The sequence below is a fragment of the Paenibacillus oryzisoli genome, from assembly GCF_001653565.1.
GTDB lineage: Bacteria > Bacillota > Bacilli > Paenibacillales > NBRC-103111 > Paenibacillus_E > Paenibacillus_E oryzisoli.
This window is the reverse complement of the sequence record NZ_LYPB01000050.1, coordinates 57,672-115,342: the sequence shown is the minus strand read 5'-3', so window position 1 is coordinate 115,342 and position 57,671 is coordinate 57,672. Positions and strand designations below refer to the sequence as shown.

The window sequence follows — 57,671 nt, the reverse complement described above, 5'->3', positions numbered from 1 at the left end:
CCAAGAAACCTTGCGTTCGAGAAACCGACAGCTTCTTCACCGGATTTCCACCGTTCCAGTGCCGATGCAGTTGACGGCCGATTTGATCGTCGTTGGGAGTCTGCATTTGAGGACAATCAATGGATGAGCATCGATCTTGGAGCTGTCAAGACGATTAACCGAGTGGTCCTGGCTTGGGAGAATGCTTACGGTAAGGCTTATACAATTGATGTATCTTTAGATGGAAAAACGTGGACTACTGTGTATGCCACCAACAATGGCAATGGCGATATCGATGACATCTCGTTCGCTCCTGTCCGTGCACAATACGTTAAAATGAACGGTATCAAACGTGGGTCACCGTATGGATTCTCACTATGGGAGTTCGAAGTCTACGCTGGGGATACGAATACACTTGCAGGACCGGCTTTAGTAGCGGACAACACAGATAACATCCTTGGTAAAGAAATCGACATCACGTTCGCGGATGATGCGGTGTGGAGAAACGCAATTAATACGGTTGTATTGAACGGCGTAACCCTTAAAGCTAACCAATACGAAGTGGCTGCGGGCAAAATTGCATTGAACGCTGCTTTGTTCACGGAACCTGTGCCTTACGAAGTAACTGTGTGGGCAACTGGCTACGACAACAACATGGTTGTGCAGCCAATTCTAAAAGCAGCTAACCTTGCACTTTTCAAACAAACGACTACTTCCGAAGCAGCGTACAAAGACGGTGCATTTGCAGTAGATGGAAGCAAGAGTACACGTTGGGAATCACCATTCTCAGATCCCCAGTGGATTAGCGTTGATCTTGGTAAATCCTACTCGATTAGCCGCGTTCTACTGAACTGGGAGAATGCTGCTGCGAAGGATTACTCGGTTGAAGTATCGAAAGATGGCGTCAATTGGACGACTGTTTACACGACGACGAACGGACATGAAGGCATTGATAACATCTTGTTTAACTCTATGGATGCTCGTTACGTAAAAGTGGCCGGAACTCAACGTACTACACAGTACGGTTACTCCTTGTTTGAACTAGAAGTTTATGAGTAAGATGTAAATAGCGGACATGCTGATTGACCCAACCCATGGTGTAGATGGGGTTGGGTCTTTTATATTGGCGATGAAATCCATTGTTTTCTCTCTCCCCATGATGGTAAAGTGATTGCAAGACAATCATGATCTCACAGGCATATCACATGTAGAGGATTGAGAAACCATGAAGCTAATCATTATCGAGGATGAGCAAGAAATCCTGCAAGGTATGACGGACGCTGTGGCAGCGATTGCCGCGCAGGGATTAGAGATTATCACCGTAACGAATTCGGAAGAAGCGACTGAACTCATTAGATCTCATAAACCGGAAATTATTATTTCCGATATTGTCCTGCCGCAGCAGTCGGGAATTGATATGCTTCAAGCGATTCAAATGCCAGACTACCATCCCAAGATCATTATGGTAAGCGGTTACAGTGACTTTCAGTATGCACAGCGCAGTATGCAGCTTGGCGCAATGGATTATTTATTAAAGCCATTCTCGCGGGAAGAGTTTAGCACGAAAATCAAGCAGGTTATCGAGATGATAGAAGGTGAACGTAGGAATGATCAGTATATCTCCGGGCAAATGAAGCAGGCTGAACTAGGCAAGAAACTGCTCCAGAATAAATTCCTGCTCAGTTTATGTATGACGCCAACTGTGTTGCAAGAGCATATCTACCATCGTTTGCAGATGTGGGAGCTCACGTGGCTCGCAGATGCCAATTTCTCTGTGATTGCCTTAGGTATCGTAAGGCAGGATCGGCCGAGCCCCGTGGATAAGCAAGCGGAGTTAGAAAACTTTGCTGTTGGGAACATTACGGAGGAACTGATAGAGGGCTTTCAGCCTTCTGTCGTGTTCCCTAATATCCATCACAATTGGATTCTAATTGCACCTAGTGAAGTTATTGAACAGTTAGTAGCCGAGATTCAATCCCACGTGTGGCAGTATCAAAAGTTAACGCTGGGCTTCGGGATCAGTGAGCAGCAGTTCTCGTTCCCGAGCATTGCGACAGCGTATCAACAAGCGTTGAAAGCACTGAAAATGGTCTATATGAATCCAGGCCATAACGTACATACGTATGCGGAGGAGCTCCAGCCCGACCAGGAGTCGAGTCGATTGTCTTTTGAATTGGCGGCACAGGGAATGCTGCAGGGGGATCTGGACCAAATAAGCAAGACAGTTGATCACATTGTCGGTTATTACGTCTCCGCGCAGGAAGTCAAGGATTACCAGGATGTTTCCAAGAAATGCTTGGAATGGATATTGAATTTACACAGTGTGCTGCGCGATAAATATGCGGTTCCCGTGAATCAAATTCCGATGTCCTTGTGGGAAGATCTCGAGCAGTGCGAACAATTGGAACAATTGAAGGCGCTCATGCTCAACTACTTAACAGGTGTGGCCAAGCGGGTCGCCAGCTCTCATTCTAATGCCATTATCGAGAAGGCTAAGACGCTCTTGGACACGCAGTATGCGCAGCACATTACGCTACAGAGTGTTGCGGATCAGCTAGCGATACATCCTGTCTGGCTTAGTCAGTTATTTAAGAAAGAGACGGGCACGAACTTTTTGGATTATATGACCGAGCTGCGCATGGAGCAATCGAAGAAGCTGCTGCGCGACAGCCAGTTGAAAATATATGAGATTGCCGAGCAAGTGGGTTATCAGGATTTGCAGTATTTCGGCAAGCTGTTTAAGAAGCGGACAGGACAGACCCCGAAGGAGTTTCGATACGGCAAATGAACTTATTCCAAAAGCTGCTGCTGCCCTTGATGGTCGCTATTTTTATCCCCGTCGTGCTGCTTGGTTACTTGTCGTACGAACGGTCGAAAATGCAAGTTGAGGATGTCACATCCGCCTTCTTGCAAGACAATCTCCAGCATAATACGGAGAAAGTGAATGAATTTCTGAGAGAGCTGGATACCGCAGGTTTCCGTGTCATTGCTTCCTCCAAGCTGCAGCGCATGCTGCAGAATCCGCCGCCGCAGGACTTCTTTCAAGAAGCGGAATTCATCACCGAGATGAAAGGAGTTACGGAAGAGCTCCGAGGTGCCTATGAGTTGTTCATCTTGCCGAATCATTATGAGAACTATCCGAACTATATGAATAGCCATTCTTCGTTCGGGTTGGAGCTGACGAGAGAACATATCAAGAAATCCTTCGACTTAGGCGGGAAAGCCTATTGGGCTTTCGAGAATGTACAAGGGGGAGCGTCCAAAGATCTCTATTACATCCGATCGATTCGCACGTTGACTGATTTTCAAAATGCCGGTGTCATGGTGTTCAAAATATCACATACGTGGATGGCCAAGCAGTTGATTACCCCTTCGCAGTACCCTCATTTTCAGTTGCTGCTAGCGGATGGTCAGGCGAATGTCCTGGCTTCTAATTTGCCGATAAGGCAGAATGAGTCGGTTTCGGTGCCAAGCGCTCCTTTTCAAGGCCAGAAGAGTACATTTGAAACCGAGGAGAGGCAAGGGAGATCCTATTATGTGGCTTCTCAAGCGATAGCGGATAGCGGGAAGGATTTGTGGAGCCTGATTGCCACCATTCCCGTATCTGACTTAACCGTTCGGATTGATGGGATTAAAGCTTTTACCTTCTGGATGTTCGTTGGAAGCCTATTTATTATATTCGTCATGCTATTCTTCATAGTTCGCCAGTTCACCACGCCGATTCAAGAGGTTGTCCGTCATATGCGGCAGGTTCAGCTTGGGCGACTGCTCTATTTCACGAAATTTGCTACGAAGAAGGATGAGATCGGGCAAATGGTACGTGGTTTTAATTCGATGATTCAAGGGATGGAGGGTCTCCTGCAGACGACGAAAGAAATTGAATCCGAGAAGCAGCAGCTTCAGCAGCGCATGTTGATTAACCAAATTAACCCTCATTTCCTCTATAACACGCTGGATTCCATTAAGTGGAAAGCAGAGTCGGCGCATGAGCAAACGATTGGCGAGATGGTGACGACGCTGGCCAATATGCTGCGGTTCAGCATGAATGAAGAGAACGAATGGACAACCATTGAGCGAGAGCTAGAGCACGTGAGAAACTATATTAAAATTGAGCTGCTGCGCAACAATCAGGCCTTTCAGGTGCTATTCGATGTTCAACCGTCCTTGCTTCATCTGAAAATATTAAAGCTGCTCGTTCAGCCGTTACTAGAGAATGCTGTGAGGCATGGCATGAACAAATTAACCGAACGTAAGGGAAAGATACTGGTTACGGTGTATCAAGAAACCGAGGATCTCGTTATCCTCGTGGAGGATAATGGGAATGGCTGCGAAGCTGATCAGCTGGAGGCTTACAAATGGACGTCTCCTGCCCAAGGGGCTACCGAAGGCGGCATTGGGTTATATAATGTGCATAGAAGACTGCAATTGCACTACGGCCGCCACTATGGCGTAGAGGTAGAGAACAAGGTGCCGCATGGCTTTAAAGCGACATTGCGTCATCCAATGCTAGAATCAACGGACTAATCAACGGAAAGCGAGGGAATGTGTCCTTGCTTTTTTTTGCAAATATAGAACGTATAAGTTTCACATTTACTTGGACTATATTTCTCGATAAACACTGTGATACGTCCTCCTTAGAGGACGGCGTAGCCGTTTAGTTTGCTTAATAATGTCATGTGTTTCTTTAATTCTGACCTGTTACCCCGCTATTGGAAAAAGTTTATCATAAATTTATCAGGAGGCATGGTCAACCAGATAGAAAGCGGGGACACAGCGATGCAGAGAACATCGACACTTACAAGAAAACTTAGCGTCATATGGTCGTTTCGCGTCTTATACGCGATGCTGCTGCCAGGCTTGATTTATTACGCGGTGTATCGATACAGCCCAATGTTCGGCGCTATCATCGCGTTTAAGAATTTCAACGTCATGCTAGGCGTATTCGACAGTCCATGGGCAAGCCCGTGGTACGCACATTTCAAAACGTTTTATGATTCACCGTACTTCTTCACTTTGCTAAGGAACACGTTCCTGATCAGCATTTATAAGCTGTTGTTCGGTATGGTGCCGGGAATCGCCTTAGCAATTCTGTTAAGTGAAGTCAGAGCTCGCTTCTTCAAAAGATTCGTGCAAACCGTCACGTATTTACCGCATTTCCTGTCTTGGATTATTATCTACGGAATTGCAGCGGCGTTCCTCTCCGAAACGGATGGTCTGGTCAATCTGTGGGTGAAGAACATCGGCGGGGACGCGATTTCGTTTCTAACTTCCACGGCATGGTTTCGTACGATTCTTGTCGCATCGGATGTGTGGAAGGATATCGGCTGGACAGCGATCATTTACTTGGCTGCCATTACGAGCATTGATCCAACCCTGTATGAAGCGGCACGCATCGATGGTTCAGGTAGATTACGCATGATTTGGCATGTGACTCTCCCGGGTATACGCCATGTCATCATCCTGCTCCTCATTTTGAAGCTTGGACAGATTCTAGATGCCGGTTTTGATCAAATTTACATTATGTACAATGTGCAGGTTTACGAGGTAGCGGACATTATCGATACATGGGTATTCCGCACAGGACTCGAAGAGTTGAATTTTAGCTTAGCTGCAGCAGTCGGATTGTTCAAATCAGTCGTCGGTTTCGTGCTGGTTATCACAGCGAATCGCATAGCTAGACGTTGGGGGGAAGGTGTATGGTAAAAAGTAAACAAGAGATCTGGTTCGATGTACTTGTCTATCTGATCCTTGCCCTTCTCGTCATATCGGTCATATTCCCGCTCATGTATGTGCTCTCGGTGTCGTTGACACCGCTTAGTGAAGTGCTCAAGAATGGCGGCTTCGTCGCCTTCCCGAGGAAATTAACGTTAGAAGCGTACTCGGCTTTTATCCATGATCCTACGATACCGAGAGCGTATGGGGTTACGATTTTCATTACGGTAGTGGGAACGTTGTTGAACCTGCTAATCACTACGATGATGGCTTATCCGCTTAGTAAGAGCAGGCTGCCAGGACGAAACATTCTCCTGTTCTTGGTTGCCTTCACGCTGCTATTCAATGGCGGTGTCGTGCCGACCTATCTTGTTGTCAAAGCGACAGGGTTAATTAATTCGGTCTGGTCGTTAATTATTCCAAGCTTGGTCTGGTCCTTTAATTTATTGATTATGAAAACATTTTTTGAGAATCTCCCGGAAAGTCTTGATGAGGCTGCCCGAATCGACGGTGCTGGTGAACTGCGGATCCTCTGGACCATTGTGCTTCCGCTCTCGTTGCCCATTATTGCGACAATTGGTCTCTTCTATGCGGTGGGTCACTGGAATGAATTCTTTCAGGCCATCATGTATGTCAATGATACGAGCAAGTTCCCGCTCCAAGTCGTCTTGAAGACGATTCTGATTAACTCCATGCTGCCGCCAATGGATATAGAGAGCGTATTACCTACGCAATCCTTGCAAATGGCTGCCGTTGTCTTATCTGCGGTACCGATCATCATCGTGTATCCGTTCATCCAGAAGTATTTTACACAGGGCGTTCTGCTTGGTGGCATTAAAGGTTAACGGGGTTCATGTTTCTAGTACATATATGAGAGGGGATTTTCAGATGCAAAGGAAGCTAGCAGTTGTCTTATCCACGATGTTAATTGGTTGTGTAGTGGTCACGGGGTGCTCATCGAAGTCCGAAAGTGGCCAAGAAATGGGCACGAAGGCACCAAGCACGACAGCGGCCGCAGGTCCGGTGAAAATCAATTTATTCATAGGCGGATCCAACTATCCGGGGATGGCTGATGATTTTATTTTGAGCAAACTAAACAAGGATCTGAATATGGATTTGCAATTTAATGTCGGGGCGACGGATTATGATCAACAGTTGAATGTGAAAATCGCCGGCGGCTCAACGCCTGATATTTTCTCGGTGTCCAAGGTGCAGCTTGCCAACTATGTAAAGCAGGGGATATTGCTGGATTTGACTCCCTACATGGATAAGATGCCGAATATTAAAGCCAAGCTGAAGGATGTTGATTTGAATAAAGGCAAAGTAGATGGCAAGCAATATGCGATCGCAAAACGTGCCTATCTGCCAATGTCGAGCTATTGGGTCCGCCAAGATTGGCTGGATAAGCTGGGTTTACAGTCTCCGAAGACGTTGGACGAATTGAAGGCTGTAGCGAAAGCTTTTACAGAGCGTGACCCTGATGGCAATGGCAAAAAAGATACGTACGGCATTACGGGGATCGGAATTGGAACGCCAGATGCTGTGAATACGCCGAGTACATTTGACCCTGTTTTCTCCGCATTCGGCGTAGCTTCTCCAGGGCAGTTCATGATCAAGGACAATAAAGTTGTGTATTCCACGACACAGCCAGAGATGAAGCAAGCCTTGTCCTACATCAAGGATATGATTAGCGAAGGCTTGGTCGATCCGGAGTTTATGACGAACAAAGGCTTGAAGCATCAGGAGAAAGCATTTAAAGGTCAAGCCGGCATTCTGTATATCAACTGGGGAGAAATGACCAAAGACGATTATATTACGCAATACAAAGCGGTGAATCCTGCAGCGAATTGGGTACAAATGGATGCGTTATCGGGCCCAGGTGGGAAGTATCAAGGTTATTTTGACATTAGTGCGACGGGTGGAAGGTTTGCTGTGTCCAAGGGAGTCGCGAAGGACCCTGCGAAGCTAAACAAAATCCTGGAATATTTCAACTATATTGCGGATGGTCCTGGCTATTTGACAACAATGTATGGGATCGAAGGTACGCATTATAAAATGGAGAACAACATCCCTGTCGTGACGGACAGCTCCAAAACGGGCTTCGCCTTTAATCATCAACTAACAGGACGAGATGAGAAGAATTATTTGAAAGCGAAATTCATGAAGCAGCTGCCGTTCATTGATTTTGCCGAGAAACAACCGCGTATTGAAACCTATACAGAGCTTATTCCGAATCCGGAAGGCGTGTCCATCAGTGATAAAAATCGCTTCGAAAGCGAAGAGATTACGAAGTTTATTTTCGGTAAGAGTCCACTAGACAGCTTCGATGCCTTCACCAAAACATTAGAGACGAATTATCAGCTATCCAAATACGTAGAGCAAGGCAACTTGGTTCTGAAGCCGCTTGGCTATATCAAGTAGAAAAGTAGGGCATTTTAAGGGGCTGGAGCAAGGCTGTTATATAGCTTTCGTTTCAGCCCTTTCACATTTAAAAGGATGAATGAGGAGTCGATAGAGATGCATACGAGCGAAATGATTTGGGAAGAAGCAAAGTCGGTTCCCGTGATTGAAGATGTCGATATTTGTGTGCTAGGAGGAAGCTGCACGGGCGTATTTGCAGCTGTACGGGCAGCGAGGCTTGGGGCACGCGTGGTCATCGTAGAGAAGCAAAATAATTTCGGCGGCGTGGCGACGTCGGGCTTAGTCAATATCTGGCATAGCTTTTATGATACCGAGTTCAAGCAGCAAATTATTGGTGGGTTAACGCAAGAAACCGTGGAACGTTTGGATCGGCGAGGGGCTGTGGCGGAAGAGAAGAAGAGCCATTCGGTCGGCTATGTGCTGAATACGGAAGAGCTGAAAATCGAATTGGATGAGCTCATTACGGAGTCGGGTGTGAGGCCTTATCTGCATACGATGTTCGTGGCACCCGTTCTTACCGATGGTAAATTAACGGCTATTCTCGTGGAAAACAAGTCAGGCCGAGGTGCCATTAAAGCGAAGATGTTCATCGATGCAACGGGAGATGGCGATTTGTGTGCGCGTCTAACGCTGCCATTGACCACTGCGGATCATCGCCAGCCGCCTACAACATGTGCCAAAATCGGTGGATGGGGATCTGGCCCAGGATTTAACGATGTCACAGGGTTCAATTCGTTGAAGGGCTTGAACTTAAATGATGCACTCCTTGCGCACCAGGCTGAATTCGACTTGCCCGAGGGCTTTGGTTGGGGGCGCTTCGTACCTGGTTCGACGGATGTGTATATGTATGCGGGAACAAGGGTCTACGATGCAGACTGCAAGGATGGGCTTTCTTTGACGCGCAGCGAAATGGAAGGAAGAAGACAAGTCAGAGCGATCATGGATATGGTGCGCAAATATGGGCCGGACAACAAGCTGACACTGTTATCACTCCCTTCCTACATTGGCATTCGAGAAACTAGACATATCCATTGCCAATATCGGCTTACGGGTGACGATGTGCTGCACGGTGTTCGTTTCGAGGATGCCATTGCAAATGGCAGCTATCGTGTGGACATTCACCATGATGATAAGCCAGGTATTACCTTTCAATATTTGGATGGCGAGCAGGCCTATGTGCGTCCGGGTTATCCGGTTGAGAAGGGGAGATGGCGGGAGAAAACGGAACACGATCCTACTTTTTATCAAATACCGTACCGCTGCTTAGTTCCTGGAGGGTATGACAACTTGCTGACCTGCGGTCGCATGATTGATGTGGATGGAGTCGCCTATGGGGCGGTTCGTGTCATGGTGAATATGAATCAGACTGGTGAAGCAGCTGGCGTTGCGGCTTATTTAGCGCTGCGAGCAGATATCGGCGTTGGCGACGTGAATACGGAGGAGCTTCGTTCGACGCTGCGAGAGGGGGGATCTATTATTTTGTAACGGTGCTGAAAGAAATCGTTGTAGATATGGAAGGATTGAGGCTGCGCTTTTCTGATTCCGATAACAGTATTCACTATGGAAGGAGGCTTTGATTTCTAGGAAATCCTGGGAATGACATTCATATGACATTAACCTAATGGAGGAATAAGGAATGCGGATTGAATTAGTTAAAAGAATAATGATGGTTAGCTTAGCGCTGCTGATTGCTTGCGGATCACTCTTGGTACCGGTAGATATGAAGAAAGCACTTGCTTCCGACGAGTTTGATGTATTAAGGGTGAAATATGTAAACATGTTGACTAGTTCGTCGACGTATTCGCTAACTGACGTTGATAATGCAGCACGGATAGACCAAATTACGGATACGGCACAGGATCATTGGGATACGATGAATACGGACGTCAATCGGACCAAGCTTTGGAATGAATACCCTATAAGTGCCGGTGCTTACCCAGAGAGCACGACATATTCTTATCGCTATCTAGTGGATATGGCTATAGCATACCGCACATATGGCTCGCCACTCATGGGAGACGCCGGTTTGAAGGCTGCGATTATCGATGGCTTGGATTGGTTGCATGGTCGCATTTATTATAGCGGAGCCACGACAGGCGGATCGAATTGGTGGTACTGGCAAATCGGCAACCCCCTTGCGTTAAATGATGTCGTAGCGCTTATGTACGATGATTTATCACAGACGCAAATTGATGAGAATATCGCGGCAGTTAATTATTTCCAAAATAATATTAACATGACTGGCGCTAATCTGATGTGGGAGATCCAAGTTTGTACGATTGCAGCCATTCTAGCTAAAAATAACGTACCTACCGGCATTTCCATCGCTGATGCTCGTGATGGCATGAGTGATTTCCTGCCATATGTTACGAATGGCGACGGATTCTATACAGATGGTTCGTTTATTCAGCATACGCGTTTGGCTTATACGGGTGGGTATGGCACAAGCTTGCTTTCAAGTCTTGCCAAAATCATGTATCTGCTCGACGGTTCGACTTGGGAAGTGACGGACGCTAACTTCGCCAATATATACCAGTGGATCTACGATTCTTTTGAGCCATTGGTTTACAAGGGAAATCTAATGGATACTGTTCGTGGCAGGGAAATATCCAGATACAAGAATCAGGATAACGTCGCGAGCGGTGGGGTTGTCAGCGCACTTATTTACCTGTCTTATTTGGCTCCAGGGACGGATGCTGCCGCCTTCAGGAGCATTGTCAAAGGCTGGCTCCAGGCAGATCCAAACAAAAATTATTATAACGGCGTCTCCATGTGGCTGCTAACAGAAGCAAAAAACATCTTGAATGATACAGCCATTGTACCACGAGCCGAGCAGCTCAAATACCAGCAGTTCGCGAGCATGGATCGGGTTGTACAAGTAAGGCCTGGCTATGGGTTCAATGTTGGTATGTCTTCGGATCGCATCATGAACTATGAGTCCATCAATAGCGAGAATCGCAATATTTGGCATGTCGGGGATGGCATGACTACACTTTATAATAACGATGTAACCCAATTCAACGAGAACTTCTGGCCGACTGTGAACAACTACCGTTTGCCGGGAACGACCGTGCTTAGCGGAGTTCCCCAAGAATCCGAAATGGGCAAGAGTGCATGGGTAGGGGGGACAGACATACTCGGTCTTTACGGTGTAACGGGCATGGAGTATCACGCGCTTGGTGAATCGGCAACGGTTCCAGATAAAACTTTAACTGCGAAAAAATCGTGGTTCATGTTCGACGATGAAATCGTGGCACTTGGTTCGGATATTAACAGTACAGATGGCGTCACCACAGAGACGATCGTTGAAAATCGTAAGATCAATTCGGCCGGAGATAATACGCTTACCGTGAACGGAACTGCCAAATCAACCACACTCGGGTGGGCGGAGACGATGAGCGGAACGAACTATATTCATCTTGGTGGAAATGTATCCGGTTCGGATATCGGCTATTACTTCCCAGAAGGCTCGACAATTAAGGGACTTCGCGAAGCAAGAACGGGTAAGTGGTATGACTTGAACACGAATAAAGGTTCCTATACAACGACGAATTACACGCATAATTACATGACGCTTTGGTTCGATCATGGTGTGAACCCAACGAATGGCACGTATTCTTACGTCCTCCTACCGAATAAAACTAGCACGGCAGTAGCGAGCTATTCGACATCACCCAATATTATCGTTCTGGAGAATTCAAGCGAGGCGCAGGCTGTCAAGGAAACTGGACTCAACATAACGGGCATCAACTTCTGGCAGGACGCGAGGAAGACAGTCGACGGTGTGACTTCTGATTCCAAATCGTCGGTCATGACGCGGGAAACTGCGAACGATTTCGAAGTTTCGGTTTCGGACCCGACGCAAGACAACGTAGGCAATATTTATATCGAAGTGGCTAAATCTGCGAAAAACTTAATTTCGAAGGACGATGCGGTAACGATCTTGCAATATAGCCCAACGATCAAATTCAAGGTGAATGTGAAGGAATCGGCAGGTAAAGCATTTAAGGTGAAACTCGGTTTAACGGGTACGCAGACGGCTAATCCGTCTCCAATACCATTGCCGATCCCTTATGAAGCAGAGTCGCTGCCCGTTCATGTCATGACGGATTCCATCGTTGTTTATAGCGATGCGAATACCAGTGGCGGAAAGAAGCTAGGCTTAAATCATTCGGCCGCAGCCGACTATACGGAATTCAGCTTGGATGTGACACAAGCCGGCAAGTATAACATACTTGGCCGCATCATGAAGGTTAGTAACAATAGTATCATCCAGCTTTCGGTCAATGGTGTGAATGTCGGGTCGCCGGTTGATGGGTTTTGGACGACATCCGAGACATTTAAAGATGCGCTATTCGGTACGTATACGTTCAGCTATCCAGGCAGCTATTTGTTCCGTGTCACGACAACGGGCAAGAACGCTAGCGCGACAGGATACCGACTGCAAATGGATTACTTCACATTGACACCGCTTCCAGTTGATGGAGCGATCACGGTTGACAACACGGATTACGGTTTCTTTACGGATTCGGCATGGGCAACGAAGACTTCGCCGGCTACTGGCTATTATGGTCCGAATTATCGGGAAGATGGCACGAGTGCAGCAGATGCAACGAAGTGGGCAAAGTGGGTACCTACGATTCCTGTATCGGGGAATTACGATATTTACATGAGATGGCCGTCCGGTACAACTAGACCTGACGCGGCGCCACTAGAGATCACTTATAATGGCGGAATAGACACGTCTAAGACGGTAAACCAGACCGTGTACGGCAGCACTTGGATGTTGATCGGCAATTATCCCCTGACAGCAGGCTTCTCCAATGAGGTGAAGCTATTAGCGACCGATGCGGGTAATACATTTGCGGATGCTATCAAGTTTGTCCCGACGTTCGCGAACAATGTCGAGCGTACATCAGGCGGAACAGCAACGACTAGTGATGATAATGCACCGAATGAAACGGTTGATAAAGCCTTTGATGATACAGCGAATACGAAATGGCTAGCAAATGCAACGACCGGTTGGTTGCAGTATCAGTTCGCAAGCTTTAATGCTTATGCTGTGAAAAAATATACGTTAACGTCCGCGAACGACTATTCGACACGTGATCCGAAAAATTGGACATTGTACGGCTCGCATGATGGGAACAATTGGACATCGCTGGATGTGCAAACGAATCAAACGTTTGTATCAAGAAAGCTGAAGAAGGAATACACAATCACCAACAATATTGCTTACGAATACTACAAGTTGGATGTTACCTTGAATAACGGCCATTCTTATACACAGTTGGCTGAGTTGGAATTGATCGATTAATGGATCACCTGTGAAAAGTGGATGTCCCTGGGGAATTTCTCAGGGACACCTTTTTTATATATAATTTATATGTTTTTGGGTGGTAAGCGAAGCGCAAGGAAATGATGAATAGGCATGAACCGATGTCCGGTAGAGCGATAATCCGCATACGGGATTTTTGCATTTCTAGCTATGATAAGTCGCGTTCAATTGTAAGAGTGGAGAGCTCATTTGGGTTATTTTTGATATTTCTATTGGTTGTTATTTTTAAAAAAGTGGTTGTAAAACTTTAATTAATACTGGGCTATCACATGTATTATAAATATAGCGCTTTCATTAAGAAGAAAGCGAAATTTAAGTGAAGGGGCATACTTGATGAGCAACTTATCTATCTCAACACCTGTTCAATTGAAGAACGTGATCATCCAGGATGACTTCTGGTCCCCTTATATTTCATTAATTCGTGATGTGGTAGTCCCTTACCAGTGGGAGGCGCTGAATGATCGAATCGAAGGCAACGAGCCGAGTCACGCCATCCAGAATTTCAGAATCGCTGCCGGATTGGAGCAAGGCGATTTCTACGGCATGGTGTTTCAAGATAGCGATGTGGCTAAGTGGCTTGAAGCTGTCGGTTATCTGCTCGAGCAAGTGCCTGATCCCGATCTGGAGAAGGTAGCGGACGAAGTCGTCGATCTGATCGCGAAGTCGCAGCATGCGGACGGATACGTGAATACGTATTTTACACTGAAAGAAAAAACAGGCAGATGGACGAATCTCGCGGAGTGCCATGAGCTCTATTGCGCGGGTCATCTAATCGAAGCGGCTGTCGCCTACGAGAAGGCCACAGGGAAAGGCAAGATTCTGGAAGTGGCTTGCAAGCTAGCCGACTGCATCGACGCGACGTTCGGGCCTGAGGATGGAAAAATTAAAGGCTATGACGGTCACCAAGAGGTCGAGCTGGCACTTATGAAGCTCTATCGAGCTACCTCCAATGAGCGATATATGAAGCTGGCGAAGTTCTTCTTAGACGAGAGGGGGCAGAGTCCCCACTTCTACGACGAAGAGTTCGAACGCCGGAATGGCGAGATTCATTTCCAAGCGCTGAAGATAGCCACTGACAAATCTTATAGCCAAGCGCACCTCCCGATTCGCAAGCAACAGACGGCCGAAGGTCACGCGGTGCGGGTCGTATACATGTGCACAGGGATGGCCGATGTCGCAGCGGCGACCGGGGACGAAGCATTGCTGAAGGCATGCCGGACGCTCTGGCATAACATCGTGAACAAGCGAATGTACATTACCGGTTCGATCGGCTCGATGTCGTACGGTGAGTCATTCACGCTCGATTACGATTTGCCGAACGACACGGCGTATGCCGAGACATGCGCTTCGATCGGCCTGATCTTCTTCGCCCAGCGCATGCTTCAGATTGAGCCGAGAAGCGAATACGCGGACGTCATGGAGAGAGCGCTTTATAACACCGTTATTGGCGGAATGTCCCGCGACGGACAACACTTCTTCTACGTGAATCCGTTAGAAGCTTGGCCGGAAGCTAGTGGTAAGAATCATAATTTCGATCATGTGAAGATGGAAAGACAGCGATGGTTCGGCTGCGCTTGCTGCCCGCCGAATATTGCTAGACTACTTGCTTCTCTCGGCAATTATATCTACTCGTTCCATGGGCGTGCTTTATATGCTCACTTATATATTGGGAGTGAAATCACGGTAGATGTGGATGGCAGCGCCGTTGGGCTCACCCAGCATTCCGAGCTGCCCTGGAACGGTAACATCACATTCAAGCTAACGATGGATGCGCCTAAAACCTTCTCCTTGGCTCTGCGGATACCAAGCTGGTGTGAGTCTTGGGAAGTCAAGGTTAACGGGCAGCCGGTTGCGGATTCCCATATGCGCATAATTAACGGATATTTGCATCTAGAACGGACATGGAACGCAGACGATATCGTCGATCTGGTTCTACCGATGAAGGTTAGTCCGATGAAAGGCAATCCGGAAATCCGCGAGACTGTCGGCATGGTCGCCATTCAGCGAGGGCCGATGGTGTACTGCTTGGAAGAAGCCGACAATGGCAAAGGGCTGCATAAGCTGATCATCCATCCAGGCTTCGAGGAGCAAGTTCATTATGATAGCAGCTTATTAGGTGGGCTACTTACTATTGACTTAACGGCTTACCGAATCCAAGACGAGGGCTGGAAGGATCAATTGTACCGCGTGAAAGACGAAGAACAGTTGGCAGCTACGACTGCTCGATTCATTCCCTACTTTGCTTGGGCGAATCGAGGAAGTGGTGAAATGCGAGTGTGGATCAGGGAAAATACGGTTTTACCCTCATGAGGTGCAAGGATAGATAACACTAGTTGACTCTGGTCAAGGAGGGAGGGGAGCAACGACTCGATAGCAGTCCTTATAGACAGACGAAATATTCCCTGCCAAGGCGGGAGGAATTAAGGATTGACGTTGAATTATATATGATGGAGGGGTTAATGTGAAAACAATGAAAAAAGAATTCATGTTTAGCGTGTCTATGGTATTAATCTTAAGTTTGGTCGCTGGATGCTCCACGAACACGAGTACGGATAAACCAAGCGCATCGCCTGCGGGAGAAACAGCTACAAAAGCACCAGAGAAAACGGCAGCTCCTTCCACGGAGAAGGTTAAGATTACTTATTCGATGTGGGGAAGCGAGGCTGAAGGAAGCGAAACCCAAAAAGCAGCGGATAAGTTCAACGCTTCTCAAAACAGAATCGAAGTCAAAGTGCAAGCGATTCCTTGGGAAAGCTACATGACGAAACTAAACACGCAGGCAACGGCAGGTCAATTACCGGATACAGGGATATTAAAAGAGGATGCCGTCATCCAGTGGTCCTCCGATGGTATGCTCAAAGATGTTAGTGACATGTACGCGGGAAGTGACAGCAAGCCTCTAGATAGCTTGGCTTATAAATATCAAGGCAAAACTGTAGCCTATGCCGCTGCGAATGAAATCCTGCTTCTGTATTACAACAAAGACATGTTCGACAAAGCGAAAGTACCTTATCCGCCAAACGTTCTAGATAAAGCATGGACATGGGACCAATTCGTTGCAGCAGCCAAAAAGCTGACAGTCGACAAGAGTGGCAAACATGCTGACGAGGCTGGCTTTAATCCGCAGAGCATCGTTCAGTATGGCGCATCCGTCGAAAATCTGGCATGGCAATTGGAAACCTGGGCGCTCAGCAATGGCGGCGGCTTCTATAACAATGACGGTACAGCGGTGAGAATCGGGGAAGACGCTAGTATCGAAGCGATTCAGAAAGTCGCGGATCTGTACTTGAAAGACAAAGTTGCTCCATTGTCGGTTGGACAGACGGATGATGGCATTCAGCGTACGATCATCGCGGGAACGGTCGCCATGGCCACGAACGGCCAATGGAACATCGGAACTAGCTTGAATGCAGCCAAGGAAGCAGGATTGAAATATGGCGTTGCCGTATTGCCTTACATGAAGGAAAAAGTTACCCTCAACACGGGCGGTGCCAATGTCGTATTCTCCCAAACCAAGCATCCGAAAGAAGCGATGGAATGGTTGAAATGGTACACAGCTGAGGAAAACAACTGGGGACTGATCTCATCCGGTATTTGGATGCCAACACTGAAGAAATGGTATACAGATGAAACACTTACGCATAAGTGGGTCGACAATAAGAACTTCCCTCCATATGCCGAATATAAGTCAGCTGTCGTCGATTATGCACAATCCACAGCGGCGAGACCAGCTTCTTGGTTCTTTACGAATCATACGACCGATTTTAACACTTTGCTAGGATCGGCTTTAGGGGATGTATGGACGGGTAAAGCTACCGCGAAGGATGCCATTACCAAGAATCTCGAAGCTTTGAAAGCAGCCAATAAAGGCAAAAAATAACGTATTTGGAGGATGGCCGCCAAGGATAGGGGAGCGGTGGCCATCCTTCACATATGAGGTGGGGGGCAAGATATGGAAACCTTTAACAAACCTCAGCAGCGCCGTTCCCGCTTTCATTCAAGCGAGGCAAGAGTTGCTTATATATGCTTGATTCCGGCAATACTCGGACTGATCTTCTTGACGTATCTGCCTCTTCTTGGCGTGTTGGGAATTAGTATGACGAATTGGACGGGGCTGAAGAACCCTGAATTCGTCGGATTCAGCAATTATATCACGCTATTTACCACCGATCCTTACATTAAAGATTCCATTATAGCGACGCTGTACTTTGCCTTTTTATCCGTAGCTGGAAGCATGATTTATTCGCTATTTATCGCGATGCTGTTGAACCGTAAAATCCCCGCGAGAGGTTTTTTCAGAGCGGTATTCTATGTGCCTTTTGTTCTGCCTGCCGCCGCTATATACGTTGGATGGTCCTGGCTGTACGAGGCGAACTTCGGTTTCTTCAACTATCTCCTCTCCGAAATTGGGTTGAACAAAGTTCTCTTTATTGCAGATTCCAATTTCGTAATCCCATCGCTTTCACTGATTGCGGTTTGGTTGTCGGGAAATTTAATCGTGATCTTCTTGGCGGGGCTTCAAAGCGTTCCAAGCGTCTATCATGAAGCGGCTGAAATGGATGGTGCAAACGGATGGAATCGCTTCCGCCACGTCACTTTGCCTTGTATGACGCCAATCATCTTTTACAATCTGTTGCTGAGTCTGATCGCCAATCTCCAAGTCGTTACGCCGGCTCTTGCTCTGACTAATGGGGGTCCTGGGAACTCCTCTCGATTCATGACGTATCTGATGTATGATCAGGCTTTCGTTAATTACAAGCTGGGTTATGCTTGCGCGACGACCTTTATTATTTTCGCCATTCTTGCCGCTTTTACTGCCGTGTTGTTCAAGACGTCCAAACGGTGGATCTTTTCCGAAGGAGACGACGATAAATGAGCGAAGTCGCATACGCCAGTTATAAGAGCAAGAAACGCAATGAACGAACAATGAACGTGCTTACACTGATAGTCGTCATTGGATTTGCCCTCATCGTGCTCTTTCCGATTTGGTGGATATTCCGTACATCACTGATGACGAATCCCGAGATTTATAAGTATCCGCCGTCTCTCATACCGCAGAATTGGTTGTTCTCCAATTATGAAAAAACATTGAATGTATTTAAGTTCTGGAAGTATTTGTGGAATACGATGATCATTATCGTGCCTTCCTGCTTGGGGGGGACGTTCACGGCTACCTTGTGCGGATATGCCTTTGCGAGGTTGCGGTTTAGAGGCAAACAATTGATCTGGATGCTTTGCGTCGGTTCGATGCTCTTGCCTGCCATGGTTACGCTCATTCCCCTCTATATCGGATGGACACGGGGGCTTGGGCTTCATGACAGCTATCTGCCATTGATATTGCCGTATTTTTGCGGCGGCGGCGCTTTTAATATCTTTTTGATCAGGCAGTTCATTCTCTCTATCCCGAGAGAACTTGACCAAGCCGCAACGATTGACGGTGCCGGGTATTTCCGGATTTTGTTCAGCATCATTATGCCAGCGATTAAGCCCGCTATGATCGTCGTTGCCTTGTTTATTTTCATCGGTTTATGGAATGATTTGCTCCAACAGATGATTTACATTAATTCGAGCGAGAAATTTACGATAGCGTTGGGGCTTACCAATTTCAAAGGCCAATTAAAGCAAGATTGGGCGATGACGATGGCAGCCACGTGCCTGTCGTTTGCACCAGGCGTTATTTTCTACCTGATTGGTCAAAAATATTTTGTAGAAGGAATTACGTTAACCGGTATGAAAAGTTAATATTCAGCCCTATAAAGCGAATTTAAGAACCCTTTGAAGGAGAATCCTTTAAGGGGTTTTTAGGTTGATATTTTTAAAGAAAATCCAGCTCAACTTTAGTTCATATACTGTAAAAATAGGTTGTAAAAATGAAATTAAATCACGCCAATTTTAGATATGATAATAAATGTAAGCGCTACAAATTTTATGGATGAAAGGATGTGCGCCGCAGAGGATGCCAGCACGATACAGCCAGGATGGAAGCTCAATGGTAAGAAGAATCCCTGCTAGATGTCGAGTTAATCTAAGATGAGAAAGAGAGGCTATCTAATGAAACAAATACTTAGTCAGTATTGGAACAAGATGTCGAAGTCACAACGCCTGCAACTGTTTGCAGCTTCAACGATTACGGCAGCAGCCATCCTGTTGGTGCCGCAACTCGCTTCAGCCAATACGATTACGAATAGTAACTTTACGGTACAGACGGGTACGAATGGCGAAATTACTTCTCTGCAAATTGGCGGAGATACGTATCCAACTAACTATGTCATGAATGCAACGAATGCACCCAACCAGAATACGGCGGATCATCAATGGGTGGGGGAACTGATGTTTACGTACAAGCTTGGAACGGGTGCTTGGACGCAAGCGTTATCGAGTAAATCGGCTGATGGTAGAACCATTTCCCAGACCGGCAATACCGTCAATATTACATATCAGAATTCAACCAATAGTGCAGGTATTAAAAACTTTAAAGTCGATGAATCCTATTCCCTCGTGAGTGACTATTTGAAATGGGGAATCACCGTTACGAATACGAGCACGCAAACGTTGGAAATCGGAGATTTTGGCCTCCCGCTTCCTTTCAATGAATTCTTCACTGCCGGCAATAATGATCCGATTTATGAGACACGCGTTATTACACATGCTTTTATCGGTAACAATAGTTCGTATATCGTGGCGCAGCGCCCTAGCGGTATCGGTCCTTCCTTGCTCATGGTACCTGACACGACGACGGGAGCGGGGCTCGAGTATCAAGATAATTGGCGCGTTCAGGAGCATCCAGGCAGTATGTGGGCAGCGGATCAAGGCGGGTATGCGAAAGGTCTGAATGTCTACTATATCCACTCCAATGTGATTAAAAGCAACGGTCGTGGCTATTTGCCAAACACCAGTTTGACACTTGCACCAGGCGCTAGCAAAACGTATGCCTTTAAATTTTTTAAAGCTGCAGATGAGTATGCCGTTCAAGACAGACTCTATAGCGAAGGAATGGTTGATTTCAATGTAGTCCCTGGCATGATCGTGCCAACGAATCAGACGGTTAAGTTTGATTTGCACACGTCCAAAACGATCACGGCTGTTACGCCACAATACCCATCCGAGACGACGATTACTTCCTTAGGTACGACGGGAACAGATCACAAATTGTATCAGATGACGATGACCCATTTGGGACAGAACAATGTTACGGTTACGTATGGCAGTGGAGAGAAAACAGTTCTCCAATTCTATGCTATTGAACCTATCGATGCAGCCCTACAGCGGCACTCGACGTTCATGGTGAATAATCAACAATGGAATGTGCCAGGAGATATTCGTGATAAAGTGTTTGACGACTGGATGATGCAGACCAAAGCAAAGCGAAACAATTTCGCAGGATACTGGGGCTGGGGAGATGATTGGGGGCTTACACATGGTCAATTCCTTGCTGAGAAGAATGCCTTAAACCCGGTCGCATCAGAAGTAACAGCGGTGGATAATTATTTGGAAACGGCGGTATGGACGAATCTGATGAATGGCCATCATACCGATTATCTAGTTCCTGATTTCTTAATGGCACAGCCGAACACAACGCCAACCTATCGGGGCTATGCGTATCCACATATTTATAACACATATTTCAGTATGTATAAAATTGCAAAGCTTTACCCGAATCTGGTAACCTACAAGAATCCCAAGAATACGTATTTGCTGCGTGCCTATAATGTGTTCAAAGCCCTGTATGATGGACCTGTTGCTTACAACTGGGAGACGGGGTTAATGGGTGAGTTAACAACGCCAGACATCATCAAAGCGCTTCAAGACGAAGGTTATACAACACAAGCGAATGATATTATTAGCAAAATGGCAACAAAATACAACAATTTCTCGGCAAATGCTTATCCGTATGGTTCTGAATACAGCTACGATAATACAGGCGAAGAGTCTGTCTATATGCTGGCTAAAATGAATAATAACAATACCATTAAGGGTAAAATCAATGCCAAAACGAGAGCAGCACGTGGTCATATGCCAGTGTGGTATTACTACACCGATCCTGTAACCATTACGGGGGACAACTGGTGGAATTTCCAATACAGTACATCACTTGCAGGTTATGCGATGGATGACTGGATTCGTTCAAATTCTACGACACCTGAGAGAGAACAGCGGTTATCCTATGCGGCTAAGATAGCAAATATTAGTGCGATCAATTCCGGCCAAATCTCTAGTGATCCAGCGAATATCGGTGCTGTGTCTTGGACGTATCAAGCAAGTAAAGGAAATAACGGCGCACTAGGTTTAGATGGCGGTCCGCTATTCAATGGCTGGCGCGGGATGAGTGGCGAGGCTGATCTTGGGTTGTTCGGTGCTTTGAAAATTCTAAGTGCGGATGTGGCGGTTGACCCGATCTTTGGCTTGTATGGCTATGGTGCGGACGTTACTTCAAGCAACGGGAAATATACGATCACGCCGAAGGACGGTTTGTTCAAACGCTTGCACCTCATTACGGAGAGGTTCTCCATGGAGCTTGAGCGTGACCAATATACATCAGCTATTGTGGCCATAGCGAAGAATGATGTTAATTTTACGTTGAAAAATGCCATGACAACCGCTGCCCACACGACGAAGGTTACCTTCACGGGACTTGCAGCAGGTACGTATAATGTGCTTGTGAACAATGTGCAAACCGGCACAGTAACGGCTACGACAGGCGCTAAAACGATTGTGAATCTCAGTATTGGAACGAATGCTACGTACGATGTGAAACTGCAAGTGGGCACGCCGTCAGGTCCTCAGGATGTTGCACCGCAAGGGACAGCAACGACTTCGTTCGTATCGTCTTGGGAAAGCCTGGCAGGTCTGAACGATGGATATGCACCAACAAGTTCAAACGACAGAGGGCATTCCGTCTATGGAAACTGGGATAATCCAGGTACGACGCAATGGGTTCAATACGATTTTGCATCAGCGAAAACATTGTCCAGTACAGCGATTTATTGGTTTGACGATGATCAAGGTATCGATCTACCAGCTTCCTATACGATTCAGTATTGGAATGGAACGGCATGGGTCAATGTAGCAAGCCCATCAGGTCTAGGCGTTGCCCCTAATCAATACAACACGACGACATTTACACCTGTTTCTACGACCAAAATCCGTGTCAACATCACAGCCAAATCGACGACATCTACAGGAATTGAATCCTGGCGAGTATTCGGAACCTAATCTATTATGAGAAGCTGCCCTTCGGATCTTCGTTGATCTGGGGGGCAGCTTTATACGTATGCGCAGGTTAAGAGTTGTGTCTGGATTAGGTTGATATTTTGAAAAAACAGGTTGAGATCACGTATCGATAATCTCATATTGGTGGGCTATACTTAGTTTGTAGCGCTTACAGCAGGGGGATGAGATGTAGGAGGTAGAGAGAGATGGCGAATGTGTTAAAGGCAAACATGAAGTTGGATAAAGATTTTCGGATTGCTGAAGTCGATGAGCGAATGTACGGATCTTTCATTGAGCATTTGGGACGCGCAGTTTATGGCGGCATTTATGAACCTGGACATCCGGCAGCAGATGAGCAAGGGTTTCGGCAGGATGTTAGGGAGATGATCGAAGAAATCGGTGTCCCTATCGTTCGTTATCCTGGCGGTAACTTCGTTTCGGGGTACAACTGGGAGGATGGAGTCGGACCGATCAGTGAAAGACCTGCTAAGCTGGAGCTGGCATGGCGTGTTCTCGAGCCTAATTTATTTGGCACCAATGAATTTCTCGCATGGACTAAACAGGTAAAAGCCCAAGCGATGATGGCTGTTAACTTAGGAACTAGAGGGATAGATGACGCAAGAAATCTGGTAGAGTATTGCAATCATGCTGGCGGTTCGTATTGGAGTGATTTAAGAAAGGCTCACGGCTATCCGGAGGCTTATGGCATTAAAATGTGGTGTTTAGGCAATGAGATGGATGGTCCATGGCAAATTGGTGCCAAAACGGCAGACGACTATGGCCGATTAGCGAATGAAACAGCGAAAGCGATGAAATTCGTTGATCCGACGATCGAGTTGGTGGTATGTGGGAGTTCTTTCCGAAGTATGCCAACCTATGTGGATTGGGAAGCCACCGTGCTGGATCATACGTATGAGAATGTCGACTATTTATCCTTGCATACCTACTATGGCAACGCAGACAATGACACGGCAAATTACTTAGCCAAATCGCTGGATATGACAGCCTTTATACAAGAGATTATTGCGGTGTGTGATTATATAAAAGCCAAAAAAAGAAGCAAGAAAACCATGATGCTTTCCTTCGATGAGTGGAATGTATGGTTTCATACGTTGGAATCTGATAAAAAGATGGAACCATGGCAGTTTGCACCTCCACAGCTCGAAGATGTGTATACATTGGAAGACGCACTGATGGTAGGAACGATGCTGATTACGCTATTAAAACATGCGGATCGCGTGAAAATCGCCTGCTTAGCGCAATTAGTGAATGTCATCGCACCTATCATGACACAAACGGGTGGACCTGCTTGGCGTCAAACCATCTTTTATCCATATATGCACACCTCCGTTTATGGAAGAGGAACCGTGCTGCATTCATTTGTAGAGGCTCCTAAATATGATACGAAGGACTATACGGATGTCCCTTTCCTGGATACGGTTGCCGTTCATCAGGAAGAGAAGGAAGAGCTTACGATATTTGCTGTTAATAAAAGTCTGGATTCTTCCTTAGTATTGACGTGCGACTTGCGTAGTTTTGAGGGATATCGTGTGGTGGAACACATTGTATTGGAGAATACGGATGTGAAAGCCGTGAATGCGATGAATCATCCTAATCGTGTTACACCGCATAGTGGTGGCGATGCTGCCATTCAGGACGATATGCTGATGGGAGCATTGCCGAGCTTGTCTTGGAATGTCATACGACTGCGGAAATGATAGGACGAGAGACAGCCAGTAACCTTGAGATATCAAGGTTACTGGCTGTTTGTGTAAGTAAGCGAAGGTACTCTTCCGTATGGTTGGTGAATAGATGGAAAACATACAGTTAAAAATTGGAATTCTGCGATTAAATGCTAAGTAGATGGAAAACATACAGTTAATCATGCACATACTCTTTAATCTCAAAAAAAATGGCATTTTTAACTACATATTTTCCAGTTAAATCGATTTATCGAGGAAATTCCTCGGAAATAACTATATATTTTCCAGTTAAGTGCCTAGTCAAGCTAGGTACATCTAACCGATGAGAGTTCGGTCGGGGGAAGGACCAAGCCGCCCATAGCCAGCAGACAGCCACTGGCGAAATCCCATGTCCCTGCTCGTATCGAGTGTCCATACACGTACCAAGCATGACGGTCACGAATGTCCCGTATAGTTTTTACGGAAATTTAAAGGTGAGATCCCCTCCTTGGTTGCGAAGCAGTGCGAGAAGTAGGAGGCATGCTGAAAACCACTTTCTTCGGCGACCCTCGCCATGGTCCAATTGGTCTGAATCAGCAACTTCTTGGACTGTTCGATGCGAAATTGAAGCAAATAATCATTAGGTGTCATGCCGAACACTTTCAACATGCATTTGGCAATGTAGTTAGGGTGATAGTTAAGATGCTCTTGCAGGAGGGCATTGGATATCTTCTTCGTGTAATTTTGACGAATAAATACCTCAACTTTCTCCGCTAGATGAAACGCAGTCATGTCGGTCGTTGAAATTAATTCACGGTTAATATGCTGCATAAACAATTGGAAGGTATTCTGTTTCCGCCAATTGCGTTGGGAGCGCGACTCTTGTTCGAGATCGAAGAAATATTCTAATATTTCTAAGGCTTTGTGATTGAGTTTCATATACTTGGGGATGAAAATGGAATTCACTTCCGCGTGGTTGAGGAAGGCCTTTTGTTTGTGATCCTCAATGAGCGAGTTCTGATTCTGTAAACACGTATCCATATCCATGTACTCATCCCAAGCGCCATACGTGTGGAAATGGATCCACAGAATTTCAGCTTCCTGCTCACAAGGAGCCGTTCCAAAATGCGAGAGATCGGGCCTTAGAATAATGGCATCATTCTTCTGGAGCGTCCATTCATTCCCACCTTCTCCAATGAAGATCGTCCCTTTTTTGACAACAATGAGATCAAATGCACCAATGTTAGTCCTGCTTATATGACTCTCCCCGATTTCGTAGTAAGCGCTTCCGCAGTCTAGGAAATATGGAATTGGTGGCGCAATGAAGTGAAGAACGTTTGGTTTCATGGCTTACCTCGATAAGAATGTATTTGAAATCCAATATTTGTAATTGATCTGCCTATTTATATTTTACGTGATGTGCCTTGTGAAAGGAAGTGATTTCGGTGGCGAAATATAGCGAGAATACCAGTCACTTTACAGAAGATAAAGCTAAATGGGGGAATGCCCACTTGACATTCCGATTAAACATGTCATAATGATAATATCAAAACGACATTAGTAAAGTGAAAGTAGGTGCCACATTGGAAACTAACGAGAACGAGTCGACCTATTCATCCCATAAATACCGGACACCAGACGGTGCGCCGAGTGATATTGTTATTTTCACCATTACCTCTAAGGGAAAGAACACAGCCAAGAAGGCGCTGCCGATTCGGGAACTTAAAGTTCTACTCATACAGAGAAAACAATGGCCATTCGAGGGACATTGGGCTTTACCTGGCGGGTTCTGCCAAGAGTCGGAGAGCATGTATACCTGCGCTCGGAGGGAGCTGGAAGAGGAGACGGGTGTCGCGGATGTTCATATGGAATACTTGAACGTCTATAGTGAACCGGGGCGTGATCCAAGAGGATGGATTATTTCTCATGCTTTCTATGCGCTAGTCCACGAGAGATGGTTGGCTGAGCGGCGTGCGGACTCAGACGCTTCGGATGTGCAACTATTTACGGTAGAGGAAGCATTACAGTTAGAGTTAGCTTTTGATCATAAGGAAATATTGACCGATGCTTGGCATCAAATTCAGCAGAAGATGCTGACAACGACGATTGCCAAGGAGTTTCTGCCTGAGGAGTTCACGATCGGAGAGTTGTATCAAGTTATTCAAATGGTTGTGCCGCACTTTGAGGAGAGCAACTTCATCCGTAAAATCACTTCTACACAAAGCCGCAAAGGCATTATTGAAGAAGCGGTGGATCGCAATGGGGAGCCGAAGCTTTCCAATCGTTATTCGCAGAGAGCCGCTCAGCTCTATCGGTTTACAGATCTGACGCCGCAGCTGTCCATTTACAGCTAGGCGCTTCTCTTTTAACTTTTGATAATGTCGTATTGAGAGTATTGTTCAGCGGGAGTTACATTTAAGGAGGCGTTACCTATGAGAAAAGCATGGTCATTCCTGGCATTATTCGTCTGTATGGTTGTCATTGCGATCTACACCTCATCAACGGCTATTGAAATCGTCGCGACGACGACAGGCTTGTTGTGCGTATGGTTAACAGCGAAGGAAAACATTTGGTCATGGCCGATAGGACTGGTCAATGTGGGTTGTTTCTTCGTCATGTTCTGGGAAGCGAAGCTGTATGCGGATACGATGCTGCAGGTGTTCTTTTTCATATTAAGCGTGTATGGTTGGATCATATGGTTGACGAAAAGAGAAGGTACGAAGGTGCGTCCGACTAGACAAATAACATCACGACTCGCGCTGCTTTTAAGTATATGTTTAGTAGTGATGACCCTAATCTGGGGTTATGTGTTGCAAACGTATACGGATGCCTCAATTCCATATGCCGATGCTTTCATTGCTACGCTGAGCCTTATTGCCCAGTATCTGCTTTCGTCCAAAGTGTTAGAGAACTGGCTCCTCTGGATCGCTGTCGACGTCATGTCAGTAGGGATGTATGCGTATAAAGATTTGTATGCTGTGGCATTTCTTTACCTTATCTTCTTATTCATCGCAACGGCCGGCTATATCTCATGGAAACGTGAACTACACAATGTAGAACGGAGGGATCTCGTATGTCACAACACCGAACAGGCTTAACACTTGGGAAGTTCGCTCCGCTGCACGCAGGTCATCAATTCATGATCGAGACTGCGATCAAGGAGATGGATGAGGTGATCGTGGTCATCTACGATTGTCCTGAAACGACAGATATTCCATTGCGTGTGCGATCCAACTGGATTCGTACCCTCTATCCGCAGGTGCACGTGATTGAAGCATGGGACGGACCGAATGAAATCGGCGATACGCCAGCTATCAAAAGGATGCATGAAGCCTATATCCTGCAGAAGCTGGAGGGGCGGAAGATCACGCATTTTTACTCCAGTGAGTTTTATGGTGAGCATATGAGCGCGGCTTTGGGGGCGGAGAATCGCCAGGTTGATCCCGATCGGACTACGTTTCCGATATCGGGCACGCAAGTGCGGGGGAATCCTTTTGACAATCGAAAGTTTCTGAGTCCAGTTGTTTATCGGGATCTGATTACGAAAGTCGTATTTCTTGGCGCTCCGTCGACAGGGAAATCCACGCTTACCGCTTACATGGCGGAACAGATGCATACCCATTGGATGGTGGAGTACGGACGGGAATATTGGGAGAAGCACCAGGTGGATCGCAGATTATCGTTAGCGCAGTTGGAGGAGATTGCGGAGGGGCATGTGGAAAGGGAAGAGCTTCTGCTGAAGGACGCGCGGGATATTCTCTTCGTGGATACCAATGCGATTACAACGTATATGTTTTCTCATTATTATCATGGTGCGGCTACGCCTCGTTTGACTCAATTAGCCGTGGATGCGGCGTCGCGGTATGATCTGGTTTTTGTTTGCGATACGGATATCCCGTATGACGATACCTGGGATCGTTCGGGAGAGGTTCAGCGGTTTGTGTTTCAGAAGCAGATTATTGCAGATCTAGTAGCGCGGAAAATTCCTTATTTCATGCTAAAAGGGACGCTCGAGGATCGGGTTGCAAGTGTCAGTAGGATTTTGAACCAGCTAAGTAAGTATCGTAGTTTTTAGAAAGATTGGCATATTATAAAAAAGGGAGTAGAAAAAGAAATGATTACTGACTTTCAAAAGCTTGCAAGAGAAGGATTAAGTGATGGAGTTACACATATGAAAATTGAATCGTGGAGTGAATTTAATCGACTAATATTTGATGAATTACTTGACTTTACTAATTATGTATGGCGAGGGCAACGATCAGCAAGTTGGTTACTTGAATCAACGATTACTAGAAAATTTAAAAATCATACTGAAGATAAGGGCGAGTTGCTTAAAAAGCATTTGGAAAATTTTAAATATGCTACTAGAGGAAGAAGGGGAAGCAATCCTGATACGTTGAAGGACAATACGGACTGGTGGGCTTTGGGACAGCATCACGGATTAGCAACTCCTTTATTAGATTGGTCTATATCTCCCTATGTTGCTGCTTTTTTTGCATTTGCTGAGGAGAGAGATGACAATGATAGCAATGAAGGCAGGGCAATTTTTGCTCTTGAAAAAGATGACGTAGGTGAAAAAAGTAGACAATTAAAAGGTGCCGAAAAGATTCAATTCATTAAACCATTTGCTGATGATAATCCGAGATTAGTAAACCAAAGTGGATTATTCACTTATGGACCTCTTGAAATTGATTTGGAAACTTTAGTTAAAGGATATTTTAAAGGAGAAAATTCACATACAAAATTGATCAAGATTATTATACCAGAATCGGAAAGATCAACAATATTAAAAGGACTTAACAGAATGAACATTAATCATTCGACACTTTTTCCTGACTTAACAGGGGCCTCTTTGTTTAGTAATATGAGTCTTTCGGTTAAAAACTACGGATCTCTGGAGTAATGTTGAAGAATACTTATCCTTCATAGTAACAGGGTTTGAGAGAGTTTATTAACGGCGTGGGAGGGAGTAAGGATGATGAGCAGAAGTAGCTTAGAGGATAAAATCAAAGGCGGAATCTACGGCGTTGCCATCGGCGATGCGTTAGGCGGTACGACGGAGTTCATGAGTGTCCGGGAGATCAAGGCGAGATATGGCTATTTGACGGAGATCATTGGCGGGGGAGCTTGGCGCTTGGAGCCTGGTGAAGTGACGGACGATACAATGATGACGTTGTGTGTGGCCGAGGGGATTTTGGCGAAGCCAGATGACCCTTTGAATGCCATCGGTGAGCAGTTTATGAACTGGTACCAAACGAGGCCGAAGGACATCGGTAACATCATCAGACATACGTTCGAAAATGTGGAGGACAGTTGGTTCGAAGCAGCCTATGTAACCCATATTGAAATGGGCCAAAGTGCAGGGAATGGCTCCCTGATGCGCTGTCTGCCAGTTGCGTTGGCGTACAAAGAGTGGAAGGATATCGAGCGGGTTTCCCATATGCAATCGAAAATGACTCATTATGACGATAGATGCAATGAAGCTTGCATCCTTTATAATCGAATCGCTTTCCGGCTGTTTCAGGGGGAAGAATTGAAAGAGGTGATCCAGCAGGAGCTGATCGGGACTGAGTATGAAAATATGCTCACGTCCGAACCCAATTGCGAAGCTAGCGGCTTCGTTGTGTATACGTTGCGCTGGGTGCTCCATATTTTGCTACAAGCTTCCAACTTTAGTGAAGTTGTTCAAAGGGCAGCTAACTTAGGCGATGACTCGGATACGATAGGTGCCATTGCAGGTGGGTTGGCCGGTATTTATTATGGCTATGAGGAGATTCCTGCCAAGTATGCTGAGGCGATCCTGATTAGGGAGCGGTTGGATGAGATTGCGGTGAGGTTGCTTGGTGTGAGGGATGGGGGGCATAAGTGTATTTAATTAAAGAAACGAGGTAAACGAGAGGAGTAATCAAATGGAACAAAATGTGATTAAATTTTATGAAACGGATAAGCCTTATGGTTGTTTTTCAAACTTTTCTAAGCATGCTATTCACATGCAAGGTAAAATTTGGCCAACATCCGAACACTATTTTCAAGCAAAAAAGTTCGAGGGAACAGAGCATGAAGAACAAATTAGATTAGCACCAACTCCAATGGAAGCAGCAAGAATGGGGCGAGAGCGTTCCAGGCCGTTAAGATACGACTGGGAACATATTAAACTCGACATTATGTACGAAGCAGTAATGGCAAAAATCCAACAGCATAAAGCAGTCAGGGATATCTTACTTTCAACGGATAAACAACTATTAGTCGAACATACAAAGAACGATGCATACTGGGGAGACAATGGAGATGGTACTGGAGAAAATATGCTTGGAAAAATTTTAATGCAAATCAGAGGTGAAATAGAATCCAATTAGATAGTTATCCATTTTGGAAATTTCTGAAGGACAAAGTGAAAGCGCCTGAATAGGGTCGCGCTCACTCTGTCCTTTTTTATGGAATAACGTGGGATAAGGCATGCTTGAGGCGCTGCTCTTGGGGGAATGTAGGCTCGCTAGCCACAGGGGATGCTGGCCGCCAAGCAAATAACTGGATTTTCTCCAAACAGCACATTTCGCGGCACAATTAGATGTAGGAAATCCAGTTAATCCCCATAAGCGCCAGCCTGGCGAGATAAGTTGGCATACCCTGAGAAGCGTTACTCCTCCAAGAAGGATGGTGTAGACGTTTATTACGCCTAGGGTATCCCATTTACCCTGGTCCCCACTTACTTAATATCTTGTAAGAAATTCTAGAAATCACAGAAATTTATCAGAAAGCAAGGTGCTAATATACAGATATAAACAAAGACGAGGTGAAGATATGCAAGCAAAACTGGCAACGGACGCCCTTCCCACCCCGAAGAAACGGGATTCATGGATAAGAACCATACAGAGATATAAAGTCATGTATGCGCTCTTATTTCCGGCCTTAGTATACTTTGCGGTATTCAAATATATTCCTATGGCAGGGATCATTATTGCTTTTAAAAACTATAACCTAGCCTTAGGACTATGGGACAGCCCATGGGTGGGACTTAAGAATTTCAAAGATTTTATTAACGGCGTTTATTTCTGGGACATTATGAGAAATACGATCATCATTTCGCTGTATAAGCTATTGTTCGGTTTCTCAGCTCCGATCGTATTGGCCTTGCTTCTCAATGAAGTGTATACCCAATGGTTTAAGAAAATTGTACAAACCATCACGTACCTCCCCCATTTTCTGTCATGGGTCATTGTATATGGACTGATGGTGGCGTTATTAGCACCAGGGGATGGCCTTTTTAACATGATTTTTAAACAAAATGGGATTGAGCCCATCTCCTTTCTAACGGAACCTGCCTGGGGCAGACTGCTGATCATCCTATCTGAAATATGGAAGGATATCGGCTGGGGAGCAATTTTGTATCTTGCAGCATTAGCGGGCATTGATCCTAGCTTATATGAAGCGGCGCGGATTGATGGTGCTTCCAAGTCGAGACAGCTATGGCATGTCACATTGCCCGGTATTCGAGGCGTTATCATTCTGATGTTGATCCTGAAATTAAGTCATATTCTAGACGCTGGTTTTGACCAGATATTCATGTTTGCGAACAGTTTTAACCAAGAGAAAATCGACATTATCGACACATGGGTATACCGTGAAGGGTTGGAGCGTCTGAAGATTGGCTTGGCTACGGCTGTGGGATTGTTTAAAGCGATCATCGGATTTGCATTAGTTTTGGCTGCGAATAAGATTGCCAAGAAATTCGATGGGCAAATTTGGTGAGGTGGTTTTCTACATGATTAATTTGACAGTCGGGGAAAAAATATGGCAAGTAGTCGTCTATTCCATTCTTGTAATACTAGCCCTACTTTGCTTACTTCCCTTTTTATATGTGGTTGCTGTTTCCGTGACGCCGGAATCGGAAGTCGTAAGAAAAGGGATTGTAATTATACCAGAAACCTTTACTTTCTTAGCCTATAAAGAAGTATTCATTTCGCATGGTATTGGGCAAGCGTACAAAATTACGTTATTTCGAACAATCGTAGGTACTGCGCTTAATGTGATATTTACAGTTGCAGCTGCTTATCCCCTATCCAAAAAATATTTGCCAGGACGCAGCACATTCTTAATATTTATTGTGTTTACGATGATGTTCAGCGGAGGCTTAATTCCGAGCTATTTGTTAATCCGCTCTCTAGGATTGCTAAACAGTCCGTGGGTATTGATTATCCCGCATCTCATTAGTGCATTTAATCTGGTTATTATTAAAGGCTTTTTCGAGCAATTGCCCCCTGAAATCGAGGAATCGGCTAGGGTAGACGGTGCAAGTGAGCTGCAGTCGCTTTGGAGAATTATTTTACCTCTCTCAATGCCCGTGCTTGCCACGATATCCTTATTTTACGCGGTAGGACATTGGAACAGTTATTTCGATGCGATTGTGTACTTGAATGATGCCAACTTAATGCCGCTGCAAGTTGTCTTGCGCAACATTCTACTTAACATTTCATCACAAAATGCTGATTCGATGGCCAATACCGGAACGGTGAGCAAATTCGCTGTGCAAATGGCGGCTGTCGTCGTGACGACGGTTCCGATCTTAATTGTGTATCCATTTATGCAAAAGCATTTTACCAAAGGCGTGCTTATGGGATCGATTAAAGGTTAAAGGCAATTCCTACCTAGGTTGTTACGGGATACCGTGATAATATATATACAAGCAAAAGGAGAGGTCAATATGCAACGTAAGAAGATTACATTTACTGTTCTGGCTGCTGTAGTAGGGCTCGGAACGCTATTGTCAGCATGTGGGAACCAAGAGGACGTAAAGCAGACAGCTTCCAGCAGCCCGCAATCCGAGTCTAGCAAGTTTGCGAACAAAATAAAGATCTCGATGTTTAACCAAGGGACTTTCAATGCTGCCGCTCCAATACCTCCACGTGAGGAAGATATCCAACGCCAAATGTTGGAAAAGGCGATGAACATCGATCTGGATATGACGATTCCGCAAGCTGGGCAAGCAACAACGAAGTTGAATACGCTCATTGCAGGTGGAGATATTCCTGATTTGCTCTTCTTGAAGAGTCGCTCCGATCTCGCACAATATTATGATCAAGGCGTTCTGGCGGATTTGACTCCGTACTTGGATCAATTTCCCGAATTGAAGAAGCGTTTTGCTCAAGACTCATGGGATGCGACGTCCTATCAAGGAAAAACCATTGGAATTCCAGGGTATGATAATGTAAACGGTATCAGTCGAAGTTTCTTCATCCGCAACGATTGGTTAAAAAAGCTAGGCATGAAAGTACCGACAACGCCTGACGAACTATTCGAAGTAATGAAAGCCTTTACGGAGAAAGACCCAGATGGAAACGGTAAAAACGATACGTACGGATTCATCGGCGGTATGAATAAAGAAGGTAATCTGCAAACCTACGGCTTCGATAGCTTGATGTGGATGTTCGGTGTCAATCCGCCTTCAGCCATTGATATCAAAGACAATAAACCGGTATTCTTATTTATCGATCCTAAAATGAAGGAAGCTCTCGGCTACATCAATAAAATGATGACAGCCAAAGTTGTGGACCCCGACTGGGTGACGATGAATACACCAGATTTGTTAGACCAGAAGTTATTTAAAGGTAAAGTTGGCTTTATGATTCGAGATGCCCGCAGACTTGAACCGGATTATCAGCAGAAGATGAAAGAAATTGGCGGAGAGGTACCAGAATGGATCGTGATTCCTCCAATGAAAGGGCCATACGGCGATCAAATCGTGGAGAGAAAATCGTTCCAAGTCAACTCATGGGCCATTTCCAAGAAAGCGGATAAGGACAAAATCATTCGGATCCTGTCCATGCTGGAATATATGTTTACGGACAAAGAAGCCTATCCGAATTTCGCATACGGAATTAAAGGCATTCATTGGGATGTCGTAGATGGCAAAATCAAAAATAAAACTTCTGAATTATCCAAAGATATGAAAGAAAAGTACTTATGGGTGGATCACTATAGAATGCCGCGTCGTGGCGATGACGCCGAGTACTTCTCCTTCCAGAATCCGAAGACGGCAGAAGCTTTCGCGAACAATCAGCAATATGTAGGTCTTACTCTGGCTGGAAATCTGTTGACAGCAGACCCGAGCGATTCCCTGGCTGCAGACCGTACACGTTTCATTAATGAAAGCTTAGTGAAGTTCATGTCAGGCAAAGACCCTCTGACGAACTGGGATGCTTTCCTCAAAACATTGGACACCAAGTTCGACATGCAGAAATATAAAGATACGGCTGTTAAGCAATTTAAAGAAGCAGGCTTAATCAAGTAATAGACAAAGAGAGTGGCGATAAACCGCCCCTCTCTTTGTTGTCCTATGCTATGCTTAGGTGATTACAGCCTCCAAAGGAAGATGACCGATGCGAAGAAGAATCAGCTTGCCTATTAAATTATTCACGATCGTGTTTGCATTCGTATTAAGCTGTATTATCTTGATAAGCCAATTGTCCTATCGCTATGTTCAGAAAGAAATCAGGACCAATGATATTTATTATACGAACCAAATACTAGACAAAGTTGATCAGTATTTAACAGTTAATTTTTCCTCCTTCCAGACCATCTTGTTCTCGGTAGAAACTTCAGTGAAAGCCAACATTGCCAATACGGAAGTAATTAAGAAGCAATTAAGAGAGCTCTATGAACTCAACAGTAATTACGTGAGCAACATTTATTTGATCAATAGTGATTTATCCATTCTAGGCGGAAGTACGACTACGCGAATTTTCGATGAACCTCTATCGGACAGAAAACCTTTGTTTGACGCAGCCGACAATAACAGACGGACTACCTTTGTCAGTGATCCGTATAAATCGAAGTATTCCGGATGGACCGTTACGATGGTGCGATATCTGAACGGAGCTCCGTATCCACTGGCGATTGCGGTAGATTTGGATCTTAATGCGATTGAAGAAACCTTATTTAAAATTAATAAAAAAGAACAAATGAATCTGGCTTTGATGACCACATCGGGTAAAATCATAGCTGGATTTTCAGAAAATAGAGGTCCCCTAAGTATTCAAGACCATACGTTCTCCATTGGGGATACATCGGCAGAAGAAATTTTGGACACGACAGGAACAAGTCTTCAACTGCATACCCAAGAGGGCATTCCAGTCTCTATTCTCAAGAAACCGACAGAGAAGTTTAATTGGTTCCTCATCTCAATCAACGATGAATCTCGTATGGAGGCAGCTCTGTCCAGATTGGAAAACTTTTATCTCGGACTGCTAGTTGCAGGCCTGCTCTTAAGTTTGTTTATTTCCTTTTTTATCGCCAAATATATAAGGAATCCACTCTATGCGCTCAAAACCAAAATGAAGCGGGTCGAACAAGGAGATCTGACGACAACAGTTACGATTAAGCGAAACGATGAATTCGGTGACCTTTCCCTAGCATTTGACCGCATGCTGCAGCAAATTGTGGAGCTGATTCGACGAGCAGAGCTTCATAATGAACTGGAGCGGAAGCTGGAAATCCAAGTGCTGCAATCGCAAATAAATCCTCATTTTCTATATAATACACTTGGATCTATCAGCAATGTCATACGTCTGGGACAAATAGAGAAAGTAGATGTGGTCATCGGATCACTCATTGCCATATTGGAATACGGGATCGCTGACGCGTCGGAGAAGGTTTCGCTGCGTCAGGAGTTACGCAATGTATCGGACTATATCGCGATCCAGAACATCCGGTATAACAGGCACTTCGAGTTAATTGAGCATATCGAAGAGGGGTTAATGGATTTTCCGGTATTTCGCATGCTGCTGCAACCGATTGTGGAGAATAGTATCTTCCATGGTTACAGCGGAGGTGGCATCGAAGGCTCGATTACAATCCATGCGTACAGGAATGGCGGCAACGTTATGATCGAAGTCATTGATCAAGGGGAAGGCATTCCAGCGGATCGTATTGCACATATTTTAATCGCTGAACCAAGTGATGTAGAAGTAAAGAGGAAAAGAATCGGGTTAAACAATATTCATGGTCGAATCAGACTGCACTACGGGGAGCAGTACGGGCTCCAAATCATAAGTACACCTCAGGAAATGACCTCTGTTCGCGCCGTATTCCCAGAAGGTTCGTTTAAAGGAGATGCATGAAAGTGAAAGAATACACCTGCTTCATAGTTGACGATGAAGACCTGATCATTCAACGATTGGAACTATTTTTTAGCGAGCTCTCCCAGAAGGAAAGGGTATTTCATGTAGTGGGAAAGGCGAACAATGGGCAGAAGGGGATAGAGGAGATTATGCAGCTTAAGCCTGATATTGTTATCTCCGATATCGTGATGCCGCGCATGGATGGGATCGCCATGATTGAGCAGTTAAAGCAGGAGCTGCCGCATACCCAATTCATTCTCTTGACGGCCTATTCGACGTTTGAATATGCACAGCGGGCTATTCATGCCAACGTCTTGGAATACATTGTTAAAGTTCCGTTAAATGAAGCTGATTTGAATCGAGCTTTGGTCCGGGCAGCTGGAATTCTGGATGAGGTTAAGAAAAAAGAAGAAGAGTTTCAATTATTAAACATATCCGTGCTTGAAAATAAATATAGAGTTCGCAAGCAATTTTTCAACGAGCTGATTAGAGGTGAAATACCGCCTCATCGGGTATCGAATTTCACCAATCGCATGGAGTCTCAGTTCTTTCAAGCCAACTACTGCTGTTTTATTGTAGAGATGAATCTGTATGAGAATTTTCGGAATGAATATTCAGCTGTTGACCAAAACATTTTGAAATATGCGATAACGAATGTCATCGAAGAAACCGTGATGAATTGTGGCAGTGGTGTCGCTACGGATCTCTCTGATAACCGTTTTATTGGCTTCCTATCCTGGGAAAATAATCGCAGCGATATGGATACCGAGTATGCCTGCCAGACATTGGGGAGTCAGATTGTTACCCATTTGCAGCAGTATCTGAATCAACGCGTATCTGTCGCTTTCGGCGGTTCGCATCGAGGCTGGGAATCGATCAAACAGGCTTACACGGAAGCTCACAATGTGAGTGAGGATTTCTATTATCATGGGGAAAAAGTAGTCAAAACACCCCCGCATCGGTTCCAGTACCGGAATGACAGGAGGGAGGAATTTCAGCAGAAATTGGCCGGTTTTCTGGTAGGGGTGCAAAGACAAGTTTCCAAGGAAGAATTGGAGAAAGAATTTGCGGAACTCCATCAATTTGTTATGGATCATAAGATCCATAGGTCGATCATGGCGCCCATGCTTCGAGATTTATACAGGGACATTACGGCGAAATTTAAATCGGGGAATACGTCAACCACGGATGTAGCCGAGTTTCCCATTGAATTTATGACTTTCAGAGAGCAGCTAACCTATATTAGCGACTTTACATTCGGATACGTACACGCTGGTCAACTCCTGCATCGGGCAGAAATTATGGGAGCCATGCGGTTTATCGAGAAGAATCTGAGGCAGCGTTTAACTTTGGAGGCGATTGCTGAGAATGTGAACTTAGCGCCATCGTATTTCAGCTCCCTCTTTAAGAAAACCATGAATGAAGGCGTGATTAGCTATATCAATCGTAAAAAGATCCAATTGGCGCTCGAACTGCTCAATGTTCAGGATTATTCGATATTGGAATTGTGCGAGGAAGTAGGCATAGTAAACGAGGGGTATTTTTGCAAACTGTTCAAAGAATATACCGGCGATACACCGAAGCAATATCGGATAAAAATAACGAGGTATGAATCTAAATAAAATATGATTTTTTCTTGAAATCGTGTAAATAAACGGCGTTCAAAAGGACTACCATGAGAGATGTATCTTATCATGGAGGTTATTACAATGGAGCTTATTAAAGCGGATGTTACCGTCATAGGCGGAGGAATTGCTGGGCTATGTGCTGCTATTGCTGCAGCTCGTCAAGGGCTGCAAGTGTCACTTATTAATGATCGACCAGTGCTTGGAGGGAATGCCAGCAGCGAGGTTAGGGTTCATATTAACGGGTCGGCTTATCTCGGCAAAAGTCCATCCTATTATGCGCGTGAAGGCGGGTTAGTGGAAGAACTCAAGTTGAAGATTTTTCATTACAATCCCCTATATAACAAGAAGCTTATGCTTTCGCTTTCGGATACGGTCTTGTTGGATATGGTTTATGCGGAGCCTAACATTGCTCTCTATTTAAATACATGTGTGCATGAAACGGGCATGGAGAACGGCAGAATTGCATGGGTGGAAGGCCTTCAATTAGCTTCCGAAAGAAAATTCCGGTTTGAAAGCCGAACGTACATCGATTGCTCGGGAGATGGGGTTGTTGGATTTCAGGCAGGCGCGCACTTTCGATGGGGGAGGGAAGCGAAGCATGAGTACAATGAAACCTTGGCTCCCGAAGTGGCGGACCATTACACCATGGGAGACACGATCCTTTTCCAAGCTCGCGATGTAGAATATGCCGTTCCGTTCAAAAGGCCTGGCTTTGCGTATGATATTACGAAGTTGCCCTTTTTCGATAGTATCAGGAAGGGTTTGAATCATCGGGCTTTCCCTAGGAAAATCAATGGACTTGGCGGATTGTGGTGGCTGGAATACGGCGGACATATGGATATTATTACCAATAATGAAGACATCGCATTGGAGCTTCGCAAATTGGTTTACGGGATTTGGGATTATATCAAGAATAGCGGCGAATTTGATGATGTCGACAATCTCATCTTGGATTATGTATGCCCAATTCCGGGCAAGCGGGAGTCGAGGCGTTTTATTGGGAATCACATGCTGTCCCAGAATGATCTAATAGATAAACCGCACTTCGAAGATGCTGTATCCGTCGGTGGCTGGTATATGGATTTACATGCTGCGAAGGGGATCTATGATGACGGCCCCGCTACAGCTTGGAATTTCGTGCCGGGCTTATACAATATTCCGTTCCGTAGTTTATTCTCGCAAAATATACCTAACCTCATGTTCGCTGGTCGCAATATCAGTGCTACGCATGTTGCTTTCGGATCGACAAGGGTAATGGCAACCTGTGGTTGTATGGGGCAGGCGGTTGGAACAGCTGCTTCGCTATGTCTGAAATATGAGGTAGACCCCGCAGATATCGCACATGCTCATATGGAAGAGCTGCAGGCGTTGCTGCTTCGGGATGGGCAGACGATTGTAGGACTCAAAGAAGAATTGGATCCTTACTTCGCTGATGGGCTAAGCGTCAGTGCCTCATCTCAGCGCAACTATGAGAATCTCAATCCAACTGAAGCGATTCCGCTGGATCAAGGGGTATGTTTGGTCCTGCCCATTCAGACATCTGTGGGAGATAGCGTACAGATCTCCATTAAAAATAGTTCCGAGCATACAGAAACGCTGCATGTGAAATTACTTGGCGGAGATCGGAAGGAAAACTACATTCCTACCAGCCTGTTAAAAGAATACAATGTGGCTATTGCTGCCGGTCATGACGGCTGGATTACGCTAGACTTGGGTTGCGTGAAGCCAGCGGATGATAAAATATACATCGTACTGGAAGGTACGGAGAGTCTCGCTGTATACGGGAATGAAGAGAAAATAACAGGAGCGGTAAGCTTCCTTTATAGGCCGGAAGAGCCTTCCAAGTTGAAGAAATTGGGTAAGAGCATTTGCTTCAAGGACGTGCTGCCAGCGCAGAATATGTATAACCCCGAGAATGTCGTCAACGGCTACTCCAGACCCTATGGTCTGCCGAACGGCTGGATTTCCGAACGTACGGAAGGACGGGAATGGTTGGAACTTAGTTTGGCCAGTCCTAAAAGTCTGGACGAAATTCATCTTGTATTCAATTCACAGCTGGACTTGGAGCATTTCGATGATCCGATCGAACCCCTTATGCAAGACTATGATGTGACTTTGACTTTCGAAGATGGAACCGAGAAGGGAATTAGTATCCGTGGGAATTATCAAACTTTGAATAAACATCGGGTGGACGCGCAACATGTGACCCGAATCCGGATTGATTTCTGCGCAACGTATGGTTCGCCTTATCATGAAGTGTTTGCTGTAAAATTGTTCGCTCCTAGCAACGATATGAGAGGACAGGTGAAGTCATGATGCAGGAATTATTCCCTCGAAGAGGTTTACCTAATGTCATTCGGAAGTTGGAGAATGGGGAAGCCGTGACGATTGTCTATTTTGGCGGAAGTAATACGCGTTCTCAGGGATATAGGGTGATGACGGCGAATTGGCTGCAGGGGCAATACCCCAAAGCAGATATCCGCACAGTAAATGCTGGGATTGACGGTACGGGATCGGATTTAGGCTGCGCTCGCTTGGAGACGGATGTGCTGCGCCATCAGCCCGATCTTGTGTTTGTTGAGTTTGTTGGTAACGATGGCGGAGTACCCGAGTCCAAAGCACGTATTGAAGGAATTGTCCGTCAAATCCGCAAGATGAACCGGTTTACCGACATTCTGTTCGTTTATACGGTGAAGGAGCGGGATGTGGCGGGATTTCAGGCTGGGGAATACCAGAAGGGAGCGCTTATGCAAGAGGAAGTCGCAGACTATTATGGTATACCTTCCATTCATCTGGGCTTAGCGGTTAGTCAATTGGTGACGGAGGGCAAGCTTATATTTACCTCAGGGAGTAAAGAGGCAGGCGAGTCGATTCCCGGGGCTATTGTATTTACGCATGATTCGATCCATCCGATCATTCCGGAAGGGCATCAGATTTATACGGATACGATTACTCGGTCATGGGAGCAGATTCGTGAACTTAGTTCGGAGAGTCTCGAACATAACCTGCCTGATGACACGCTGGTTCCGGCTAATCCGTGGGAGTACGCCACTATGCGGCCCCTGGAAGACTATGCCCAGCTATCTGCAGGATGGTCTTACGTGACTCCTGATGATTTTGCGCTAGCGCGTGATTATAATTGGTTGTTCCCCGGACTATGGCGAGCAGTCGATCCTGGTGAATCTTTCACGGTGCAATTCGAAGGTACGCACATCGGGCTGTTCGATATCGGAGGACCCGATTCCGGCAGGTTGAAGGTGACGGTGGATGGCGGTGAGCCGTTTCTTGTCGACCGCTTCACACTGTACAATGATCACAATCGTAATCAGTTTGTGTTCTTGCCGGAGCTTCCGAATGGGCGTCATACGGTTCGTTTCGAAATCGACAGCGAGAAGACAGACAAAGCGGCTGCGTTTGAGGCCGCTGGCAATGAGCGGAGCAGGGGCCATGTTCAGGAGCACCCGGATTGGTACGATCAAACGGTGATCCAGCTTGGGAAGTTGTTGTTGGTGCAGCCGCCCATGTAAAGGAAGTGTTTCATCATTGCTATTTGGAAGACCTAATAGTAGCAAGCATATAAGGCTGTCCGTAAGTAGATTCTTCTACTTACGGACGGCTTTATTGATATGTTTGCGATAATGTGATTGTTGGTTACGAGCTGAGTTGGGGGAATGGACGGGGATAGAAGTAGTGCTCAGTTGAGTAGCTAACATTCAAATAGATGGAAAATGTACAGCTAATTTTGCGGTTTTGTCTGGGATTTAGCGATTAGATGGAAAATGTACAGCTAATTTGAGAAGGATTGGCGGTTTTGTGGATTTTTGTGGAAATTAACTGTAGAAAATCCATCTATTGCTCCCAGATGGGGATAATCAACACATATAACTACATAAAATCCATTTAATTTGTTTGGAGCGGCGGAGAAAAGTCTAAACGGTATTGGTAGAAGTAGAAGTAGAAGTAGAAGTAGAAGTAGAAGTAGAAGTAGAAGTAGAAGTAGAAGTACGATTGCCGAGCCAGAATGGAGGGTGGCTCGCCACTCGATATTCACTTAAAATCTTATAAGAAATTCTAGAAATCAAAGAAATTTTGAGATCATGAGAGGTGCTATGATACATAAGACGGGGAAGATTTAGCCAGCGATTAAGGCTATCACTTCTTTGCGATCATGCCAACAAAGGAGGAAATGATGTTTTGAAAGCGCAAACAATGCATGGGGAGGATGTCAGTTATATGATAAAAAAGAAGCTGTTCTTACTCGTTTTGATAATGACGATGATAATGCCGCTAAGCTTTGTGGGAACAAGAACTGCTAGTGCGGATACCTTACCGTATAAAACGATTGTTATCGATGACGGGAATATTACGATTGATGGTGTTGTGACGCCGGATACGGATAACGTAAACAACGGCTACTCGGCTCCGAATTGGACCACAAGTACAGGGGTGAAGGGCTATGATAATTCCAGCTCCAAATATACCAGTACAGCAGGTAGAAACATAACGTGGAATCCACGTTTAGACGCAGGTACGGCGAGAATTTCTTTTTACAAGCTAGATTGGGCAGATAAAGCAGATAGCAATGTGAAAATCGAAATCGTTCATAATGGCACGACAGATGTTCAATTTATCGATCTGAGACCTGCATTTGGTGCGGCTGTGGGATGGGTTGATTTGGGCGAATACTATTTTTCCGGGATAGGTGAGGAATACGTCAAGTTGACTCGGTCCACCAGCTCTACGAGCACAATTCTCACGCGTGCAGACGCGGTCAAATTTGAAGGTAATATTGCGCAAAAAGAGCCTCATAAGACAATCATTATTGATAATGGCAGCATCACCACGGATGGTGTGGTCACTGTCGATGTGGAGAACAAGACTAACGGATACTCGGCGCCATATTGGAGCACAAGCACGGGCGTGAAAGGATACAATAATTCCAGTTCCAACTACACAGATGCTGTGGGAAGAACGATCACATGGAATCCGCGATTGGAAGCGGGTACGGCGAAAATATCTTTTTACAAGCTGGATTGGGCGGATAAAGCAGATAGCAATGTGAAAATTGAAATTGTGCATAATGGGATAACGGATGTCATGTTTATGGATCTAAGACCATCATCAGGCCCTGCAGCCGGTTGGGTGGATTTGGGGAACTATTATTTCAGTGGTAATGATACCGAGTTTGTTCGGCTGACACGAACGCAACCTACGACGGGAACGATTATTACGCGGGCAGATGCCGTCAAATTTGAAGGTAATATCCGGCAGCAAGCGCCACCGTTGCCTCCACTGCGCAGCCGCACCTTGGCAAATCTCAGTTATACGGAGAAAGGCAGCATCGCAAACGCCAACTATAAGGCGACCTTCTATGAAGCGACTTGGGATGAAGGCAAATCCATCGTTCGTGATCTGTTCTACAAAGACACGGGGACGGGGAACTGGGTACCCATTAATAATGTGGCAGAAAGACTTGAAGAACAGTGGATCTTATTGGATGGCAATGCAGGAAGTCGAACCAACTACTACGATACGATGAATAAACGTTGGATTACATTCGACGGGGTTACTTTTCCAGATAGCCAGACTGCCGTATTAACGGATTCCTTGCATAGCAGCGAATATGATTTGCAAGTGAATTGGTCGATGTCGGGTGAGAGACCCGATGTTTCCTTCGATTTTACACCTCGTCGGAATGGGAATTATGTCATTGGCTATCAATCTTTCACAACAGAGACCGTCTCTGGAATCAATGAAGTGCTAAATGGCTTTAGGGCGCATGCCAAAATGGTAGGTTCGGTTGAATCGACTAGTTTGAGGGAGCTAAGTGCTCCAATGAGTTTGATTGAAAAGAACGACGGATCGGGGAATCCTTTGACGTATGGCGTATTTGCGCCAGCCGAGGAGCTTCCAGTTGAGTTTGAACCGACTGGCGGCGTCTCCCAGCAGCGGCTTGGCATGAGTCTTGTCAACAATGAAGGTGACGTACAGCCGATTCTTTATGCGCCGCAACTGGGGACTTATTCACAGATGACCGCGGAAAGCACGTATCAGTTTCATATGGGGCTAATCGCTCAGCGCAGCCCTCTCTATGATGCTTATGAGGATATTCTCCGAAGTGAATACGATTATTCGGCATACCGGGAAAATGTCGCCGATCAATCGCTGACAGATGCGATGTTTAATATGATTGATCTCATGAAGATTGAACCGCAAGGGGACGATTCTGTCAATTTTGTTCCTTCGCCAAGCGGCTGGTGGAATCGAGCCAAAGGCTTCATTGATATCGAGAACGAGGATAGCGTTCGAACAACATCAAGTGCGGCTCTTCTAGGCGCATACTATTTGACTGGGGACGACCAGCTTTACGATACGAGGGCGTTGCCGTCCATTCAGTACGGAGTCTCACGTAATGGCATCGGTTGGTCACCGACGCAGAAACCGGTCTACAGCGTGCCTTCTCTTTGGAAAATGGCAACTTTGCCGTTCGATGTTTCCAGCGTTGCGGCTGTCAATCAGATGCTGGGCACTTCGGCCGGAGTCGAGGCGCTGGGACAGGAAGAATACCTTATGCGCGATCCTGATCAGAAAGATCGGGGACCTGTCATTCAACCCCTGATGATGTATCGCATGACGGGTGATGCGCAGTATCTACAAGATGCGAAGGATGCGGCCGACAGCTATATCGCTCAAAATATCGATACACCTGCTACTGTGAATGTGAGTAAAAATGAGTTCATTTACTACTATAGCAAACTGTGGATGGAGATCTTGGAGCTTTACGAAGAAACGAAAGATCCCAAGTATTTGAATGCCGCATACAAGGAAGCTAAGCAATACGCCACCATGTTCGTTGCTCGCCCTGTCCATGAAGGTACCGTTACAATTCCGCAACCAGAGACGTATAATTACGCAGAGTCGTTCCACTGGCCGGAAAGCGGGAAATACGCCTATCCTAGGAACAAGCTCCCTGAAGATGTAGCCGGAGGCGTGCAAGCGGACAAATGGCTTGTTTCTCCGAATGGGCTGACGTTTGAAGCGGGAAGTACAACGGGCTATTACCGGATGAACGCGCAGGAAGCGCCATTCATGATGAGACTATCACTCTATACAGGCGATAAACTTTTGCAGGATATCGCTCATAATGCAGTCATTGGACGCTATTCCAGCTATCCCGGTTATTACTATAAAGGCTTTGCTGTTAGTCAATTAGAGCCAGAATTTCCACTGGAAGGTCCAAGCGGAGCTACATCCATCTATTATCACCACATGCCAGCACAGCTCGGGCAAACGATGGACTATTTGATCAGTGAACAATCGCTGAAATCGAATGGAAATATTACGTTCCCTTCCGTATTCGAAACGAATTTCTTATGGTTCAAGTATCACCTCTATGGGAATAAACCGGGTCAATTTTATGGCAATTCCAATGTGTGGCTCTGGATGCCCAAAGGAATTATTGAGACGAACCACCCGCAATTGAACTGGATAACGGGCGAAAGCGGCAATAAGTTCTACATCAGCTTAAGTAACGAATCGACGTCTGAGGTACAGACTCCGATCGAACTGAATGCGCAAATGATCGGGTTCAATCCAGCACAAGATTATAACGTCACTATCATTCGCGATAATGGAACACCACAGCAAGCGGTTATGAGTGGCGGAATCATTCAGGCCACGGTTTCAAGCAAGGGAATAACCGCTATCATTGTAGAGGGGCTCGACATTGATGTGCCACTGCATCAGGTTAGAACGGCCGATACATCGGATGCCAGCTATTTCTTCGATGTTCACAGTCCAATCGATGCTGTGAAAGGCATGCTCATCGTCAAGCCTGACGAAACGTCCTACGACGCTTATGTGCAGGCCAAAACGACGAAGTCAGCTACGATCCATTACTCTTTGGATGGCGGGGCCACGTACACGACCGTGCCAGATACGATCTATCCGATGGAATGGTCTGTACGGGTAAACGATTTATCCCAAACGTTCACATATTATGTGGAATCCGACGGCAAACAGACCCGCAAGCGGACGCTTTATCTGCCTGATCACGTTGCAGTAACGCCAGTGCAACCGGAATGGCACGATGAATCAACTATCATTGTGGATAATACGGAAGCCGAAACAGAAGGCGTCTGGATACGGGATACCACGGCTAATGACTATTATTACGATAACTATGTGTATGCTAAATCGAATGCGAGCACAGCAACAAGTACCATCGCTTGGCGGCCCGAGTTGCCGGAAACGGTTACGTATAGCGTGTATTACAAGCTGCCGCAAATTACCGCAACAACGGAAAATTGGGCAACCAATGCCACATTTACTATTCATTATAGCGGCGGCTCCGAGACGGTTACCGTTGATCAGTCCACAGCCAATGGAACATGGATGTTCCTAGGAGCTTATCCTTTTGCAGCAGGGGATAGTGGCTACGTGGAATTAACCAATAAGGCCAACAAGTCACGCGTAGTTGCCGATGCCATGATGTGGGTGGACCCTAATCGAGCGCTGCAATTGGAATCGGTGGTCATCAAGTCAGATCGAGAAGAATTGCAGATGACGCAAGAAGCTCAACTGAGCGTAACTGGTCATATGGATAATGGACTGATCGCGGACCTGAGTCAGGCAAATGTGCAGTATTTCGTGGATAGAACCGATCTGGCTGTAGTCGACAGCAGCGGTGTGTTGACCCTGCAAAGTCTTGATGGCGTAACAGATCATATCGAAGTGTGGGCTTCGGTCACGCTGGACGGAGTGACTCTAACAACACCGCATTTGACCATAGCGATCAAGGATCTGACGGTAATCGTCGACAGTACGAATACGGCCGGGTTATACACGACAGAAGGGTCATGGAGCCAGAGCAATTTAGCTGGTTACAAAATTGGCGTGAAATCCCGCTACTCTACCGTTCAAGGTTCATCGGCGACTTGGAAGGCCCAGTTCCCTGCGGGGAGATATACGGTCTCTATTTATAAGCTTGTTCATACAACGGCCAACGATAACCATGTCAAAGTTGAAGTCAAACATCAGTCGGTTACCGAGGTCACGTATCTCGATGCAACAGTCGGCTCGTCCGGGTGGGTGACTCTGGGCACTTTCGACTTTACAGGGGACGGCAGCGAGTATGTTCGTTTAACGAGGGACACTCCGACTACGGTAGATCCGCCTACCCTTCCTGCGGATATGATTTATACGAGGGCTGATGCCGTTAAGTTCGAGCGGCAATCTTTCGACTCAGCATTTGCGAATAGCGCACTCGCACCGGCTAAACCGATACTATCGGATAACAATGTTGTTGCGACTGGCCTGCAGGATGGTGATTACGATATTACGATGAATATGTGGTGGGGGAATAATGGATCCCTGTATAAGTTGTATGAGAATGGACAGATGATCCAAGCGAACCCACTAGCCGATGCATCGCCAGCAGCTCAGACTTCCATTGTTCCGATACAAGGTAAGTCAAACGGAACCTATGTGTACACCTGCGAGTTATCGAATTCGTATGGAACGACGGCATGTGATCCACACACCGTCACCGTGGCTGAAGCGAATCCCGGCAAGCCTGTGTTGTCCAGTGACAACTGGGATCAAGATGGGAACTATACCATTACCGCGAATATGTGGTGGGGGACGAACGCAGTAGCATATCGCTTATACGAAAATGGCGAACTTATTGAAAAGCAAGCTTTATCTTCCCACACACCAAGTGCGCAATCAGCAATTACACAAATTTCTGGGAAAGCCCCTGGCACTTATCAGTATCGTGGTGAGTTTATAAATGAAAGTGGAACAACGGTAAGTGACGTTATACAAATTATTGTGAAATAACCCTAAGAGCTGAGTGGATGAGAACGATCCATTCGGCTCTTTTATTTCTTTTTGTAAAGTAAATATTGACATTAAAGAAGTGAATGGTATTATATACCATCTGGAGTGATTAAGTAAATCTGGGAGGTATGTATTTGCAAAAACAACTGTCAACTGCGAACAAAATGGCATGGGAAACGAAAGCGTATCAGGCATGGGTTCGTAATTATGGAACACCGGAAGAACTTGCAGAGGAACTGAAACTAGAACACAAACATCATTTGCGTTACTGGTTAAAGTATATGGGTGATCTAGCAGGAAAGCGTGTTCTTAACCTTCTGGGCTCACATGGTAGAAAGGCAATTTCTTTGGCATTGTTAGGTGCGGAAGTGACCGTAGTGGACATATCGGAAGAAAATCGGTTGTACGCGATGCAGGTTGCTGCAGCTACTGGTGTCATGATTAATTATATCTGTTCAGATGCTTTGGATATCCCCAACGAAGAAAAGCTAGGCCAATTTGACATCGTGTTGATGGAGTTTGGTGTTTTGCATTACTTTACAGATCTCCATGCTATTTTCAATGTGGTTCATCGTAGACTTGGGAGCATGGGCCGGTTTATTTTGACCGATTTTCATCCTTTCGCACGGGCATGGCTGAACACATATAATTTGCCAGAGCCAACTGGTAACTACTTTGATGATCGGATTAAGGAAGGACAAGTGGCATTTGCTAAGCTGCTCCCTGAGGAAGAACGTTCGGAGTTAAGCAAGGTGTTAGTACGAGGCTGGACAGTCGGAGAGATTATAACTGCGATTAGTGCATCAGGACTATGTATACGTACATTCGAAGAGCTTATAAGTAAGGCAGATCCAAGATTTCCCGAATTCTACACGCTTGTTGCTGATAGATTGGATGTGGAGTTATTTCCGCTATATCCTTGATTGGAAAATGCACTCAAATAGACTTATAACCCACAGCTAATTGCTGTGGGTTTCTTTATTTTCACCGCGAAACTTGGTTATTATTCGCAAAATATTCACGTGTTTCTTTGCGGGATTGGGGCGTTAACACGCGATCCAGTTCTTCGTTTAACCAAGTAAGTGACTTGTTGCGCAGAACATTGCGCATACTATCTTCAGCTTCGAGCATGACTAAATTAATTGTACAGGGAGAAGCTTGCGCGCATGCGGCATATTCTTCATCGCGGCAGAGATAGCTATTATTTTTGATGTTTTTACATTGAAAAATAGGGGTAGCACCTTCAACGGCTTCTACAACATCCCAAAAAGATATATCCGCAGGCGACTTGGCTAATTTATAGCCTCCTTTGACTCCAGGGACAGAAATTACGATACCAGCTTTGGTTAATTTACTGAAAATTTTTGAGAGATAAGTTTCCGAAACGCCTTGAAAAGCAGACAGTTCTTTAATCCCGATGGTCGAATCAGTAGGAATATCAATGAGATATACCAAACAATGCAGTCCATATTCTACGCCAATACTATACTGCATCCCAACACCTGCTTTCAGATCCAAATAAGGTTGCTATTAAACATCTTAGGTTGATTTAAACCCCTTGTCAAATAGGGGCATTTGGTGTTAATAGCTACAAATCCATGATTTATCGTTGACAGTCATAAGGGAAATGGGTATATTGTAGATAACGTTAATCGTCGATTAATATTATCGACGATATGACGGAGACGTATTCTATAATAACTACAAATAAAGGAGTGTACCTACACATGGAAATCAGATTTGATTATACGAAAGCACAACCGGAAGCTTTTCAAACACTTTTGAAATTAGAAGGATACGTAAGGAAGAGTGGTATTGATCCCACATTATTGGAGCTAATTAAAATCCGTGCCTCGCAAATAAATGGATGTGCCTATTGCTTGGATATGCATACCAAAGATGCGCGTGCGATGGGTGAGACCGAGCAGCGCTTGTATATGCTCAACGCATGGCGCGAGGCGCCATTCTATACAGAGGAAGAGCGGGTCGCGATCGCATTAACAGAGGCTGTGACCAAAATTTCGGATGCTGGCGTTCCACAGGAATTATATGCCCAAGTCCGCAACCATTTCGATGAAGGCCAATTTGCTAATTTGATTATGGCAATTAATGCGATCAACTGTTGGAATCGAATTGCAATTTCAACGGGAATGATTCCAGGAGATTATCAACCAGCGGCTCATAAATAAGGAATCAAAGGATTTATGAAAGAAGTTGTGTAACCACTCCGCTATATGGGGTGGTTTTTCTCATACGAATTTGTTAACCCGAATAGCAAACATTCTGTGAAAATTTGTTATATATGGCAGGATAATGAGCTATAAGAAATGATGTGGATGTGGATAGATTGAACCAAATCTAGCATGAGGAGGATTGTTTGGTACGCTAACAATCTATAAAATGAGTTTTAGAAAAAGAATAAAGCGCTTCCAAACTTTGTTTGAATTTGGAAATGCAACTTCTTTTTTTAGTAACGCCACAATGGAAGGAGGCATTGCGTTCTGAACAACATGAGAAGACATTCATACCACATTAACCTATCGGAGGTATAAGGAATGCGGATTGTTATAATGAGAAGACTAGTGATGGTTAGCTTAGCCCTGCTGATTGCTTGCGGATCACTATGGGTCCCAGTTGATATGAAGAAAGCACATGCATCTGACGAGTTCGATGCATTAAGGGAAAAGTACGTGAAAATGTTGACGAGTCCGACGACGTATTCACTAACTGATGTTGATAATGCAACACGAATCACCCAGATCACGACTGCGGCACAAGAGAATTGGGATACGATGCTTACGGATCCGAGTCGGTCAAAGCTTTGGAACCAATACCCGATAAGTGCAGCGAATTACCCATCAAGCACCATGTATTCCTATCGTATGCTAGTCGAAATGGCCCTAGCTTATCGCACGTACGGCTCGTCCCTTATGGGGAATACGGGCTTGAAGGCTGCGATTATCGACGGCTTGGATTGGATGCATGGCCGCATTTATTATGAAGGTGCACCAAGAGGTGGATCGAATTGGTGGTACTGGGAAATCGGCAATGCTTTAGCGTTGAATGACCTTGTAGCTCTGATGTACGATGATTTAACGCAGACGCAAATAGATGAGAGTGTAGCAGCGGTGAATTCTTTCCAAAATGATATTGATATGACTGGCGCGAATCGGATGTGGGAAGTTCAAGTTTGCGCGATAGCAGCCATCCTAGGCAAAAATAATGTGCCAGCTGGGATTACGCTCGCTGATGCCCGTGACGGGTTGAGTGCATTCCTTCCTTATGTTACGAGTGGTGACGGGTTCTATGCAGATGGTTCATTTGTTCAGCATGACTATTTGGCTTATACAGGCGGGTATGGCACATCTTTAATTTCAAGTCTTTCCCAAATCTTGTATCTACTTGACGGTTCGACTTGGGAGGTAACCGACCCTAATGTGGCCAATGTGTTCCAGTGGGTCTATGATTCCTTTGAGCCATTTGTTTACAAAGGAAATCTCATGGATACCGTTCGGGGCCGGGAAATTTCCAGATATAAGGAAGAGGATAACCTTTCCAGCGGAGGAGTTGTCACAGCTCTTATCCAACTATCTTATGTGGCTTCCCCAACAGATGCCGCTGCTTACAGAAGTATGGTCAAGGCCTGGTTGCAGGCCGATCCTAACAAGAGTTATTATAACGGCATATCCATGTGGCTGCTTACTGAAGCCAAAAGCATTTTAAGCAACACAGGTATTTCACCACGGAGCGAGCAGCTTGGCTACAAACAATTCGCAGGCATGGATCGTGTTGTACAGGTGAGACCAGGTTATGCGGTAAATGTTGGCATGTCTTCGGATCGTATTATGAACTATGAGTCCATCAATAGTGAGAATAATAATATATGGCATGTTGGGGATGGCATGGTTACGCTCTATAATAACGATGTGTCCCAATTCAACGATAATTTCTGGCCGACTGTGAACAACCACCGATTGCCAGGAACAACCGTGCTTAACGGAGTTACGCAAAAATCTGGTAGGAGCAAGAGCTCATGGGCAGGCGGGGCAGACATGCTTGGGCTATACGGTGTAACAGGCATGCAGTATCAAGCGCTTGGTGAGATAGGGAGTTCGATAGATAAAACGTTAACTACGAAAAAATCGTGGTTCATGTTCGATGATGAAATCGTAGCACTTGGTTCGGATATTAACAGTACAGATGGCGTCACTACGGAGACGATAGTCGAGAATCGGAAGATTAATTCGACAGGTAATAATGCCCTTACTGTTAACGGCACAGCCAAATCGACTTCTCTCGGCTGGTCAGAGACGATGAGTGGCACGAACTATATCCACCTGGCGGGCAATGTGTCCGGTTCAGACCTCGGCTATTACTTCCCAGGAGGCGCAACGATCAAGGGACTTCGTGAAGCGAGAACAGGTAAGTGGAAAGACATCAATTCGAATAAGGGTTCTTATACAGAGACCCTTTATACGCGTAATTACATGACGCTCTGGTTCGATCATGGGGTAAACCCAACGAATGGCACGTATTCTTACGTTATGCTTCCGAATAAAACGAGTACGCAAGTTGCGAGCTATGCAGCATCACCGAATATAACTATTCTGGAGAATTCAAGCGACGCGCAAGCTGTCAAAGAAACAGGACTCAAAGTTACAGGCTATAACTTCTGGAAGGATGCGCGGAAGACAGTTGGCGAAGTAACGTCGGATTCCAAATCGTCTGTTATGACGCGTGAAACGTCGAGCGATTACGAGGTTTCCGTATCAGACCCTACACAAGATAACGTAGGCAACATTTATATTGAAGTAGCAAAATCTGCGAAAAATTTAATTTCAAAAGATCCAGCGGTAACGATCTTGCAATATACCCCAACGATTAAATTCAAGGTAAACGTGAAGGACTCGGGTGGAAAATCATACAAGGTTAAGTTTGGTTTAACGGGTACACAGACGGCTAATCCGTCTCCAATTCCGTTGCCGATCCCCTATGAGGCAGAGACACTACCCGTTAATGTAATGACGGATTCCATTGTCGTCTATAACGATACGAATGCCAGCGGTGGCAAGAAGCTTGGTTTCAACCATTCGGCAGCAGCAGACTATACCGAATTCAGCTTGGATGTGACACAAGCCGGTACGTATAATGTAATCGGCCGTGTGATGAAGGCAAGTAACAATAGTATCATCCAGCTTTCAATCAATGGGGTAAATATCGGAACGCCTATTGATACGTTTTGGTCGACAACAGAGAAATATAAGGATTTTCAATTCGGTTCATACAACTTCAGTTATCCGGGCAGCTACTTGTTCCGTATTACGACAACGGGCAAGAATGCTAGCGCATCCGGATACCGCCTACAATTGGATTACTTCACGCTGACAGCGGCACCAACCACAGTTATTGTTGACAACGCAGGAGCTGGTGTGAGTAAAGGAGGTATTTGGGATAGTAACAGCTCTGCAACGGATAAATATTTGACCAATTATAATTTCGTTACTAGCACCAACACAGATGGAGGTACGAAAACCTTTACCTTTACACCAACTTTAACAGGATCAGGTATGTATAATGTCTACATCTGGTGGCCAGCCCATTTCAATCGTGCAACGAATATTCCGGTAGATATCGTGCATGCGAGTGGAACAGCCTCAACCTACATCAATCAGACATCGCTTGGTGGTCAGTGGAACCTTGTTGGTAGCTATTCTTTCGCGGCAGGTACTACGGGTTATGTCAAAATTGGAACAGATAGTGTGAACGGTGTCGTCGTCGCTGATGCTGTGAAGTTTGAGCCTGTACCATAGGAGGATCTATGTAAAAGGAAGCCTTAGGGCTTCTTTTTGCTACCCGGCTTATTTTCTGTAAAATTACCATATATTACCTGAATAATGCATGGGTTACGAGGAAGAGTTCCATAATCACATAACGGCAAATAGGAACCTAGCAGAAGCCGGTTCCTATTTGCAGCTAAGTAGATTATCCTTCATAATCGACGCGCAGTTCAGGTGTGCGGTAGGCAAGACTCTCGCTCTACTAACTTTGTTGCAACAAGAAGTTGGGCTGGCAGCGCCATTGTACGTTCAATTCGATCAATCGCTAACTGCAGCGCCAACTTGCCAAGTGATTTCATATCTTGCTTGATGACGGTAAGTGATGGTGTTTCGAATGGTGCAGAGGAGAAATCGTCGAACACCATGATCGACAAGTCATGAGGTACCCTCATGTTGGCAGCGCGTGCTTGTCTCAAGATGTTTAGCCCAACAATCGGCGAAACAGCGAAAACCGCGCTTCCAGATAAGTCTTTAATACTTCCATTTCCATGTAATTCGGATAGGGAAGAAGATGTATGAATGTGTAATTTGTGCGCTTCTCGAAATGACACGGACAGGAACCCGTGTGCGCGTTCCTCCTCCCAAGGTGTGGGAGCATCGGGCAATAGGACCGTTACCTTCTCATGTCCAAGCTCTTGAAGATGTTCGGCTGCCAAGCGGCCGCCGCCCCAGTTGTCAGTCGCTACAACAAGCATATCCTGAGGGTTAATGTCGGTAACTTTACGCTTACCAATAAAAACAATTGGAAGATTAAGCTTGGTAAGTTCGGCAAAGCCATCCAACTGTGGAACAGTGGAGATCACAATAAGACCATCCACATTGGAGAGAATTACTTTTTTCGCAACATCCGAGTAGTCTTGATCAGAGAATCCGAATAGAACAACATTGTAGTCGAAACGCATAGCATTGACACTGATTCCCATAACCGTATCACTGAATAGATTCTCTACACTTTCCTCCAGTGGATTAAAAAAAACAACGCCTATCAGACGGCTTCGAGATTTGCTAAGACCTACAGCCATTCGATTCGGCACGTATCCCAACTGCTCCGCAATTTGAAGAACGAGCTGTTTGGTCTTGGCGGCTACTCTTGGATCGTCCGAGAGCGCTAAAGAAACGGTTGCTTTTGACACTTTAGCAAGTTTAGCAATATCAGTGATTGTGGGCATGCAACCCTCCTGTGTATATCTTTTTAAAAAAGTTTAAACCAATTGTTTAAAAAATACAATTTATTAATACGCGAAGCATTGACAACGTATAGTAATTGCAATAAATTAAATTTAAACCGGTTGAATTTTTGTTTAATTAGGAGGACTATATGACAACGTACACATTTCAAAGGAGCATTCCTGTATTAGATGAATGTTATGATCTCATCGTAGCCGGAGGCGGTCCTGCTGGAGCGGCAGCTGCCATCTGCGCAGCCAGACTTGGGGCAAAAGTACTGCTGGTGGAAGGCACGGGATGTTTGGGAGGGATGGGGACATCAGGTCTAGTGACAGCATTCGACCCCATGGCGAACGGTGAGCGGAGGCTTGTCGGTGGCTTGATGAACGAAATCGTCGAGACTTTGTATGCGCGTCAGTTACTGCGTCCAGACATCGACCCTGATGCTTGGCGCAAGTCGTATCATAAATGGACAGCTTTCCAGGTTGAGGGTTACAAGCTTGTTCTCGATGAATTATGTGTAGATGCAGGTGTCGAGCTGTGCTTCTTCACTAAAGTCGTCGATGCAGATGCAGACGTTATGAAAGGAATCGTGAACGGTGTTGTTCTGCATAACATCGAAGGTTTTACCTATGTGAAGGCCAAAACATTCGTCGATGCAACAGGCGATGCTATTCTCTCTAATCTGTGCGGCGTGGAGTGCCGGGAGGCGGGGCGTGATACGCCCGGAATTATGCCTGCGACACTTGCATCACTTTTTACCGGGATTAATTGGGATCAGACAAGGGGCCGCTCCTATGAAATCCAGCAGGAAATGCTGGAAAAAGCGCTTGCCGACGGTCATTTCTCACAACCAGATCGGCACCTGCCGGGTATGGCCAAAGTTAATCATACGGTTGGTTATTTAAATGGTGGTCATTTATTCAATTTAAATGCCCTTCGCTGCAAAGATTTAACTGAAGGTATCATCTTCGGTCGGAAGTTGGCGAGGGAGTACATGGATTTTTATCGAAAATATGTACCTGGATTTGAAAACATCGAGCACGTAACGACTGCGTCGCTGCTTGGTATACGCGAATCACGCCGAATTGTTGGCGAATACGAATTGAATGTGCATGACTACTTTGCCCGAAGACAATTCCCGGATCAAATCGGTATGTTCAACAAATCCATAGATATTCATCCTTATAACAACTCAGAAGAGGAATACAATCGATACTATGAAGAGTTTGAAAAAATGGGGCGTCTAGGCGTCGGGGAGTGCTTCGGAATTCCATATGGCATCCTTGTGCCAAAGGGTTGGCGCAACTTATGGGTAGCAGGTCGCTGCGTATCCAGCGATGTGCAAGTACATGGATCGATACGGGTGCAGCCTGCTGCCTCTATGATGGGTCAAGCTGCAGGAACGGCTGCCGTACAAGCAATTAAAACCGGTCAAGCCGCGTGCCAGTTAAATACAGAGACACTAATCCGTACACTGAGAGATAATGACGCCTATTTGCCGCAGGAAGAATTAAGTTATGACATGACGAGGGTGTAACCCATGAACATTGTGATTGCACCGGACTCCTTTAAGGGAAGTCTGACTTCGTTCGAGGTATGCCGTATTATGCAGCAGTCAATCGAAGGAGTAATGGAAGGTGTTACCATTGTAAGCGTACCGATGGCGGACGGTGGCGAAGGAACGGTGGACGCCATTGTTGCCGCTGCCGGTGGGCGACGGATTCAAGTAAATGTATCTGGTCCGCTAGGCAATAGAATAGAAGCGATGATTGGAGTTGTCCCACAAGGAGACGAGGTTGTGGCTGTGCTAGAAACGGCTGCTATGTGCGGGTTGACCTTGATCCCTAGCACAAATCGCAACCCGCTCCTGACGACAACCCGCGGCTTGGGTGAGGCGGTAATGGCGGCGTTAGATCTGGGTTACCGCCGCTTCGTCATCGGCCTTGGCGGCAGTGCGACGAACGACGGCGGGATGGGGATGCTAACTGCTTTAGGGGGAGCATTTTATGATTCCGATGGGCAACGGCTGGAGGGTTTCGGGCGTGACTTGCCGCGAGTCGTCTCGGTTGATTTTACTGGGCTTGACGCCAGATTGGCAGACTGCCACATCACGATCGCAAGTGATGTCACCAATCCCTTGCTAGGGCCGCATGGCGCTTTGCACGTATTCGGACCGCAGAAGGGAGCCACGCCCGAGCAGGTGACGCAACTCGATAACAGCCTGCGTAGCTATGCGCAGCTCGTAGAATCCTCACTGCGGCTCCGAGGATGCGGTGAGCAAGATGCACCTTCGGTTTCGAACGCCCCTGGAGGCGGCGCTGCAGGCGGTCTCGGGTTCGCGTTGATTATGCTCGGCGGCAGATTGTGCTCCGGCGCGATGGTGATCGGGCAGCTCGCCGGACTTCCAGCCAAAATTGCAGCTGCCGACTGGGTGCTGACGGGCGAGGGGCAAAGTGATGGACAGACACTGCAGGGCAAGCTCCCTATATATGTGTCGCAGCAAGCTGCAGCGGCAGGGAAGCCGGTTGTGCTTATTTCGGGCAGCCTGGGGCCGGGGAACGAGGCTCTTCACGAGCATTTTACCGGCTGCTTTGCCACCGTGCAGGCTCCTGCAAGTCTGGAAGTATGTATGCGTGATGCAACGCGGAATTTAAGCCGCGTCACACGGAGTGTCATGAGGCTCATCCGCCATGCCAAACCCATTCTATCGGTTAATTCCCATGCGAGCAACGAATTTC

The 57,671-nt window shown here is 45.9% G+C and carries 36 protein-coding genes (2 of these 36 cut by a window edge); 33 read left to right on the top strand and 3 right to left on the bottom strand.

The window, feature by feature from the left end:
• From A8708_RS36055 to arfA, 14 genes are all read left to right on the top strand, one after another.
• On the top strand, positions 1–1,038 hold the final stretch of the coding sequence (locus A8708_RS36055; RefSeq protein WP_068663105.1) for a galactose-binding domain-containing protein. Its footprint begins 4,896 nt before the window's first position; 1,038 of the gene's 5,934 nt are visible here — the last part of the coding sequence; the start codon falls outside the window, past its left edge; it ends in the stop codon at positions 1,036–1,038.
• A 166-nt stretch (positions 1,039–1,204) separates the two neighbouring features.
• Positions 1,205–2,767 carry a response regulator gene (locus A8708_RS08625; RefSeq protein WP_068663104.1) on the top strand — a complete coding sequence of 521 codons (1,563 nt, stop codon included), beginning with the start codon at positions 1,205–1,207 and terminating at the stop codon, positions 2,765–2,767.
• Positions 2,764–4,503, top strand: coding sequence for a cache domain-containing sensor histidine kinase (locus A8708_RS08620; RefSeq protein ID WP_068663103.1), 1,740 nt, complete (start codon positions 2,764–2,766; stop codon positions 4,501–4,503). The genes A8708_RS08625 and A8708_RS08620 overlap by 4 nt, the downstream gene beginning before the upstream one ends.
• Positions 4,504–4,755: 252 nt before the next feature.
• Positions 4,756–5,682, top strand: a complete 927-nt coding sequence (locus A8708_RS08615) for an ABC transporter permease (RefSeq protein ID WP_068663357.1) — start codon at positions 4,756–4,758, stop codon at positions 5,680–5,682.
• Entirely contained in the window at positions 5,676–6,536 is an 861-nt protein-coding gene (locus A8708_RS08610) for a carbohydrate ABC transporter permease (protein ID WP_068663102.1), read from the top strand. The genes A8708_RS08615 and A8708_RS08610 overlap by 7 nt, the downstream gene beginning before the upstream one ends.
• 43 nt (positions 6,537–6,579) lie before the next feature.
• Complete coding sequence (locus A8708_RS08605) at positions 6,580–8,112, top strand: extracellular solute-binding protein (protein WP_167355862.1); 1,533 nt, start codon at positions 6,580–6,582, stop codon at positions 8,110–8,112.
• Between the two features lie 96 nt (positions 8,113–8,208).
• A complete protein-coding gene (locus tag A8708_RS08600) occupies positions 8,209–9,597 on the top strand; it encodes an FAD-dependent oxidoreductase (protein WP_204787493.1) in 1,389 nt (462 codons plus the stop codon).
• Positions 9,598–9,748: 151 nt separating this feature from the next.
• On the top strand, positions 9,749–13,429 hold the full coding sequence (locus A8708_RS08595; protein WP_068663100.1) for a polysaccharide lyase family 8 super-sandwich domain-containing protein: 3,681 nt from the start codon (positions 9,749–9,751) through the stop codon (positions 13,427–13,429).
• 354 nt (positions 13,430–13,783) lie between these two features.
• On the top strand, positions 13,784–15,760 hold the full coding sequence (locus tag A8708_RS08590) for a glycoside hydrolase family 127 protein (RefSeq protein WP_068663099.1): 1,977 nt from the start codon (positions 13,784–13,786) through the stop codon (positions 15,758–15,760).
• 160 nt (positions 15,761–15,920) lie between these two features.
• A complete protein-coding gene (locus A8708_RS08585; RefSeq protein WP_068663355.1) occupies positions 15,921–17,330 on the top strand; it encodes an ABC transporter substrate-binding protein in 1,410 nt (469 codons plus the stop codon).
• A 72-nt stretch (positions 17,331–17,402) separates the two neighbouring features.
• Positions 17,403–18,326: a carbohydrate ABC transporter permease gene (locus A8708_RS08580; RefSeq protein WP_068663098.1), complete on the top strand. Its 924-nt coding sequence runs from the start codon at positions 17,403–17,405 to the stop codon at positions 18,324–18,326.
• Entirely contained in the window at positions 18,323–19,192 is an 870-nt protein-coding gene (locus tag A8708_RS08575; protein WP_068663097.1) for a carbohydrate ABC transporter permease, read from the top strand. The genes A8708_RS08580 and A8708_RS08575 overlap by 4 nt, the downstream gene beginning before the upstream one ends.
• Positions 19,193–19,534: 342 nt before the next feature.
• On the top strand, positions 19,535–22,663 hold the full coding sequence (locus A8708_RS08570) for a DUF5695 domain-containing protein (RefSeq protein ID WP_420848542.1): 3,129 nt from the start codon (positions 19,535–19,537) through the stop codon (positions 22,661–22,663).
• Between the two features lie 203 nt (positions 22,664–22,866).
• Positions 22,867–24,378: an arabinosylfuranosidase ArfA gene (arfA, locus tag A8708_RS08565; protein WP_068663095.1), complete on the top strand. Its 1,512-nt coding sequence runs from the start codon at positions 22,867–22,869 to the stop codon at positions 24,376–24,378.
• A 420-nt stretch (positions 24,379–24,798) separates the two neighbouring features.
• On the opposite strand, the gene A8708_RS08560 is transcribed toward arfA, so the two are convergent.
• Positions 24,799–25,689 (bottom strand): AraC family transcriptional regulator, encoded by an 891-nt coding sequence (locus A8708_RS08560; protein WP_068663094.1) that lies wholly within the window; start codon positions 25,687–25,689, stop codon positions 24,799–24,801.
• Positions 25,690–25,925: 236 nt separating this feature from the next.
• Here A8708_RS08560 and A8708_RS08555 point away from each other — a divergent pair, with 236 nt between their 5' ends.
• From A8708_RS08555 to A8708_RS08485, 15 genes are all read left to right on the top strand, one after another.
• The gene (locus A8708_RS08555; RefSeq protein WP_068663093.1) at positions 25,926–26,696 is read left to right on the top strand and encodes an NUDIX domain-containing protein; all 771 of its coding nucleotides are present in this window, start codon (positions 25,926–25,928) and stop codon (positions 26,694–26,696) included.
• A gap of 78 nt (positions 26,697–26,774) precedes the next feature.
• On the top strand, positions 26,775–27,440 hold the full coding sequence (pnuC, locus tag A8708_RS08550) for a nicotinamide riboside transporter PnuC (protein ID WP_068663092.1): 666 nt from the start codon (positions 26,775–26,777) through the stop codon (positions 27,438–27,440).
• The gene (locus A8708_RS08545) at positions 27,416–28,417 is read left to right on the top strand and encodes an AAA family ATPase (protein WP_068663091.1); all 1,002 of its coding nucleotides are present in this window, start codon (positions 27,416–27,418) and stop codon (positions 28,415–28,417) included. The genes pnuC and A8708_RS08545 overlap by 25 nt, the downstream gene beginning before the upstream one ends.
• 39 nt (positions 28,418–28,456) lie before the next feature.
• Complete coding sequence (locus A8708_RS08540; protein WP_068663090.1) at positions 28,457–29,245, top strand: FRG domain-containing protein; 789 nt, start codon at positions 28,457–28,459, stop codon at positions 29,243–29,245.
• A 72-nt stretch (positions 29,246–29,317) separates the two neighbouring features.
• The gene (locus A8708_RS08535; protein ID WP_239696606.1) at positions 29,318–30,217 is read left to right on the top strand and encodes an ADP-ribosylglycohydrolase family protein; all 900 of its coding nucleotides are present in this window, start codon (positions 29,318–29,320) and stop codon (positions 30,215–30,217) included.
• Positions 30,218–30,251: 34 nt separating this feature from the next.
• Positions 30,252–30,698: an NADAR family protein gene (locus A8708_RS08530; protein ID WP_068663089.1), complete on the top strand. Its 447-nt coding sequence runs from the start codon at positions 30,252–30,254 to the stop codon at positions 30,696–30,698.
• A 445-nt stretch (positions 30,699–31,143) separates the two neighbouring features.
• The gene (locus A8708_RS08525) at positions 31,144–32,091 is read left to right on the top strand and encodes an ABC transporter permease (protein WP_068663088.1); all 948 of its coding nucleotides are present in this window, start codon (positions 31,144–31,146) and stop codon (positions 32,089–32,091) included.
• 13 nt (positions 32,092–32,104) lie between these two features.
• Positions 32,105–32,974, top strand: a complete 870-nt coding sequence (locus A8708_RS08520; RefSeq protein WP_068663087.1) for a carbohydrate ABC transporter permease — start codon at positions 32,105–32,107, stop codon at positions 32,972–32,974.
• A gap of 69 nt (positions 32,975–33,043) precedes the next feature.
• Positions 33,044–34,630: an extracellular solute-binding protein gene (locus A8708_RS08515; protein ID WP_068663086.1), complete on the top strand. Its 1,587-nt coding sequence runs from the start codon at positions 33,044–33,046 to the stop codon at positions 34,628–34,630.
• An 88-nt stretch (positions 34,631–34,718) separates the two neighbouring features.
• The gene (locus tag A8708_RS08510; protein WP_068663085.1) at positions 34,719–36,458 is read left to right on the top strand and encodes a sensor histidine kinase; all 1,740 of its coding nucleotides are present in this window, start codon (positions 34,719–34,721) and stop codon (positions 36,456–36,458) included.
• Positions 36,455–38,080 carry a response regulator gene (locus A8708_RS08505; RefSeq protein WP_068663084.1) on the top strand — a complete coding sequence of 542 codons (1,626 nt, stop codon included), beginning with the start codon at positions 36,455–36,457 and terminating at the stop codon, positions 38,078–38,080. The genes A8708_RS08510 and A8708_RS08505 overlap by 4 nt, the downstream gene beginning before the upstream one ends.
• Positions 38,081–38,167: 87 nt before the next feature.
• On the top strand, positions 38,168–40,402 hold the full coding sequence (locus tag A8708_RS08500; protein ID WP_082927362.1) for an FAD-dependent oxidoreductase: 2,235 nt from the start codon (positions 38,168–38,170) through the stop codon (positions 40,400–40,402).
• Complete coding sequence (locus A8708_RS08495) at positions 40,402–41,613, top strand: GDSL-type esterase/lipase family protein (protein ID WP_068663083.1); 1,212 nt, start codon at positions 40,402–40,404, stop codon at positions 41,611–41,613. Before A8708_RS08500 ends, A8708_RS08495 begins: the two co-directional genes overlap by 1 nt.
• 667 nt (positions 41,614–42,280) lie before the next feature.
• Positions 42,281–47,926: a golvesin C-terminal-like domain-containing protein gene (locus tag A8708_RS36370; protein ID WP_068663082.1), complete on the top strand. Its 5,646-nt coding sequence runs from the start codon at positions 42,281–42,283 to the stop codon at positions 47,924–47,926.
• A gap of 134 nt (positions 47,927–48,060) precedes the next feature.
• On the top strand, positions 48,061–48,849 hold the full coding sequence (locus A8708_RS08485; RefSeq protein ID WP_068663081.1) for a class I SAM-dependent methyltransferase: 789 nt from the start codon (positions 48,061–48,063) through the stop codon (positions 48,847–48,849).
• A gap of 61 nt (positions 48,850–48,910) precedes the next feature.
• On the opposite strand, the gene A8708_RS08480 is transcribed toward A8708_RS08485, so the two are convergent.
• Complete coding sequence (locus tag A8708_RS08480; protein ID WP_068663080.1) at positions 48,911–49,420, bottom strand: RrF2 family transcriptional regulator; 510 nt, start codon at positions 49,418–49,420, stop codon at positions 48,911–48,913.
• 233 nt (positions 49,421–49,653) lie between these two features.
• On the opposite strand from A8708_RS08480, the gene A8708_RS08475 reads away from it, so the two are divergent.
• Positions 49,654–50,115 (top strand): carboxymuconolactone decarboxylase family protein, encoded by a 462-nt coding sequence (locus A8708_RS08475; RefSeq protein ID WP_068663079.1) that lies wholly within the window; start codon positions 49,654–49,656, stop codon positions 50,113–50,115.
• A gap of 366 nt (positions 50,116–50,481) precedes the next feature.
• Positions 50,482–53,736 (top strand): polysaccharide lyase family 8 super-sandwich domain-containing protein, encoded by a 3,255-nt coding sequence (locus A8708_RS08470; RefSeq protein ID WP_068663078.1) that lies wholly within the window; start codon positions 50,482–50,484, stop codon positions 53,734–53,736.
• 197 nt (positions 53,737–53,933) lie between these two features.
• Here A8708_RS08470 and A8708_RS08465 read toward each other — a convergent pair whose 3' ends face one another.
• Entirely contained in the window at positions 53,934–54,932 is a 999-nt protein-coding gene (locus A8708_RS08465) for a LacI family DNA-binding transcriptional regulator (RefSeq protein WP_068663077.1), read from the bottom strand.
• A 149-nt stretch (positions 54,933–55,081) separates the two neighbouring features.
• Here A8708_RS08465 and A8708_RS08460 point away from each other — a divergent pair, with 149 nt between their 5' ends.
• Positions 55,082–56,470, top strand: a complete 1,389-nt coding sequence (locus A8708_RS08460) for an FAD-dependent oxidoreductase (protein ID WP_068663076.1) — start codon at positions 55,082–55,084, stop codon at positions 56,468–56,470.
• 3 nt (positions 56,471–56,473) lie between these two features.
• On the top strand, positions 56,474–57,671 hold the 5' portion of the coding sequence (locus A8708_RS08455; protein ID WP_068663075.1) for a glycerate kinase. It continues 65 nt past the right edge of the window; only the first 1,198 of its 1,263 coding nucleotides appear in the window; it begins with the start codon at positions 56,474–56,476; its stop codon lies off the right edge, out of view.

Excerpts from the sequence above, each read along its gene's own strand:
- A8708_RS08625 (WP_068663104.1), top strand. The coding sequence starts at position 1,205 with ATGAAGCTAATCATTATCGAGGATGAGCAAGAAATCCTGCAAGGTATG.
- A8708_RS08620 (WP_068663103.1), top strand. The coding sequence starts at position 2,764 with ATGAACTTATTCCAAAAGCTGCTGCTGCCCTTGATGGTCGCTATTTTT.
- A8708_RS08615 (WP_068663357.1), top strand. The coding sequence starts at position 4,756 with ATGCAGAGAACATCGACACTTACAAGAAAACTTAGCGTCATATGGTCG.
- A8708_RS08610 (WP_068663102.1), top strand. The coding sequence starts at position 5,676 with ATGGTAAAAAGTAAACAAGAGATCTGGTTCGATGTACTTGTCTATCTG.
- A8708_RS08605 (WP_167355862.1), top strand. The coding sequence starts at position 6,580 with ATGCAAAGGAAGCTAGCAGTTGTCTTATCCACGATGTTAATTGGTTGT.
- A8708_RS08600 (WP_204787493.1), top strand. The coding sequence starts at position 8,209 with ATGCATACGAGCGAAATGATTTGGGAAGAAGCAAAGTCGGTTCCCGTG.
- A8708_RS08595 (WP_068663100.1), top strand. The coding sequence starts at position 9,749 with ATGCGGATTGAATTAGTTAAAAGAATAATGATGGTTAGCTTAGCGCTG.
- A8708_RS08590 (WP_068663099.1), top strand. The coding sequence starts at position 13,784 with ATGAGCAACTTATCTATCTCAACACCTGTTCAATTGAAGAACGTGATC.
- A8708_RS08585 (WP_068663355.1), top strand. The coding sequence starts at position 15,921 with ATGAAAAAAGAATTCATGTTTAGCGTGTCTATGGTATTAATCTTAAGT.
- A8708_RS08580 (WP_068663098.1), top strand. The coding sequence starts at position 17,403 with ATGGAAACCTTTAACAAACCTCAGCAGCGCCGTTCCCGCTTTCATTCA.
- A8708_RS08575 (WP_068663097.1), top strand. The coding sequence starts at position 18,323 with ATGAGCGAAGTCGCATACGCCAGTTATAAGAGCAAGAAACGCAATGAA.
- A8708_RS08570 (WP_420848542.1), top strand. The coding sequence starts at position 19,535 with ATGTCGAAGTCACAACGCCTGCAACTGTTTGCAGCTTCAACGATTACG.
- arfA (WP_068663095.1), top strand. The coding sequence starts at position 22,867 with ATGGCGAATGTGTTAAAGGCAAACATGAAGTTGGATAAAGATTTTCGG.
- A8708_RS08560 (WP_068663094.1), bottom strand. The coding sequence starts at position 25,689 with ATGAAACCAAACGTTCTTCACTTCATTGCGCCACCAATTCCATATTTC.
- pnuC (WP_068663092.1), top strand. The coding sequence starts at position 26,775 with ATGAGAAAAGCATGGTCATTCCTGGCATTATTCGTCTGTATGGTTGTC.
- A8708_RS08545 (WP_068663091.1), top strand. The coding sequence starts at position 27,416 with ATGTCACAACACCGAACAGGCTTAACACTTGGGAAGTTCGCTCCGCTG.
- A8708_RS08540 (WP_068663090.1), top strand. The coding sequence starts at position 28,457 with ATGATTACTGACTTTCAAAAGCTTGCAAGAGAAGGATTAAGTGATGGA.
- A8708_RS08535 (WP_239696606.1), top strand. The coding sequence starts at position 29,318 with ATGATGAGCAGAAGTAGCTTAGAGGATAAAATCAAAGGCGGAATCTAC.
- A8708_RS08530 (WP_068663089.1), top strand. The coding sequence starts at position 30,252 with ATGGAACAAAATGTGATTAAATTTTATGAAACGGATAAGCCTTATGGT.
- A8708_RS08525 (WP_068663088.1), top strand. The coding sequence starts at position 31,144 with ATGCAAGCAAAACTGGCAACGGACGCCCTTCCCACCCCGAAGAAACGG.
- A8708_RS08520 (WP_068663087.1), top strand. The coding sequence starts at position 32,105 with ATGATTAATTTGACAGTCGGGGAAAAAATATGGCAAGTAGTCGTCTAT.
- A8708_RS08515 (WP_068663086.1), top strand. The coding sequence starts at position 33,044 with ATGCAACGTAAGAAGATTACATTTACTGTTCTGGCTGCTGTAGTAGGG.
- A8708_RS08510 (WP_068663085.1), top strand. The coding sequence starts at position 34,719 with ATGCGAAGAAGAATCAGCTTGCCTATTAAATTATTCACGATCGTGTTT.
- A8708_RS08505 (WP_068663084.1), top strand. The coding sequence starts at position 36,455 with ATGAAAGTGAAAGAATACACCTGCTTCATAGTTGACGATGAAGACCTG.
- A8708_RS08500 (WP_082927362.1), top strand. The coding sequence starts at position 38,168 with ATGGAGCTTATTAAAGCGGATGTTACCGTCATAGGCGGAGGAATTGCT.
- A8708_RS08495 (WP_068663083.1), top strand. The coding sequence starts at position 40,402 with ATGCAGGAATTATTCCCTCGAAGAGGTTTACCTAATGTCATTCGGAAG.
- A8708_RS08480 (WP_068663080.1), bottom strand. The coding sequence starts at position 49,420 with ATGCAGTATAGTATTGGCGTAGAATATGGACTGCATTGTTTGGTATAT.
- A8708_RS08475 (WP_068663079.1), top strand. The coding sequence starts at position 49,654 with ATGGAAATCAGATTTGATTATACGAAAGCACAACCGGAAGCTTTTCAA.
- A8708_RS08470 (WP_068663078.1), top strand. The coding sequence starts at position 50,482 with ATGCGGATTGTTATAATGAGAAGACTAGTGATGGTTAGCTTAGCCCTG.
- A8708_RS08465 (WP_068663077.1), bottom strand. The coding sequence starts at position 54,932 with ATGCCCACAATCACTGATATTGCTAAACTTGCTAAAGTGTCAAAAGCA.
- A8708_RS08460 (WP_068663076.1), top strand. The coding sequence starts at position 55,082 with ATGACAACGTACACATTTCAAAGGAGCATTCCTGTATTAGATGAATGT.